The sequence below is a fragment of the Micromonospora sp. NPDC023966 genome (assembly GCF_040639095.1).
Classification (GTDB): Bacteria; Actinomycetota; Actinomycetes; order Mycobacteriales; family Micromonosporaceae; genus Micromonospora.
In genome coordinates this window covers 357,034-411,255 of record NZ_JBEZZJ010000004.1, presented here as the reverse complement: position 1 = coordinate 411,255, position 54,222 = coordinate 357,034, and the positions used below count along the sequence as shown (strand labels likewise).

Here is a 54,222-nt window from a genome sequence, read left to right as displayed (position 1 = left end):
GCCTAATCAGAAGCCCTCAACCCGACCCGGCTCCGCTGCGCTCCGCCGGGTGCTGCCGCCTGCCCACCCACTCACCGATTTTCGAGTCAGCATCGGGATGGCATTACGGCGTCAGTCTGGCGCTGCCGCTCTAACGCCTTGAGCGCTTGGTGGCCTCCCTGCGCATGGACTGAAGCAAGCCGGCAGTGGCGACCACGATGGCCGCAACCTCAGCTCCTGTGAGCTTCATGAGAGCGCCGCCTCCGCTCCCGCGCGAGGCGGCACTCTGATCATTCCTGAGTGGCCAGTGCCGGTGTCTCGTCCTCGCCGAACAGTCCGCTCCCCGTGATGGCGGCGACGATGCGCGGGTCGAGGAGCCAGGCTACTCCGTCGTTGCCGCCGGTTTGCAGGGTGTAGAGCCGGGGGACTGCGCCGGCTTTGGCCAGCAGGTCGTTGAGGACGGCGAGCGGCCGGACGGTCGCCACCGCCCACGGACTGTTCGCAACCCAGTCCCGCGGCGTCCACACGACGCAGGTGCGGCCATTGATCCTGATGACGTAGTCGCCGCTCTCGACGCTGTCGGGATAGGTGACCAGCTCGACGTGCGGTTCCACGCCGTGACGACGCAGCACGGGGGCCAGTTCCGCCAGGACCCGGCCCACCCCTCCCTCGGCCATGGTCTCCCCGTCCACGTGAAACAACCGGAGACCCGGTTCCTCGTCGAGGGTCGCCCGTCCGCCGAGCGGATGAGCACCTTGGGTGACCGCTTGTTCCCCGGCCGCAGCATCCTCCTCGGAGAAATCCTGCCAGAACCTTAGTTCCCGTAGCGTCTTCGCCAGTTGCGCCCTTGCTTGATCCATCACAGCATCATGCAATCGGCCGGGACGAGAGCAGCCGCCGGCTGCCGTGCGAGGGCAGCCCGCCCGAGGCGCAGACATGGACGGACTCTGTCGGACGGAGCGCCGAGAACTAACAAGCGAGTGTGGCGGGTAGAGGATTCGAACCTCTGTAGCTTTCGCGACGGATTTACAGCACACCCCCGGTCGGCCCGCTGGCGCTGCTCGACATCGACCGGCTACGGAGCTGGCACGGTGGCCATGATCACAGGGCACAGATCCGGCACAACCGAGCGCGAGTAACGGCGGAAGATGCCGGAAACCTACGGAAGACGTTTCCGCAGGTCAGGAGCCACGTCGGCGGTGGCGTGGGAGGTCGGGAAGCCGGGGCGCTTACTTCCAGCGGAAATGCACGAAGAGACGGCCGAAGTTCTTCGAGTCCTTCTCGACCCGGTGGTACAGCTGCTTGACGTCCTTCTGGTCGAGGAAGCGCAGCACCTTCTTCTTGAGCTGGCCGGAGCCCTTACCAGGGATGATTTCCACCAGCGTGGCCTTCTTCGCCACCGCCTCGTCCATGATCCCGCGCAGGGCCCGGTCGATGTCGTGGCCCCGGTTGTAGATGTCGTGGAGATCGAGCTTGAGCTTCACGAGCCCATCCTAGGTACGCCAAAGGGCAGCCCGGCAGGGCTGCCCTTCGTCGTCAACCGTCAGCGACCGCCGACCTTGCCCTCCACACGGCGCAGCGCCGCGGTGTAGTCGACGTTGGTCGAGTACATGGCCGCGGCGATGCGCAGGTGCCGCAGCGCGTCGACGGGACGGTTCATCCGCTCCAGCGTCCGGCCCAGCACGTGGTGCGCGTAGTGGTCGCTCGGGTCCCGGTCGACCAGCTCGCGCAGCTGCTCCTCGGCCCGGTTCAGCTGGGCCGACTGGAAGTACGCCCGGGCCAGCAGCTGCCGTACCGAGGAGTTGCCGGGCTCGGCCTCGACGATCGGTTCGAGCAGCCGGGCCGCTCCGGTCGGGTCACCCGCTTCGAAGAACATGGTCGCCCGCCGGTACTCCGCCAGAAGATCCACTCGATCCACCTCCTCCTGTCGCGCCAGCCCTTTGTCCGACGCTGGCACAACAACAGCCGTACCGCGAGTGTTCCTTCGGAGTGATCGCTCAGGTGGTCGGGTCGTACCGGTCGCCGACCAGGTCCCAGGCCCGGACACCACCGACGATTCCGGCCGTGTTCGGGACGACCACGACGTCGTCGCCCATCCGGGCCAGTTGTTCCGGCCGGATCAGCCGCGAGTTGCCGCCGCCCAGGTAGAGCCGGTCCCAGCGGAAGACCGGCCGCAGGCCGTCCACCACCTGGCGGATCCGCCGCGACCAGAACGCGTCGCCGAGGCGCCGCCGTTCCGGCTCCCCGACGTACGTGTCGTAGGTGGTGTTCCAGCGCACCGGGGCGTGCGACAGCTCCAGGTGCGGGGCGAGCACCCCGCCGTCGAAGAGCGCGCTGCCCAGCCCGGTGCCGAGGGTCAGCACCAGCTCGCAGCCGGTCCCGGCGACCACGCCCGCGCCGTGCACCTCGGCGTCGTTGAGCACCAGCGCCGGGACGCCGAACGCCTCGGCCAGGGCGCTGCGCGCGTCGTATCCGGACCACTCGGCGACCAGTTGGGGGTCGACCCGGCTGCGCGGGCCGGAGCGGGTGACGTAGTGCGGGGTGGCCACCACCACGCCGTGCCGGATCATGCCGGGCATCCCGACGGTGAGCCGGTCCGCCGGGGGCAGCCGGCCGCCGAGATCCAGCAGCGTCTTGACGAACAGGGCCGGCGGCAGCGGGTACGGCGTGGGGACCCGCAGCGGCCGGGCCCGCATCGTCCCCGCGGCGTCCAGCACGGAGGCCTTGATCCCGCCGCCCCCGCAGTCGATCGCCAGAGTGGTCACCACGGCTGTGAGTCTCCCTCACCTCGATCGCGCCCCGAGCCCGGGTCATCCGATTCGCCGCGGCCGGCCGCGCCGGTAGGCTCGATCTCCTCATGAGCGCCACGTTGATCGCCAAGGACCTCACCGCCGGGCACGGCGACCGCCTCCTCTTCGCCGACCTGGACCTGGTGGTCGCCCCCGGCGACGTGGTCGGGCTGGTCGGGGTGAACGGCGCCGGCAAGTCCACCCTGCTGCGCACCCTGGCCGGGCTCCAGCCGCTGGAGCAGGGGTCGGTGGCGTTGAACCCGCCCACCGCCACGGTCGGCTACCTACCGCAGGAGCCGGAGCGCCGCCCGGGTGAGACGGTCCGGGACTTCCTGGCCCGGCGGACCGGGGTGACCGAGGCGCAGGCGGCGCTGGACGCCGCCACCGAGGCGCTGACCGCCGGGGCGCCGGGCGCGGACGACGCGTACGCCACGGCGCTGGAGCGCTGGCTCGACCTGGGCGGGGCGGACCTGGACGAGCGGGCCGAGCAGGTCGCCGCCGAGTTGGGGCTCCGCGTCGACCTGGACCACCCGATGACCGGCCTCTCCGGCGGCCAGGCGGCCCGGGCCGGGCTGGCCTCGCTGCTGCTCAGCCGCTACGACGTCTTCCTGCTCGACGAGCCCACCAACGACCTCGACCTGGCCGGCCTGGACCGGCTGGAACGCTTCGTCACCGGGCTGCGCGCCGGCACGGTGCTGGTCAGCCACGACCGGGAGTTCCTCACCCGGACCGTCACCCGGATCGTGGAGCTGGACCTGCACCAGGGGCAGGTCAACCACTTCGGCGGCGGCTACGCGGCCTACCTGGAGGAGCGCGAGGTGGCCCGGCGGCACGCCCGCGAGGACTACGAGGAGTACGCCGGCACCCGCGCCCAGTTGGAGGCGCGGGCCCGGACGCAGCGGTCGTGGATGGAGAAGGGCGTGAAGAACGCCCGCCGCAAGGCCACCGACAACGACAAGATCGGCCGGAAGTTCCGGTCCGAGTCCAGCGAGAAGCAGGCCGCCAAGGCCCGGCAGACCGAGCGGTTGATCGAGCGGCTGGACGTGGTCGAGGAGCCGCGCAAGGAGTGGGCGCTGCGGATGGAGATCGCCGCCGCGCCCCGCGCCGGCGCCGTCGTGGCCGCGCTCCGGGGCGCCGTGGTACGCCGCGGCGACTTCACCCTCGGCCCGGTGGACCTCCAGATCGACTGGGCCGACCGGGTGGCGATCACCGGGGCGAACGGCTCCGGCAAGAGCACCCTGCTGGCCGCGCTGCTGGGCCGGCTACCGCTGGACGAGGGGCACGCCGCGCTCGGTCCGGGCGTGGTGGTGGGCGAGGTGGACCAGGCCCGGGGGCTCTTCCTCGGCGACCAGCCCCTGCTGGACGCGTTCGGCGCGGCCGTACCCGAGCTGAACCCGGCGGACGTGCGGACGCTGCTGGCCAAGTTCGGCCTCCGGGCCGACCACGTGCTGCGGCCGGCGGCCACTCTCTCCCCCGGCGAGCGCACCCGGGCCGCGCTGGCCCTGCTCCAAGGGCGCGGGGTGAACCTGCTGGTGCTCGACGAGCCGACCAACCACCTGGACCTGCCGGCGATCGAGCAGCTCGAGTCGGCCCTGGCCGGCTACCCGGGGACGCTGCTGCTGGTGACCCACGACCGGCGGATGCTGGACGCGGTGAGCGTGAACCGGCGGCTGCGGGTGGCGGACGGACGGATCGCCGAGGATTGATCCGTGCCGATCCGGTCGCGCGGGGTGAGAATGAGCCCATGCTCAAGTGGGAGTACGCGCTGCTGGTCCGCCGCCGCCAGGCCGCCACCACCGACATCGGGTGGGAGGTCGTCTTCATCTGGTACGGCCCGGACGGCTCCATGATCGACGTCACGCCGTACGGCGACACCGCGCTGGCCCACCTGAACCGGGCCGGTGACCAGGGCTGGGAACTGGTCGCGATGAGCGAGGACCCGTCGCTGCCCGGCAACAACGAGTTGCACCGCTACCACCTCAAACGACCGAAGGCGCCCGCTCCGCAACCGCGCCAGCGGATGCGCGGCTCCCGCACCGCCCGCCGCACCATCGCCGGCTGACCACGCCCCGCCTGGAAGCGGCCGGGACTCCGGCGGGTGAGGCATATCGGGCGGGGATGCGGGTATCGCGCCGCCCGGAGGTGGCGAATGGTGGCGGTGGCGCAATCCGCACTCTCTGGCGAGCGGCTGCGGGAGGTCGACGGCTTCCTCGCCGACGCGTGGGCCGATCTGGCCCGGCACGACGAGCGGCTGCGCGGGCTGGCCGTCCAGGTGCGCTTCGACCGGGGCGTCGCCCACCTCGACGGCGCGGTCGCCGACCCGGCCGAGCTGCGGCTGGTCCGGGACCTGGTGGGCCGGCTCGCCGGGGTGTTCGGCGTCTGGGGCCGGGTGAGCGTCGCCGGCCGGGCGCCGGTGGTGGTGGACCTGGGCTGCGGGGCGACCAAGCAGTGGCCGGGCAACCTGGGGCTGGACATCTACCCGGCGCCCGGGGTGGACGCGGTGGCCGACCTCTCCGGCTCGCTGCCGCTGGCCGACGACTCGGTGGACGTCTTCTTCGCGGTGCACATCCTGGAGCACCTGATCGACTTCCTGCCGCTGCTCGACGAGTGCCACCGGGCGCTGCGCCCGGGCGGCGTGCTGCACGTGATGAGCCCCTGGTGGCGGCACGTGAACGCGGTGGCCGACCCGACCCACGTCCGGCTGCTGGACGTGCAGACCTTCAAGGGCATCTGCGGTCAGCGCCCGCCCGGCACCCCGCGCTGGTATCCGCTGCACGTGGGCAACGACGGCGCCTCCATCTTCGCCGACCTCACCCCCCTGCCTCCCGACGCCCCACCCCCACCCGGTTCCCACCTGGCCCGCTTCTTCGACTGACCCGCACCGGAACCCGCCGTCCGACACGGGCCACGCCGTCGATCATGAGGTTGGCGGCAGTCAAGGAGATCGACTTCGCCGCCACCCCCATGATCAACGGAGCGGAGCGGGGCGGGGCGACAGCGACGGCGGCGAGGGCCGGCGAGGCGGGTCAGGGGGCGGATTCGCGGAGGGCCAGGCGGTGGGGGGCGACCAGTTCGCGGGGTGGGGCCTCCCGGTCGCCCGTCAGGCGGCCGGCGAGGAGTTCGACCGCCAGGCGGGCGATGCGTTCCTTGTCGGGGGCGACCGTGCTGAGGGTCGGGATGGAGAAGCGGCCGTCCTCGATGTCGTCGAAGCCGGCGACCGCGACGTCGTCGGGCACCCGCAGGCCCGCCTCGTGCAGGGCGCGCAGCGCGCCGAGGGCCAGGGTGTCGTTGAAGCAGAAGACGGCGTCGGGGCGTACCTCGGAGGTGAGCAGGTGCCGCATGGCGGCCGCGCCGTCCGCGCGGTGCCAGGCCGGCGCGGGCGCCACCAGGCGCTCGTCGTAGCCGATGCCGGCGTCGGCCAGCGCGGCGGTGTAGCCGGCCAGGCGGAGCCGGGCGCTGGCCCCCTCGGGGGTGCGCTGCGAGCCGATCGCGGCGATCCGGCGGCGGCCGAGCCCGACCAGGTGGGCGGTGATCTCCCGGGCGGCGGCCACGTTGTCGACCACCACGTGGTCGGCGGGGCCGTGGTCGACCCGCTCGCCGAGCAGCACCATCGGCATGCCGTCGAGGCCGACGAGGTCGTCGGCGGTGAGCGCGAGGGGGCTGAAGATGAGGCCGTCGATCATGTGGTCGCCGATCCCGCTGGCCGCCTTGCGTTCCTGTTCCGGGCCGCCGCCGGTCTGGTCGATCAGCACCGTCCAGCCGTGCTCGGCGGCGGCGGTGACCACGTGCCGGGCCAGCTCGGCGAAGTAGGGGATGTCGAGCTCGGGCACGGCCAGGGCGATCACCCCGGTGCGCCCCTTGCGCAGGTTGCGGGCCGAGAGGTTGGGCCGGTAGTTGAGTTCGGCGATGGCCGCCTCGACCCGGGCGCGGGTGTCCGCGCGGACGTGCAGGTAGCCGTTGACGACGTTGGAGACGGTCTTCACCGACACGCCGGCCCGTTCCGCGACGTCCTTGAGCCTGTGCCGCACTGAACTTCCTCCCGGGTGACTGCTGGGGCGCACTCTACCGCGTCACGACGACGTAACGACCCCTTTACATCGTTGCTTACAACGTTGTACAAACCAGGGACACCGGTGACCGAGGTCACCGGGACAGCACCGAGGAAAGGGTGGCACCGTGCCGAACGCGCAGCTGACGATCGACCCGACCTTCACCATCGGCGCGGCCGACCGTCGCCTCTTCGGCTCCTTCGTCGAGCACATGGGGCGCTGCGTCTACGGCGGAGTCTACGAACCGGGGCACCCGGACGCCGACCCGCGCGGCTTCCGGCGCGACGTGCTGGAGCTGACCCGCGAGCTGGGCGTATCGGTGGTCCGCTACCCCGGCGGCAACTTCGTCTCCGGCTACCGGTGGGAGGACGGCGTCGGCCCGGTCGGCGACCGTCCGCGCCGGCTGGACCTGGCCTGGAAGACCATCGAGACCAACGCGTTCGGGCTGGACGAGTTCATGACCTGGGCGGCCGAGGCCGGCGTCGAGCCGATGATGGCGGTCAACCTCGGCACCCGCGGCGTGCAGGAGGCCTGCGACCTGCTGGAGTACGCCAACCACCCGGGCGGCACCCAGCTGTCCGACCTGCGCCGCAAGCACGGCGCCGAGGAGCCGTACGGGGTCCGGCTCTGGTGCCTGGGCAACGAGCTGGACGGGCCGTGGCAGGTCGGCCACAAGACCGCCGACGAGTACGGCCGGCTGGCCGCCGAGACCGCCCGCGCCATGAAGATGATCGACCCGTCGATCAGCCTGGTCGCCTGCGGCAGCTCCAACCGGGGGATGCCGACCTTCGCCTCGTGGGAGGCGACCGTCCTGGAGCACACCTACGAGCACGTCGACTACATCTCGGCCCACACCTACTACGACCCGTCCGACGGCGACCGGGCCAGCATCCTGGCCTCCGCCGTCGACATGGACAGCTTCATCCGCGAGGTGGTCGCCACGGCCGACCACGTGGCCGCCAAGCAGCGGCACAAGCGCAAGCTGAAGATCTCCTTCGACGAGTGGAACGTCTGGTACCAGTCCCGCCTCCAGGCCGACCTCGACCGGCGCGGCTGGGTCGAGGCGCCGGCCCTCATCGAGGACGACTTCACGGCGGTCGACGCCGTGGTGGTCGGCGACCTGCTGATCACCCTGCTCCGGAACGCCGACCGGGTCGGAGTGGCCTGCCAGGCGCAGCTCGCCAACGTGATCGCCCCGATCCGCACCCGCAACGGGGGGTCGGCCTGGCGGCAGAGCATCTTCCACCCGTTCGCCCTGACCGCCCGGTACGCGCGGGGCACCGTGCTGCGCACCGAGCCGGTCGGCCCGACGTACGAGACGAAGCGGTACGGCGAGGTGCCGGTGCTGGACACCGTCGCCGTGCACGACGAGGAGACCGGCGAGCTGGCGGTCTTCGCGGTCAACCGGGGATCGAGCGAGCTCCCGCTCGACCTGGACCTGCGCGGGCTGCCCGGCCTGCGCGCCGTCGGTCACACCACCCTCGCGGCCGGCGCCGACCCGGCCGCCACGAACACCGAGGCGGAGCCCGAGCGGGTCACGCCTCGGGAGGTCACCACCCCCACCCTCGACGGCGGCCGGTGCTCCGTGGCGCTGCCCGCCTGCTCCTGGAACCTGCTGCGCTTCGCGCCTCAGCCGTGACCAGGCAATACTGCAACCCGTCCCCCAAGGAGTAAGCATGATCCAGAACGAGATGAGCCGGCGCCGGCTGCTCGGCCTCGGCGTCGGGCTCGGCGCGGCGGCCACGCTGACGCTGGCCGGCTGCGGCGGCGGCAGCAGCACCAAGGGGTCCACCGCGGCCGGCAACGGCGGCAAGGAATACACCGGCCCGAAGGTCGACCTGAAGCTCTGGAACGGCTTCACCGGCGGCGACGGCGACATCTTCAAGAAGCTGGTCGAGCAGTTCAACAGCGAGCACCAGAACATCGCCGTCAGCGTGATCACCTACGAGTGGCAGGACTACTACAGCAAGCTGCCCGGCGCGGTCACCAGCGGCAACGGCCCGGACATCGCGGTCATGCACATGGACCAGCTCGCCACCTTCGCCGCCCGCGGGGTGATCAGCGAGCTGGACGACGTGGCCAAGGCCCTGGAGCTGAGCGAGGGCGACTTCGCCCCGACGGTGTGGAAGGGCGGCATCTACCACGACAAGCGGTACGGCATCCCGCTGGACATGCACCCGATGGGCTTCTACTACAACAAGGCCGTCATGCAGAAGAGCGGCCTGGACCCGAACAAGCCGCCGACGACCAAGGACGAGTACACGGCGGCGCTGACCGAGCTGAAGAAGGCCGGCGTGCAGGGCTTCTGGGTCAGCCCGTTCCAGTTCACCGGCGGCATGACCTTCTACAGCCTGCTGCACCAGTGGGGTGGGACGCTCTTCGACCCCGAGGTGGCGAAGGCGACCTTCAACTCCGACCCGGCCGTCGAGGCGTGCACCTGGCTGGTCGACATGATCAAGCAGGGCTTCTCTCCGGCCAACGTCGGCCAGGACGCCGACTACCTGGCGCTCAAGAGCGGCAAGAACGCCTTCAACTTCAACGGCATCTGGCAGATCAACGACCTGAAGAAGAGCCCCCAGGTGCAGTGGGGCGTCGCCCCGCTGCCGCAGATCGGCAGCCAGAAGGCCACCTGGGCGAACTCGCACAACTTCACGATCGTCAAGCAGCGCAGCGCCGACAACAACAAGGTCTCCGGGGCGAAGGTCTTCATCAACTGGCTCAGCCAGCACTCGCTCGACTGGGCCAAGGGTGGCCAGATCCCGGCCCGCAAGGAGGTCCGGGAGGGCGCCGAGTTCAAGGCCCTGCCGGAGATCAGCGCACTCGCCCCCGAGCTGGAGTACGCCGCCTTCCCGCCGGCCTCGCCGGGCCTCGGCGAGGTCATGACCACCTTCTACAACTCCTTCAACGAGGCGGCGCTCGGCAAGAAGTCGCCGAAGCAGGCGCTGGACGACGGGGTGGACAAGGCCAACAAGCAGCTTGAGGACAACCGCAAGAAGTACGGGAGCTGATCCGCGGTGGCGGACGTGATCGAGGTCGGGGCGGCGCGTGGTGACGCGCCGCCCCCGGCGGGCAACCCCCGCCGCCGGGGCGTGACGGAACGGGGGCACCGCGCGACCCCGTACCTCTTCCTCGCGCCGTACCTGGTGCTCTTCCTGGTCTTCGGGCTGGCGCCGATCCTGTTCGGGATCTGGATCAGCCTGCACCAGTGGGACCTCCAGCTGCCGAACCGGCCGTTCGTCGGGCTGGAGAACTACCGGGACCTGTTCTCCAGCGACTCGGCCGACTACGCGGACTGGTGGTCCAGCGTCCGGGCGACGGCGATCTTCACGGTGCTGTCGGTGCCGCTGCTGGTCGTGGTCCCGCTGGGCCTGGCCCTGCTGCTGAACCAGAAGTTCCCCGGCCGGACGTTCTTCCGGGCCGCCTTCTTCGCCCCGTACGTGCTCGGCGTCGCGGTGATCGGCCTGCTCTGGCGCTTCCTGCTGGACGCGAACCTCGGCCTGGTGAACCGGCTGCTCGGCGCAGTCGGGCTGCCCGCGGACACCCCGTGGGTGACCGACGTGCCGTGGGCCTGGGTGTCACTCGTCGGCGTGACGGTCTGGTGGACCTGCGGCTTCAACGCGGTGATCTACCTGGCCGGGCTCCAGGACATCCCGGCCGAACTGTACGAGGCGGCGCGGATGGACGGCGCGAACGCCTGGGACCGGTTCCGCCACGTCACCCTCCCCGGGCTGCGCCCGGTGCTGCTCTTCGTGCTCACCACGACCATCCTCGCCTCGGCGAACGTCTTCGGGCAGTCCTTCCTGATCACGCAGGGCGCCCCGGGCGAGCAGACCCGGACGGTGGTGTGGCGGATCGTCGACGAGGGGCTGCGCAACTACGACGTCGGCCAGGCGTCCGCGATGAGCGTGCTCTTCGCGCTGCTGCTGGCGGTGGTCAGCATCGTCAACTTCCGGCTGTTCCGCTACCGGGAAGACTGAGGGGACGACCATGACGAACGTGCGTCGGGTGGTGCGCTACGCCGCGCTGCTCCTGATCACCGCGGTGTTCGTGACCCCGCTGGTCTGGATGGCCCTGACCTCGCTGAAGACGTACGACGACGCGCAGCAGGACCCGCCGAGCTGGCTGCCGAACCCGTTCTCCAGCTACGGCTACGACCAGATCCTCCACAACACCGCCAACCCGGTGCTGCGCTGGTTCGTCAACAGCATGCTGGCCGCCAGCCTGCACACGCTGCTGGTGCTGGTCACCGCGTCGATGGCCGCGTACGCCCTGGCCCGGCTGCGGTTCCGGGGCCGGAAGCTGAGCTTCGCCCTGATCGTCGGCACGCTGTTCCTGCCGCCCACCTCGCTGATCATTCCGAACTTCGTGATCGCCGATCGACTGAACTGGATCGACACCCTGACGGTGGTGGTCGTGCCCGGCGCGGCGAGCGCGTTCGGCGTCTTCTTCCTGCGCCAGTTCTTCCTCTCCATCCCGGCCGAGCTGGAGGAGGCGGCGGTGCTGGACGGGGCGAACCACTGGCAGGTCTTCTCCCAGGTGCTGCTGCCGCTGTCGAAGCCGGCGCTGGCCACCCTGGCGGTGCTGTCGTTCCTGACCAACTGGAACGACTTCCTCTGGCCGGTCTACGTGTTGTTCAGCCCGGAGCGGCTGACCCTGCCGGCCGGTCTGGGCCTGCTCCAGGGCGCGTACGTGACCGACTATCCGGTGATCATGGCGGGGGCGGTGCTGGCCAGCGTGCCGGTGCTGATCCTGTTCGTGCTCGCCCAGCGGCACATCATCCAGGGCGTGTCCCGCAGCGGCCTGAAGGGATGATCGAGCGGCGGACCCGGCGACGCGGCGCGGCGGCCCTGGCCGCCGCGCTGCTCGTCGCCGGTTGCGGCAGCGGAGAAACCCCACCGAGTACGCCGGAGGACCCGCGAGTGTTCACCAACCCGGTCGTCCGCAGCGACGCCCCGGACCCGCAGGCGATCCGGGTCGGCGAGACCTGGTACCTGTTCCACACCAACTCGGGCGGCCGGAACGTCCCGGTGCTCACCTCGCCCGACCTGGTCGACTGGAGCCCGGCCGGTGACGCGCTGCCGGACCTGCCGGCCTGGGCCGACGCCGGGAAGACCTGGGCGCCGGAGGCCGTCCAGCTCGCCCCGGACCGGTTCGTCCTCTACTACACGGTGGCCGACCGGGCCTCCGGCCGGCAGTGCGTCGGCCGGGCGGTGGCGGCCACCCCGCTCGGGCCGTACCGGGACGACGCGGCCGGCCCGCTGGTCTGCCAGGCGGAGCTGGGCGGCTCGATCGACGCCAGCCCGTACCGGGACACCGACGGCAGCCTGTGGCTGCTCTGGAAGAACGACGGCAACGCCATCGGGGTGGACACCTGGCTCTGGTCGCAGCGCCTGTCGCCGGACGGCCTGCGGCTGGTCGGCAGCCCGACGAAGCTGCTCAAGCAGACCGAGCCCTGGGAGGGCGCGCTCATCGAGGGGCCCTTCTTCCACCGCCACGACGGGAAGCTGCTGCTCTTCTTCGCCGCCAACGCCTACCACCAGGCAAGCTACGCCGAGGGCTACGCGGTCTGCGAGGGCCCGACCGGGCCGTGCGTGAAGGCCGCCGAGAACCCGATCCTGAAGTCCAACGCGGTCGCCTCCGGCCCGGGCCACGCGTCGATGATCGAGAAGGACGGCCGCACCTGGCTGCTCTACCACGCCTGGCCGCCCGGCCAGGAGGGCAGCACCGACCCGGGTCGCCAGGTGTGGCTCGACGAGGTGGTCTGGACCGACGGAAAGCCGGTCGTCAAGGGGCCGACGGCCACCCCGCAACCCCGGCCCTGAGCGCGGGAAGGGCCCCCTGCCGACGTCGGGCGTCGGCCGGGGGCCCTTCCCGCCGGGTCAGCGCAGGGCGGGGGACGGTTCCTCGGCGGCCGCCTCCCGGCGGGCCAGGCGGTTCTTCCGGTAGCCGTAGCCGAAGTAGATGAGCCCGCCGAGCAGCATCCAGGCGAGGAACCGGAGCCAGGTCTCCACCGACAGGTTGAGCATCAGGTAGAGGCAGGCCAGCGCGGACACGATCGGCAGCACCGGCGAGAACGGCACCTTGAACGGCCGCTCCAGATCCGGGCGCCGCCGGCGCAGGATCGGCACCGCGACCGAGACCAGCACGAACGCGCAGAGCGCGCCGATGCTGACCAGGTCGGCCAGCGCGGAGAGCGGCAGGAAGCCGGCGAGCAGGGCCACGCCGATCGTCATGATCGCCGAGATCCGGTACGGGGTGCCCCAGCGCGGGTGCACCTTGGCGATCGACGGCGGGATCAGCCCGTCCCGGCCGATGGCGAAGCCGATCCGGCCCATGGCCACCAGGTCGACCAGGATCACGCTGGTCAGGCCGGCGACGGCGGCGATGGAGACCAGGACGGCGGCCCAGCCGGCGCCGACCGCCTCGAAGGCCGAGGCGATCGGGGCACCCTCGTCGATGTCGGTGTAGCGCACCATGCCGACCACGACCAGCGAGACGCCGATGTACAGCACGGTGGAGACGCCCAGCGTGCCGAGCAGGCCCAGCGGCAGGTCGCGGCGGGGCTTGCGGGTCTCCTCGCCGAGGTTCGCCACGGCCTCGAAACCGGTGTACGCGAAGAACACCACCGCCGCGGCCGTGAGCACCCCGGCGAAGCCGAAGACGGAGGGCTCCAGCCCGAAGACGGCCTGGGTGACCGGCTGCCGGATGCCGTCCTCGCCCGCGCCGGCCGGCTCGGTCGACGGGATGAACGGGCTGAGGTTGGCGGCCTTCACGAAGAACAGCCCGGCGACCACGATGAAGACGCAGATGGCGACCTTGACCAGGACCAGCAGGTTGGTCACCCGGGCGGACTCCCGGATGCCGACGATGCCGATGACGCCGAGGATCAGCACGATCGCGATCGCGCCGAGGTTGACCACGCTGCCCTCCTCGGCGAACCAGGCGCTGGGCAGGTTGAACAGCGACGCCAGGTAGCCGGACCAGCCCCGGGCCACCACCGCCGAGCCGAGGGCGAACTCCAGCAGCAGGTCCCAGCCGATGATCCAGGCGACGATCTCGCCCATCGTCGCGTACGCGTAGGTGTAGGCGCTGCCGGCGGTCGGCACGCTGGACGCCAGTTCCGCGTAGCAGAGCGCGGCGAGCAGCGCGACCACGCCGGCGACGGCGAAGGAGATCACCACGCCGGGACCGGCGTGGTTCTTCGCCTCGATGCCGGTCAGTGTGAAGATGCCCGTGCCGATCACGATGCCGATGCCGAAGCCCATCAGATCGACCGCGCCGAGCCGGCGACGCAGTCCGGGCCGACCGTCCTCGCCGTCGGCCTCTCCCTGGGCGAGCACGTCCCGGATCGGTTTCGTCCGCAGGACGGACATGACCACCTCCCACCGTGCGACCACCACGGTGGCGGTCCGTGACCGGCCAAGCTACCCAGGCCCCCGCCCCGGTAATCCGGTACGTCGGGTGTCGGAAAGGTCACGGATCGGGTTGTGGTCCGACTCACCCTCGGACGTTCGGCCCCACCTGCGCATCGATCCGGCCGGAGGTCTTGCGCCACCTGCGGATTGATGAAAGTTTTCTACCAGCGATAGACAATCTGCGGCGAATCTTGCCGGATGCGCCGGGCGTCCGTCGCCACCCGAAACCGTCCCCCCGGGAGCCCAACGAAGGGACCGCACCGCATGAAGGCAACTCGGCTCAGAGCCGCCGGGCTGGCCGTGGCGCTGCTCGGCGCGCTCGTCGCCGGCACCCCCGCCAGCGCCGCGGAGAGCGACACGGCGACCGATTCCACCGCGACCACCTGCGTCACCGACCCGGCCGTCCCGAAGCGGCAGTTCCGGGCCATGTGGATCGCCTCGGTGACGAACATCGACTGGCCCACCAAGGCGTCCTGGACCGCGCCGGACCAGATCGCCAAGCAGAAGGCGGAGTATCTGGCCTGGCTCGACCTGGCCCAGAAGCTCAACCACAACGCCGTCGTGGTCCAGGTCCGCCCGACGGCGGACGCGTTCTGGCCCTCCGAGGTCGAGCCCTGGTCGGAGTACCTGACCGGCGTCCGCGGCCAGAACCCGGGCTGGGACCCGCTGGCCTTCCTCGTCGAGGAGTCGCACAAGCGGAACCTGGAGTTCCACGCCTGGATGAACCCGTACCGGGTCTCCATGCCGGCCCCCGGTGGCGCCGGCGCCGACATCTCGAAGCTCGCCCCGAACCACCCGGTGCGCCAGCACCCGGACTGGGTGTTCGCCTACCCGCCGGCCGGGGTCGCCGGCAGCCGGCTCTACTACAACCCCGGCATCCCCGAGGTCCGCGAGTTCGTGCAGACCGCGATGATGGACGCCGTCAAGCGGTACGACGTCGACGGCGTGCACTTCGACGACTACTTCTACCCGTACCCGAGCGGCACCTACCAGTACCCGGACGACGCCACGTTCGCCCAGTACAACCGGGGCTTCACCGACAAGGCCGACTGGCGGCGGGACAACATCAACCTGCTGATCCAGGAGATGAACGCCAAGATCAAGGCGGTCAAGCCCTGGGTGAAGTTCGGCGTCAGCCCGTTCGGCATCTGGCGCAACAAGTCGGCCGACCCGAACGGCTCGGACACCACCGGCTCGCAGTCGTACGACATCATCTCCGCCGACACCCGCAAGTGGGTCAAGGAGGAGTGGATCGACTACATCGTGCCGCAGCTCTACTGGTACATCGGCCAGTACCCGGCCGCCGACTACGCCCGGCTGGTGCCGTGGTGGGCGGAGACCGTGCGGGGCACCCGCGTCCAGCTCTACATCGGGCAGGCCGACTACAAGAGCGGTGACCCGGCGTACGGCTCGTTCTGGATGAACCCGCAGGAGCTGTCGAACCACCTGACGCTCAACCGGTCGTACCCGGAGGTGCTCGGCAACGTGCACTTCTCCGCGGTGCAGGTGCGGGCGAACCGGCTCGGCGCCACCGACATCTACGCGGCCGAGCACTACTCCCGACCGGCGCTGGTGCCGACCATGTCGCACCTGCCGGCCCAGCCGCTGCTCGCCCCGGTGGTCACCCGCGCCGAGCGGCAGGACGACGGGGTGCGCCTGAGCTGGCGGCAGCCGGCCGACGGCCAGGGTCCGCTCGGCGACGCCACCGGATATGCGATCTACCGGTTCGACGGCGTCGGCCTGGCCGACCGCTGCGACTTCGCCGACGCGTCCCACCTGGTCGCCACCGTCCGTGGCACGGAGGGTGACGTGCAGTCCTGGGTGGACACCACGGCGTCGGCCGGGGCGCACACCTACTACGTGACCGCGCTGGACCGGCTCTGGAACGAGAGCCCGGTCAGCCCGCCGCGCTTCGTGCGCTGATCCGACCGGCGACGCCCGGGGCCCTCAGGGGTCCCGGGCGTCGCCGTGCTCAGCCGGCCCGGTGCAGCCGCACCTCCAACCCGATCAGCCCGTCCCGGTCCACCTCGGCGCCGCCGAAGGCGCTCTCGGCGGCGAGCCGGGCGAAGGCGTCGGCGGTGACCGCGCGCCGGCGCAGCATCCGCAGCGCCGAGCGGGTCCAGAAGGCGTCCAGCCCGCGCAGCCCCATCCGGGCCACCTCCCGCTCGATGTCCGCGGCCGAGGCGTCCGCCCGCAGGTCGTGGATCACCGCGCGGCCGCCCGGCCGGAGCACCCGGTGCAGCTCGTCCAGCGCCCGGACCGGGCGGACGAAATTCTTGAACGCCGCCTGGCAGACCACCAGGTCGAACGAGTCCGCCGGGAAGGGCAGCTCGTGCACGTCGCCCTGGCGGAAGGTCACCTCGACCCCGGCACGCCGGGCGGCCTCCCCCGCCAGCTCCACGAACGTCCGGCTGACGTCCAGCCCGGTGACCCGGTACGCCCCCAGCCGGGCCAGCTCGATCGCCAGGTAGCCGGGGCCGGGCGCCACCTCCAGCACCGCCGCGTCGGCGGGCAGCCCCTCGACCAGCCGGGCGGCCTGCCGCCGGTATTCGGCCAGCTGTGCGGCGGAGCCGCGGTTGCGGGCGTACCAGCGGGCGGTCGCCCCTTCCATCTCGGGCAGCAGCTTGCGCTTCGGCGGGTGCAGGTCCTTCGTGCTCATGTCTTCCTCCGTCTCGGATCGTGCGGACACGAACCGACCCGGGGACGGGAGCCCGGTTATCGTTGCGGTTGCCACCTTGCGGCCGGGTTGCCGTTCCCGCGGTCTCGGTTCGCAGGTCAGGGCCCCGGCGGTGGTGTTCCCGCACCCCCGCCGGGGTCCACTGTCAGTGCGGCTCGGTCCCCCTCTCCGCCAGGTCCGCCCACTCGGGCGGCACCGCGCCGGTCTCGTGCCAGGCCCGCCACTCGGCCACGCCCGGCAGCGCGCCGGTGGTCAGTTCGTCGAGCAGGCCGCGCAACCAGGTCGCCTCGGCCTCCCGGACGGCCAGGTCGTACTCGGCCTCGATGAGGAAGATCCGGGGCACCGCCCGGGCGTGCCCGGCCAGCGCGGCCCGCTGCGCGGCGAGCTGTTCCTCCAGCCGGTCGAGGCGCTGCCGCAGCAGCTCGATCGCCTCGTCGGGCCCCAGGACGCCGAGCACCGACAGGCCGGCCTCGAACCGGGGCTGCTCCCGCTCCGGGACGGCGACCAGCTCCCGGGTCCAGTCGACGAGCTCCGCGCGCCCGGCGTCGGTGATCCGGTAGACGGTGCGCTCCGGGCGCCGCCCCTGCCGGCCGCTCTCCACCGCCGCCAGCAGGCCGTGCCGCTCCAGGTTCGCCACCACCGTGTAGAGCGAGCCCCACTTGATCGGCATGTCCTGGTCCTTGCCGCGCTGGCGCAGCACGGCGGCGATCTCGTAGGGGTGCCGGGGCCGCTCGGCCAGCGCCGCGAGCACGGCGAGGGCCAGCAGGTTGCCGACCGGACGTCGCTTCGCCACCGTGCCCTCCTCGTGCCCGATTACTCGTACACGAGTATATGGCCGCCTGCCCCTGAGGCAAAGGCATTCGTCTGTTTCGACGCATGTCACCAACACGTCGCCCGAAGCGTCGCCCCGGGTCCCGCGGTCGATCGAAAATCATCGACATCTGGCCCCACACCCCCGGGGAGGTACCCGTGTCCCGACGTCTCACCACCCTGCTCGCCGCCGGCACGATCGCCCTGCTCACCGCCCTCGGCGTGGCCACCCCCGCCGCCGCCGCGGTGAGCACCGAACAGAAGCTCGCCGTGCTCTCCAGCTGGACCCAGACCAGCGCCACCAGCTACAACGCCTGGAACTCCGCCCGGCTGAACAAGGCCGCCTGGACCGAGTACGCCTTCAACTGGTCGACCGACTACTGCTCGTCCAGCCCGGACAACCCGCTCGGCTTCAACTTCAGCCTCTCCTGCTACCGGCACGACTTCGGCTACCGCAACTACAAGGCGATGGGCCGGTTCTCGGCCAACAAGTCCCGGCTGGACAGCGCCTTCTACGAGGACCTGAAGCGGGTCTGCGCCACCTACAACGCCGTGGTCCGGCCCGCCTGCTACAGCCTGGCCTGGACCTACTACCAGGCGGTCAGCGTCTTCGGCTCGGTCGCCGCCGTCCAGCAGGCCGACCTCGACCGCGCCGCCCGCATCAAGTCCGACGCCGAACGCCGCGCCACCCTCCGCTGACCCCTGCCCCCTCCCCCGCCCCGCCCCCACGCCGTCGATCAAGAGGTTCGCGTCACCGGAGGCCCGGATCACGACGCGAACCTCTTGGTCAACTCGCGGTGGAGCGGCGCGGGGCGGGGGCGGTGAAGCGGGGGGAATTCGGTACGGCCAGGTCGGGGTGTTCGAGGTCGAGGGCCAGGGCTGCGGCCTCCTCCAGGGGAAGGGCGGCGCCGGTGGCGTAGGCGGCGTCGAACGCGGCGTCGCCGATGGCGCGCCGCAGCTCGGCCTGGCGGGCCAGCCAGTAGGGGCCGTAGATGCCCGGGGTGGCGCGCAGGCTGGCCCGGGTGGCCTGGGCCGCGCCGAAGATCCGGGCCGCGGTCACCGGCTCCCCGCCCAGCGCGCAGCGCACCGCGATCGCGTTCAACGTGTCGCAGGCCCGGCCCAGGTAACCGTGGCTCATCCGGGACCGGAGCGACACCAACAGGTGCTCGTGCGCGGCCACCAGGTCGCCCCGGGCCAGCGCCACCAGGCCGAGCAGCATGTCCACCGACCGGCGGCCCCGCTCCACCGGGCGGGCCGCCTCCACCGGGCGGGCCGCGCCGAGCACCTCGGCCGCCTCGTCCAGCGCGCCCCGGCGCCACAGCAGCTCGGCGAGGTTGTAGACGGCGAGCAGCGCGTCGGGGACCACGTCCTGGGCGTGCGCCCAGTCGATCACCTCCCGGCAGACCCGTTCCGCCTCGACGAACTGTCCCATGTCGACCAGCGGCGCGGCCCGGCCCGCCAGCACCCGGGCGAGCAGCCCCAGGTCGCCGGCCTGCCGGGCGGCCGCCTCGGCCCGCTGCGAGTAGCGCAGCTCCTCGGCGAACTCGCCGTCCGCCCCGGCGTGCAACGAGTGCATGTGGTACGCCGCCGCCAGCTCGGCCTCCGGGATCGGCTCCCCGGTCTCCGCGATCCGGCCGTAGAGCCGGAACAGCCAGAGCCGCCCCTCCCGGGCCAGCCCCCGCTCCCGCCACCACTGGTCCAGCCCGCCGGCCAGCCGCAGCCCCGACCGGGCGCTGCCGCCGGTGGCGCACCAGCGCAGCGCGGCGCGCAACTCCCCGGCGAGCGGGTCGAGCGCGAACAGGGACAGGGTGACCGGGCGACCGTCCGGGCCCAGGTGGGCGCGCTCCAGGGCGTGCTTGGACCAGGCGACGTGCCGGTCCCGGGCGGTCTGCTCCTCGCCCGCCTCGATCAGCCGCCGGGCCGCGTACGCCCGGATCGGGTCCAGCATCCGGTAGGTGCTGCCCGAGGCGTGCGGCTCGGCCAGCACCATCGACTTGTCCACCAGCACCGACAGCGGGTCGAGCGGGTCGTCGTCGAGCAGCCACTGCACGGTCGGCAGGTCCACCGGACCGGCGAAGACGGCCAGCCAGCGCAGCAGCCGGGCCGAGCGCGCCCCCAGCGTCCGGTACGACCAGGTGACCGTGGCCTGCATGGTCAGGTGCCGCTCGTTCGCCGAGCGCTGCACCGCCCGGCTCGCCGGGGTGGCCGGAGCGGCCCCGGTCGCGGCGGCCACCAGGTCGACGGTGTCCTGCTGGTTGCCGGTCCAGCCGGCCTCCACCGGGGACTGCTCCAGCTCCTCCCGCCCGGCGTCCAGGGTGCCCAGCATGTCGTCGAGGCGCTCGGCGAGCTGCCCCACCGAGAGCACCCGCAGCCGCGCGGCGGCCAGCTCGATGGCGAGCGGCAGCCCGTCCAGCCGGCGGACCACCCGACGCAGGTCGGCCTGCTCGGCGGGTTCGGGCGCCCGGCCACCCCGGGCCGCCGTGGTGCGGTCCAGCAGCAGGGCCACCGCGTCGCTCTCCCCGCCGTCCGGGCCCGGATCCACCGAGAGCGGCGGAATCCGCCACACCGCCTCGCCGGGCACGCCGAACGACTCGCGGCTGGTGGCCAGCACCCGCACGCCCCGGCCACCGGCCAGCAGCCGGGCGATCACCTCGGCCGAGGCGGCCGGCTGGGCGTCGCAGGTGTCCAGCACGACCAGCATCCGTCGCGCCGCCGCGTACTCGACCAGGGTGTCCACCATGGGGCGGCCCGGTTCCGGGCGGAGCCCGAGCACGGCGGCGATCTCGAACGCGACCAGCCCCGGGTCGGTCACCGCGGCGACGTCGACGAACCACACCCCGTCCGGATACGCCTCGACCACCCCGGAGGCCAGCTCCACCGCCAGCCGGGTCTTGCCCGCCCCGCCCGCGCCCAGCACGGTCACCAGCCGGTACGTCTCGACCAGCCGCCGCAGCTCGGCCCGCTCGGCCTGCCGGCCGACGAACGAGGTGACCTGGGTGGGCAGGTTGTGCGCCACCGCGTCGGCGGTACGCGGCCGCGGGAAGCTCCGCTCCAGGCCGGGCGCGACGAGCTGGAATAACCGTTCCCGGTCGTCGAAGCCGCGCAGCCGGTGCAGCCCGAGGTCCAACAGGGACGCCCCGTCGGGCAGCGGGTCGGCGTGCCGGGCGGTCGCGGCCGAGCAGAGCACCTGTCCACCGTGGGCGGCGGCGGCCACCCGGGCCGCCCGGTGCACCTCGGGGCTGGCGTACTCGCCGTCGCGGGGTTCGGCGTAGCCGGTGTGCAGGCCCATCCGGACCCGGGGCGCGGCCTCCGGGGTGGGCCAGTCGTGGCCGGCCAGCGCTCGTTGCGCGGTGAGGCAGGCCTGCATCGCCGTGGCCGCGTCCGGGAAGGCGAGGAAGAACGAGTCGCCCTCGGTCAGCAGCTCCGCCCCGTCGGTGCCGGCCAGCGTGTGGCGCAGCAGCCGGCGGTGTTCCCGCAGCACCGGGCGGTAGCCCGGACCGAGCAGCTGGGCCAGGCGGGTGGAGCCCTCGATGTCGGTGAAGACGAAGGTCACCCATCCGCTCGGGAGGTCGATCCGTGGCGACATGCGTGGAACCTCCGCCCCGTGACGTCGGCTTCATGCTGCCCTATGGTCACGCGGTCACGCATCGTGAGAACGGCCGGGCAGATTCCGACCCAAGGTGCCAAAGGATCACACGGGCGGCAAGCCGGGTAGACCGGCGGGCCGAGGGCCTACCGGCCGTCAGCAGCCGCAGGCGCCGCCGCAGCAGCCGCCACCGGCCGGTGTGGACGCCCCGCCGACCGGGCCGGACCCGCCCCGGCCGGTGACCGCGACGGTGGAGAGCAGCTTCACCGTGTCGGCGTGTCCCTGCGGGCAGGAGGCCGGCTGACCGGCCTGGACCATCGGGCGGTTGACCTCGAAGGTGTCGCCGCAGGCGCGGCAGCGGAACTCGTAGCGGGGCATGCCACCAGCGTACGGCCGGACCTGACGCCTCGGCCGCCATGGGTGATACTCGACGGGTGGTGGACGGCGAGCAGCGATCGACGGTTCGGCCCCTGCGACCGGCCGCGCCGCCCGACGGCGGCGCCGGCCCCGTTCCCCGCCCCCGCCGCGACGCGGCATCCGACCCGGCCGGCGACACCAGGGTCGACCCGAAGCCGGACGCGGCCGAGCCCAAGACGAAGGCGGCCGACCCGAAGCCGGAGCCGGCCGAGCCCGAGACGAAGGCGGCCGATCCGAAGACCGAGGCGGTCGACCCGAAGACCGAGGCGGTCGACCCGAAGACCGAGGCGGTCGAGCCGAAGCCGGAGCCGGCCGAGCCGAAGACGCAGGCGGAGCCGGCCGAGCCGAAGGCGGCGCTGGCTGGCGCGGAGGCCACCCCGACTACGAAGCCGGTGGCCGGCCGACGGCGGCGGGTGCCGTTCGCGCACGCGGTCCGGCTGCCACCGCCCCGGCAGCTCGCCGTCGGCGCGGCCCGGGCCACCCGCGCCTGGTCGCGCCGGCCGAGTGGGCGCACCACCCTGCCCGGCCTGTTCCTGCTTGTCCTGGTCGCGGCCACCGCCGCGGCCGGCGCGCTGCTGGTGCCCACGGCGGTCCGCAAGCCGCAGCCGGTGGCCGTCGACGCCACCACGAACGCCCCGGCCCAGGGCGTCCCCCAGGCCGGCGTGGTGCCCGGGGCGACCGGCGTGCCGGTCGGCCCCGGCGCGACCGGGGTGCCGGGCACCTTCGGCCCGACCGGCACGGCGACGCCCGGCGGCACGCCGACGGGTCCGATCGTCGGCACGGCGGTCCCCGGCCGCCCGGCCGACGCGCTGGCCGACTGGGCGCAACGGGTCAGCGCGACGACCCACATCCCGCCGGTCGCCATGCAGGCGTACGGCTACGCCGAGCTGGTGCTCGCCCAGACGAACCGCAGCTGCCAGCTGAGCTGGACCACGCTGGCCGCGATCGGCTACGTCGAGTCCGGGCACGGGTCGCACGACAAGTCCTCCCTCCGGCCCGACGGGGTCGCCGCCCCGGAGATCCTCGGCGCCCCGCTGGACGGGCAGGGCGGCCGGTCCCGGATCCTCGACACCGACCAGGGGCAGCTCGACCACGACCGGGTCTACGACAAGGCGCTCGGCCCGATGCAGTTCATCCCGAGCACCTGGCAGGAGATCGGCGCGGACGCCGACAACGACGGCGTCAAGAACCCGCACGACATCGACGACGCGGCCCTGGCCGCCGGCCGTTACCTCTGCAAGGGCGGCCGGAACATGACCATCCCGGGCGACTGGTGGGGCGCCATCCTCTCCTACAACGATGTGCGCCGCTACGCCCAGGACGTCTTCGACAAGGCCGACGAGTACGGGCGGCTGAGCGGTACGTGACGTGACCGGTCGCATACATTCGCGGACCAGACCCTTCCCCCGGGCTGCCGTTGACGGCAAGCTAGACGGGTGATGGTGCGCGAGTGGGACCCTCGGACCGCGTCGTCCGCCGAGATAGCGTCGCTGCTGGACACGCTGAACGCGGTGTTGGCGGCCGACCTGCCGCAGGATCCGCCCTGGCGGGAGAACTCCCTGCGGGAGTACCTCTCCGAGGTGATGCCGGGTGAACGCCGGATCTCCTGGGTCGCCGAGGCCGACCCCGCCGCCGACGGCAGCCCCGGGCCGATGCTCGGTCACGTCAACGTGCTGCTCCTCGGCGGCATCGGCGTGCTGGAGGTGCTGGTGCACCCGAGTGTCCGGCGCGGCCGGCTGGGCCGTGAGCTGGTCCGGGTGGCCGCCCGCCGGGTCTGGGACGAGGGCTTCCAGTCGATCGGTGTGGAGGTGGTCGGCGGCACCCCGGCCGTGGCGTTCTACGAGGCGCTGGGCTTCGCCCGGGAATATGTCGAGACCCGCAGCGTGCTCGACCTGGGCGCGGTGGAGTGGCCGGCGCTGGCCGAGATGGCCACCGAGGTGGGCGCTGGCTACCACGTCGAGTTCTGCCCGGGCGGGCCGCCGGACGACCTGATCGAGGCGTACGCGCGGGCCAAGGCCGAGGTGCGCGACGTGGACGACGGTGAGCTGCGGCCCAGTTCCTACGACCCGGAGCGGCTGCGGGACAGCCTCGACACGCTGCACCGGCGGGGCATGAAGCCGTACATCGTGCTGGCCCGGCACGAGCAGACCGGCGAGGTGGCCGGGCTGACCGAGGTGGTGGTGCCGGCGCAGCACCCGACCCGGGCCGACCAGTACGACACGATCGTGGTCCGGGACCACCGGGGCTACGGGATCGACCGGGCCATCAAGGCCCGGATGCTGCTGGAGCTGCGCTCCGCCGAGCCGGAGCTGGCCGAGGTGCAGACCTGGAACGCGCAGGCCAACGAGGCGATGCTGAAGGTCAACGCGGAGCTGGGCTACCGCCCCGACCGGGACTGGTGCGAATACAGTGTCGACGTGGCCGAGCTGGTGCACCGGCTCGACAGCCCGCGCTGACAGATATTCACCAAACGGCTGCTCGGGGGATGGACGGCGGACCGGAAGGGCACTTAACGTGCGTTAGTTCCTGTCCACCCATCGTGGAGGCTCCATGCGCCCGCGCCGCACCTTCGCCGCGCTCGCGACCACCGCCGCCGTCTCCGTCACGGCCATCGGGATCGCGCCCCCTGCGGCCAGCGCCGCGCCCACCGACCTGTTCATCTCCGAGTACGTCGAGGGCCTGTCCAACAACAAGGCCGTCGAGCTCTACAACGGCACCGGGGCCCCGATCGACCTGGCCGCCGCCGGCTACCAGCTCCAGCTCTACTTCAACGGCGCCACCACGTCGACCAACGTGCCGCTGACCGGCACGGTCGCCGCCGGTGACGTCTTCGTCTTCGCCGCCTCGGCGGCCGCGCCGGCGATCCTCGCCCAGGCCGACCAGACCTACGGCGGCTCGCTCTACAACGGCGACGACGCGATCGTGCTGCGCAAGGGCACGACCGTGGTCGACTCGATCGGCCAGGTCGGCGTCGACCCGGGCAGCGAGTGGGGCACCGGGCTCACCAGCACGGCCGACAACACCCTGCGCCGGCTCCCCTCGGTGAGCGGCGGCGACACCAACCCGGCGGACCCGTTCGACCCGGCCGTGCAGTGGGCCGGCTTCGCCACCGACACCTTCGACGGGCTGGGCAGCCACAGCATCGACGGCGGCGGCCCGGTCGACCAGGCGCCGACGCTGACCTGCGGCGGCACGCTGACCCTGGAGGCGGGCGCCACCGCGACCCGCCAGGTCACCGCCATCGACGCCGACGACACCGTCACCGACCTCGCGGTCACCGCGGTCAATCCGACGCCGGCGAGCGGCTCGATCAGCCGTACCGCGTTCACCCCGGCCGCCGCGGTCGGTGGCACGGCCACCGCCACGCTGACTGCCACCGGCCTCCCGGCCGGCGCCTATTCGGTCACCGTCACCTCCACCGACGCCGAGGGCGGCACCGCGGCCTGCACGCTGACCGTGCAGGCCACCGCCGTGCTGTCGGTGGGCGAGGTGCAGGGCCGCACCGGTGACGACGAGGACGGCCGCACCGACCGGTCGCCGCTCGCCCCGGCCAGTGGCAACGGCACCAGCTCCATGCTCTACGACGTGCGCGGCGTGATCACCCAGAAGTCGCTGACCCGCAGCTCCGCCGGCGCCGACCAGTGGGGCTTCTACCTGCAGAGCCGCACCGGCGCCGAGGACGGCGACCCGCTCACCTCGGACGGCATCTTCGTCTTCATGGGCTCGTTCACCACGCTGATCGGCGGCTACGCCCCGACCGTGGGCGACGAGGTGGTGCTGCGCGGCCGGGTCTCCGAGTACTTCAACCAGACCCAGCTCTCCAGCGCCTCGCTGGTGCGCAAGCTCGACTCCGGGCTGGACGTGGACAGCGCCGTGCGGCTGGACGACGCCCGGCCGCCGGCCGACGCGGCCGCCGCCGGCCTGTTCTGGGAGCGGCACGAGGGCGAGCGGATGCGGGTCCGTTCCGGCAGCGGGGTCTCCGCCCCGCGGCACATCTTCGCGTCCACCCTGGACTCGGAGATCTACGTGCTGGACCGCGAGGACCCGATCATGAAGCGGTCCGACCCGTACGCCCGTCGGGTGTTCCGGGACGCGCACCCGCTGGACGATATCCCGGGCACGCTGTTCGACAACGGCAACTACCAGCGGATCCTGCTGGGCGCCGGCGGCGTGAAGGCGACCGCCGGGGACTCGGCCGCGCTGCTGCCCGAGGCCCGCACCTACGACACGCTGACCGAGGACGCCTACGGCGCCATCTCGTACGCGTTCAGCAAGTACAGCGTGCAGCCCGAGCAGCTGACCCTGACCGGCGGCGCGGACCCGGCGGAGAACAACCCGCCGCTGCCGGCCGACCGGAACAGCGAGGTCGCGGTCGCCACCTACAACGTGGAGAACCTGTACGACTACCGGGACGACCCGTTCGACGGCTGCGACTTCGCCGGCAACTCGGGCTGCACCGGGGTCAGCCCGCCGTTCGACTACGTGCCGGCCAGCGAGGCGGCGTACACCGAGAAGCTGGGCGTGCAGGCGCGGCAGATCACCGGCGCCCTGCACAGCCCGGACCTGGTGCTCGTGCAGGAGGCCGAGGACCAGGACATCTGCGCGGTGGCCGACGGCAAGCTGGTCTGTGGCGACACGAACAACGCCGACGGCGCGCCGGACACCATCCAGGAGCTGGCGTTGACCATCGCGGCCAACGGCGGCCCCGCCTACGCGGCGGCGTACGACCGGACCGGCGCGGACGCCCGGGGCATCGCCTCGGCGTTCCTCTACCGCACCGACCGGCTGACGCTGGCCGAGGCGAGCGCCACCGACCCGCTGCTGGGCTCGGCGCCGACCGTGCAGTACCGCTCGGCGGCCCTGCCGTCGAACGCCGATGTGCAGAACCCGAAGGGGTTCAACGCCGTGCTGCCGGCCGACGTCGACCGCTCGACCGGGGTGGACGGCAGCAACGTCTACACCCGGGCGGTCCAGCTGGCCAAGTTCACCGTGGCGGCGGCACCGGGCTCGGCGGAGCACTTCACGCTCTGGGCGGCTACCAACCACTTCTCGTCCGGTCCGGACAGCCGGGTCGGGCAGCGGCGGGAGCAGGCCGCGTACGGGGCGGCGCTGGTGCAGGCCGTCGAGGCGGCCGACCCGAACGCGCGGGTGATCTACGGCGGTGACCTGAACGTCTTCCCGCGCCCGGACGACCCGATCGCCACGGCGGCGAACCCGACGCCGTCGGACCAGCTCGCCCCGCTCTACCAGGCCGGGCTGCACAACCTCTGGGACGACCTGGTGGCGGACGTGCCGGCGGCGGCCTACTCGTACACCTACGACGGGCAGGCGCAGACGCTGGACAACCTCTTCGTCAACGACCCGCTGCACGAGGACCTCGTCCAGGTCCGCACGGCGCACATCAACGCCGACTACCCCACCGACGCCGAGGACCTGGGCGACCGGGGGGCCAGCGACCACGACCCGCAGGTGGCCCGGTTCCGCTCCCGCGCGTCGCTGAGCGTCTCCGACGCGGCGGTGGCCGAGGGCGACAAGGGCGACAGCACCGTGACGTTCACGGTGACCGTCTCCCGCCCGCTCTCAGAGCCGGCCCTGCTCTGCGCCACCACCTACGGCACCACGGCGCAGGCCGGGTCGGACTACGACCCGTACGTGGGCTGCCGGACCCTGGCCGCCGGCCAGACCTCGCTGACCTTCCCGGTGAGCGTCCGCGGTGACCGGAAGCCCGAGGCGGACGAGCAGCTCAAGCTGTACGTGGCGGGCGTGCCGGGGCTCCGGCTCACCGACCCGGTCGGCGTCGGCACCATCCGCGACGACGACTGACGGCCGCCCCCGCGAAGCGGCCCGTCGCCCGGCTCACCGGCCGGACGGCGGGCCGTTTCCGTCCGCCCGGGTCACAGCTCGCAGAGCCGGCGCCCGGAGCGGATGTCGTCGAGCGCGGCGTGCAGCTCGCGGATCCGGCGTTCCGCCTCGCCGGTCAGTTTCTCGTGCAGGGCCTGCCAGTCGGCGAGGCCGGGCTCGGGCGGCAGGGCGGCGAGCAAACCCCGGATCTCGGTGACGCTGAGGCCGATCCGCTGGGCCACCCGGGCGACCCGCACCCGGCAGGCCGCGTCCGAGCCGAACCGGCGCTGGTTGCCGCCGGTCCGGGTGGCCTCGATGAGGCCCTGCCGCTCGTAGAAGCGGATCGCGGAGCCGCTCACCCCGCTCTCCCGGGCCACCTCGCCCACCGTGAACGTGCCCACCGTCACTCCTCCGCGCGGGTTGACTTCAACAATTGTTTCGGTTTTAGCGTCGAGCGCATGACGACGCAAGAACTCCGGACCCCGCTCACCCTCGCCGTGCTCGTCGGCAGCGTCCGCCAGCCCCGGATGGGCCGGCTCATCGCCGACTGGTTCACCGACCGGGCCGCCCGCCGCGACGACCTGCGGGTGGACCTGGTCGACCTGGCCGAGGTGCCACTCCCGCTCGCCGACACCCCGCCCGGCGGCAACCCGGCCAGCCCGATCGCAGAGCGGCTGGCCGCCGCGGACGCGTTCGTGGTGGTGACCCCGGAGTACAACCACAGCTTCCCGGCCGCGCTGAAGAACGCCATCGACTGGCACCACCGGGAGTGGACCGCCAAGCCGGTCGCTTTCGTCTCGTACGGCGCCGGGTCCGGCGGGATCCGCGCGGTCGAGCAGCTCCGGCTGGTCTTCGCCGAACTGCACGCCACCACCACCCGCACCGGGGTGGTGCTCACCGCCCCCTGGGAGCGCCTCGACTGGCAGGGCCGGCTGGTCGACGACGGGCCGCTGGGTCGGGCCGCCGACGCCACCCTCGACGAGCTGGCCTGGTGGGGCGAGGCGCTGCGCACCGCCCGCCGCGACCGGCCGTACGGGAGCTGACGTGGATCGCACCGCATACCGCCTCGGCTGGTACCTGACCCTCGGTGGCCTCCTCGCGGTCATCGACACCACCGTGACGGTGATCGCCGTGCCCCGGCTGGTCGAGGAGTTCGACGCCGGCATCGCCACGATCGGCTGGGTCACCAGCGCGTACGCGCTGGCCCTGGTCGCGGTGATGCCCGCCGCCGCCTGGGTGGCCGGCCGGTTCGGCGCCCGCCGGGCCTACCTGGCCGCGCTGGCCCTGTTCACCGCCGGCTCGCTGCTGGCCGGGTGCGCCTGGGCGGTCGGCCCGCTGATCGCGTTCCGGGTCGTCCAGGGCATCGGCGGCGGCCTGCTCAACCCGGTGGGGATGGCGATCGCGCTGGCCGCCGTGCCGCCGGACCGACGCGGCCGGATGATGAGCCTGGCCGGGCTGCCGGTCCTGGTCGGCCCGCTGGTCGGGCCGGTGCTCGGGGGCGCGCTGCTGGATCACGCCTCCTGGCGGTGGATCTTCTGGATCAACCTGCCCGTCGGGGTGGCGGCGCTGCTGCTCGGCCGGCGGATGCTGCCTGCCACCGACGCCCGGCCGGCCGCTCGGCTCGACCTGCCCGGCCTGCTGCTGCTCTGCCCCGGCCTGGCCCTGGCCGTCTACGGGCTCAGCGTCACCGGCGAGCGGGGCGGGCTGCGCACCGCGCCGGTGCTGGTGCCGCTCCTGGTCGGCGGCGTGCTGGTGGCCGGGTTCGTCGCACGGGCCGGCCGGGTGCCGCACCCGCTGCTGCGGCTGTCCGTGCTGCGGGTGCCCGGGATGGCGGCCGGCGCCGCCACGGTGGGGCTCTTCGCCGCCGGCTACTTCGGCTCGTTCCTGATCCTGCCGGCCTACGTGCAGCTGGTCAGGGGTGACTCGGCCACCCTGGCCGGCACGCTGGGCATCCCGCAGGCGGTGGCCACCGGACTGATGCTCCAGGTCGCCACCCGGCTGGTGGACCGGGTCTCGCCGCGGCTGGTGGTCGGGCTCGGCATCGCGACCGCGCTGGCCGGCACGGCGGCCCGGGTGGCGGTACTAGACGCCGACACCTCCTATCCGCTGCTCGCGGTGCTCGGGGTGGTCACCGGGCTGGGCACCGGCGCCACCCTGATGCCCACCATGGCCGCCGCCAGCCGCGCCCTGGCCCGCGACGACATCCCGGCCGGCAGCACCCTGCTCACCACCGTGTCGAACAGCGCGATGGCCGTGGGCACGGCACTGCTCGCCGCCACGCTCTCCTGGCTGGTCGGCCGGTTCGCCCCGGGCCTCGGCGAGGATGGGCTCGTCGCCGCCGCTCGGCTCGCGCCCGCCGACCGGACGGCGTACGCCGCCGACCTGGCCCGGGCCGTACGGTTCGCGCTGGCGACGTCGGGGGTGCTGCTCGCGCTGGCCTGGCTGACCAGCCGGCGCCTGCCCGCCGGCACGGGCGACCGCCGCCCCGGACCCGCGCCGAACGAAGTCGGGAGCCGTCACGTGGATTCGGCGGGAACGCCCGGGGCCCCTCGCGCGTGAACCTGACATGGGCAACCATCCCGCCACGCCGGCCACACGGACGCCGGTGCTGACGCGCCGCGACGTGCCCCCCGCCGAGCTGCCGTTCGAGCAGTTCTACCGGGACCACGTCGACCGGGTCCACCGCGCGCTCGCACTGGCCGTCGGGGACGGCGCGGTGGCCCGGGAGGCGACCGACGAGGCGATGGCCCGGGCGTACGCCCGCTGGGACCGGGTGCGCCGGCTGGACAACCCGGGCGGCTGGGTGTTCCGGGTCGGGCTGAACTGGGCCACCTCCTGGTGGCGGAAGGTGCGCCGGGAACGGCCGCCGGCCGAGGACCCGCACCCGGCCACGGCCGCCCCGGACCCGGCCGGGCTGGCCGCCCGGTCCGCCCTGGAGCGGCTGCCCGCCGCCCGGCGCACCGTCATCGTCTGCCGGGTGCTGCTGGACCTCTCCACCGCCGAGACCGCCGCCGTGCTGGACCTGACCGAGGGCACCGTCCGCAGCCGCCTCTCCCGGGGGCTGGCCGAACTGCGAGCCGCCCTAACCGAGGAGGAGTGACCGTGGACGTCGTACCCGAGGACCTTGCCGAGCTGGTCCACCGCGCCGCACGCGCGACCGCTCCGCACCCGGCGGACCTGGCGACCATCCGCCGGCGGGCCCGCGCCCGGCGTCGCCGCCGGAGCGTGACCGGCGTGGCGGGGCTGGTCGCGCTGGTCGCTTTCACCGGCGGTGCCGTCCCGCTGCTCGCCCGCGACGACCGGGCGGCCGGCCCGGTGTCCGCCCCATCGGTCCGACCGGCGGGGACGAGGCCGGCCATGCCGGCGCCCACGCGCGGGCCCGCGCAACGCCTGATCCTCGCCGGCGAGGACGGCAGCGTCCGGCCGGTCCGGAACGGTCCGGAGATCGGCCTGGTCGCCGGCACCGCGAACGAGCTGACCGCCGAGGGCTCGGTGGTCCGGCACCGGGTCCCCGCCGGCTGGGAGCAGACCGTGCCGCTGCCGGACGGGCGGCTGGTGGGCCTCAAGCTCACCGACCTCATGCCCGGCGTGCGACGGCCGGATGGCCCGGACGTGGCGGGCCTCTCGATCCGGCTCATGGTGCTCGGGCCGGAGGACCGGGTGCAGGTGAGCCGGGAGGTCCGGGTCAAGGGGCAGGCCCTCAGCCTCGTCGGGGCGGACGCCCGGTACGCCTACCTGGTCCGCGATGGGATGGGTCTGGTGACCCACGAGCTGGCCACCGGAAGGGAGAGGACCCTCATCCGCGTCGCCGCGAAGGCCGACGGCGAGCTGCCCTTCCGGGGTGCCGACGTGGCGGCGGGCCTGGTGGTGTCGGTGACGGGCGCGCCGGACATGACCCGTTGCCGGCTGGAAGTACGGCGGCTGGCCGGCGGCGCCCGGCTGTCCCGTCCCACGGTGGACGGCGACTGCGCGCCGTCGATCCGGCTCTCCCCGGACGGCACCCTCGTGGCGGTCCCCTACCGCCGGCCGGTCGCCGAACGGTCGCTGGAGTACCGGGTGGCGATCCTCGACACCGCGACCGGGCAGCGCCGGGCCGACCAGGTCATCGGGACGGCGGACACCATCGCGGGCCTGACGTCCGGCGGGATCTGGGGGGTCGCCTGGGTCGACGACACCACCGTCCGGGTGGTCTGGGCGCAGCTACCGGACCCGCCCCGGAAGGTCTACTCCGTCGGGGAGCTGGCCCGGGTGGTGACGGTCGGCGTTCAGTAGCGCTGGCGGAGCAGCTGGGCCGCCTCGACCGCCCAGTAGGTGAGGATGATCTGCGCGCCGGCCCGGCGGATCGAGGTGAGCGTCTCCAGGATCGTCCGCTCGCGGTCGATCCAGCCGTTCGCGGCGGCCGCCTCGACCATCGCGTACTCGCCGGAGACCTGGTAGGCGGCGACCGGGACATCGACCGCGGCCCGGACCGCCGCGACCACGTCGAGGTAGGGCAGGGCCGGCTTGACCATCACCATGTCGGCGCCCTCGGCGACGTCCAGCTCGACCTCGCGCAGCGACTCGCGCAGGTTGGCCGGGTCCTGCTGGTAGGTGCTCCGGTCGCCCTCCAGGGCCGACTCGACGGCGTCGCGGAACGGGCCGAAGAAGGCGGAGGCGTACTTGACCGCGTACGCGAGGATCGAGACGTCCTGGTGCCCGGCTCCGTCGAGGGCCCGGCGGACCACGCCGACCTGGCCGTCCATCATCCCGGACGGCCCGACCACATGGACCCCGGCGTCGGCCTGGGCGACCGCCATCCGGGCGTACGCCGCCAGGGTGGCGTCGTTGTCCACGGCGCCGTCGGGGGTGAGCAGGCCGCAGTGCCCGTGCGAGGTGAACTCGTCCAGGCAGAGGTCGCTCATCACCACGGTGGCGTCGCCGACCTCGGCGATCACGTCCCGGATGGCCACGTTGAGGATGCCGTCCGGGTCGATGCCGCCCGACCCGGTCTCGTCCCGCGCCGCGGGCACCCCGAAGAGCATGATCCCGCCGACCCCGGCCTGGACCGCCTCGACGGCGGCCTTGCGCAGCGAGTCCCGGGAGTGCTGGAGCACCCCCGGGAGCGACGCCACGGCCCGCGGCTCGGTCAGCCCCTCCTTGACGAACATCGGCACGACCAGCTCGGCCGGGTCGACGCGGGTCTCGGAGACCAGCCGCCGCACGGCCGCGTTACGGCGCAGCCGGCGGGGCCGGATCTCGGGATACGACATGGGGGGCCTCCTGTCAGCGGAACCTCAGGGCGGTCGGGCCCTGCACCTTCGAGCCGCGGCGCTGCTTGGCCGGCATGGCGGCGAGCTTCTCGCGCAGCTCGACGGCGTAGGCGGCGAGCGCCTCCACCAGGTCGGGCACCGAGGCGTGCGGCGGCTGCACGTCGACCCGCAGGCCGAACTCCGTGGCGGTCTCCGCCGTCTTGGGCCCGATAACGGCAACAACGGTACGCGCGTGCGGCTTCCCGGCGATTCCGACCAGGTTCCGAACGGTCGAGGACGAGGTGAAGAGCACCGCGTCGAACCCGCCCGACTTGATCGCGTCGCGGATCTCGGCGGGCGGCGGCGCGGCCCGGACGGTCCGGTACGCGGTCACGTCGTCGACCTCCCAGCCCCGCTCGGTGAGCCCGGCGGCCAGGGTCTCGGTGGCGATGTCGGCGCGCGGCAGCAGCACCCGGCCGACCGGGTCGAGGATCTCGTCGTGCGGCGAGAACTCGGCCAGCAGGCCCTCGGAGGACTGCTCCCCGGAGGGGATCAGCTCCGGCTGGATGCCGAAGGCGCGGACCGCCTCGGCGGTGGCCTCGCCGATGCAGGCGATCTTGACGCCGCCGAAGTGGCGGGCGTCCAGGCCGTGCTCGGCGAACTTCTCCCAGACCGCCCGGACCGCGTTCACCGAGGTGAAGATCACCCAGGCGTACCGGCCGTCGACCAGGCCCTTGACCGCCCGCTCCATCTGGGCCGGGGTGCGCGGCGGCTCGACCGCGATGGTCGGCACCTCGCACGGGATCGCCCCGTACGCGCGCAGCCGCGCGCTCATGGCGCCGGCCTGCTCCTTGGTGCGGGGGACGAGCACCTTCCAGCCGTACAGCGGCCGGTTCTCCCACCAGCTCAGCTTGTCGCGGTCGGAGACGCCCGCGCCGACGGTGAGCACGACCCGGCCGGTGAAGCCGAGCGCCGCCGCGACGAAGGAGTCCACGGTCGACGTGGTGGTGTACTGCGTCTCGCCGGTGCCGTCGCCGGTCACCCCGACGGCGGTGGCGCCGTCCACCCCGGCGGCAAGCAGGCCGTCCCGGATGGCGGCCAGGTCACCGGCGTCCACCGCGATCGCCAGCGAGCCCCGGGCCACGGCGGCGGCCAGCGCGTCGAAGTCCAGCGTGGTGACGTCCTCGACGTCGGCGGCGGTGCGCACGCCCGGCAGCGGCACGCCGGCGTAGGTGGCCACGCCCTCGGCCTGGCCGACGCCCGGCACCACCTCGAAGTGCGCGGCGGTACGCGCCACCGCCTGCACCTCCTTGACCACCGAGTCGTGGCCGAACGGGTCGCCGGCGACCAGGTGCACGGCGTTCTGGCCGGACCGGGCCGCGGAGATCAGCACCTTCGCCACGTCCCCCGGCACGCCCTCGGCGGGGCTGAACTCGGCGTCGGGCCTGGCCTGGGCGCGGACGTACTCGAGCAACGACTCGGGGACTCCCCGGTCGTACACCACCTGGTCGGCCTCGACCAGGGCGTCCACCGCCCGGCGGGTCAGCAGGCCCGGGTCGCCGGGGCCGGCCCCGACGAACGCGATCCGGCCTACGGGCTTACGGGTGCGGGTCATTCTGTGCTCCCAAATTGCTGGGTCCCCGGGCCGGTGTGTCCTTCTTGGCCGAGGATCGAGTCGGCGCCGAGTTCGAGGAGTTCGGCGGCGAGTGCCTTGCCGATCTCCGCCGCGTCGGCGGGCGTTCCGGTGCGGGACAGCCGGAGGTCACGGGTACCGTCCGGGCTGATCACCGCCCCGCGCAGGTAGATCTCCTCACCGGCGTCACCCTCGGCGAGTTCGCCGTAGGCGGCGACGGGCGCGCTGCACCCGGCCTCCAGGGTGGCCAGCAGTGCCCGCTCCGCGACGACCGCGGCGCGGGACGGTGCGTGGTCGAGCACGCCGAGCAGCTCGACCAGGTCCTGATCGTCGATCCGGCACTCCACCGCCAGCGCGCCCTGGGCGGGCGCGGGCAGCATCAGCATCGGATCGAGCGTCTCGGTGATCACGCCGGTCCGGCCGAGGCGGGCGAGCCCGGCCCGGGCCAGCACGACCGCGTCGAGGTCGGCGTCCGGGCCGAGCACCCGGCCGAGGCGGGTGTCGACGTTGCCCCGGATCGGGGTGACCTCCAGCTGCAGTCCGAGGGCGTGCAGCTGGGCGATGCGGCGCAGCGCGCCGGTGCCGACCCGGGCGCCGGGCGGCAGCTCGGCGAGGGTCCGGCCGTCGCGGGCGATCAGCGCGTCCCGCGGGTCCTGCCGGGGCGGCACGGCGGCGATGTGCAGGCCGGGCGCCGCCGCGGTGGGCAGGTCCTTGTACGAGTGGACGGCGAAGTCGATCTCCCGGGCGGCCAGCGCGTCCCGCAGCGCGGAGACGAAGACGCCGACGCCGAGCCGGTGCACCGGGGCCGCGGAGCGGTCGCCGGCGGTCACCACCTCGACCAGCTCGACCGGGCGGCCGGTGGCCGCGGTGAGGGCCTCGGCGACGTGGCCGGACTGGGCCATCGCCAGGGCGCTGCCCCGGGTGCCGAGACGCAGGGGGGCGGTCATCGCGCACCTCCGGTGGGCTGGATCGGGTCGGCCGGCATGACGATCTCCGCTTCCACCACGTCGGGGACGGTGTCGACCGGGGAGGTCTGCTGCGGCACCTCGAGGTCGAACAGCTCGCGCAGCAGCGCGGCGTACTGGTCGCCGCCGGGCTCGGCGGCGAGCTGGCGGACCCGGACGGTCGGCTGGTGCAGCAGCCGCTGCACCACCCGGTGCACGGTGCGGGCCACCTCGGCGCGCTGGTCGTCGGTGAGGTCCGGGCGGCGCTGGGCGAGCCGGCGCAGCTCGGCGGAGACCACGTCGTCGGCGCGCCCGCGCAGGGCCGCCACGGTGGGCGCCACGTCGGCGCCGCGCAGCCAGCTCAGGAACGCCTCGACCTCGCCGGCCACGATCCGGGCCACCTCGGCGGCGTCGGCGGCGGCCGGTCCGTCGGCGAGGATCGCCGCCATCCGGTCGATGTCGATCACCTCGACGCCGGGGAGCGCGGCGACGCCCTCCTCGACGTCGCGCGGGACGGCCAGGTCGAGCAGGACCAGCGGGCCCCGGGCGGCGTCCCGGCGGGCCAGCGCCCGGGTCACCACGTCGCGGGTGAGGACCGGCTCGGTGGCCGCGGTGGCGGCCACCACGACGTCGACCGTGGTGAGCGCGTCGACCAGCTGGGTCATCGGCACGGCGGTCGCGCCGTAGGACGCGGCCAGCCGGACGGCCCGCTCGGCGCCCCGGTTGGTGACGGTGAGCGGGCCGGCGCCCAGCCGGGAGAGGGTGGCCACGCCCAGCGAGCCCATCGCCCCCGCGCCGACCACCATGGCGGGCCGCCCGGTCAGGTCGCCGTCGAGCAGGTCGGCGGCCAGGTCGAGGGCGGCGGTGACCACGCTCTGCCCGGCCCGGTCGATGTTGGTCTCGGCGTGCGCGCGCTTGCCCACCCGCAGCGCCTGCTGCATCAGCTCGTGCAGCAGCCGGCCGGCCGAGTCCGCGCCGCTGGCCGAGTGGTACGCGTCGCGGAGCTGGCCGAGGATCTGCGCCTCGCCGACCACCATCGAGTCCAGCCCGGAGGCGACCCGGAAGACGTGATCCACGGCGGCGGCGTCGTAGTGCACGTAGAGGTGGTTGGCGAGCGCTGCCGGCGTGGCGCCGGCCTGGTCGGCCAGGACCGCGCAGATGTCCCCGAGGCCGCCGTGGAAGCCGGAGACGGCCGCGTAGACCTCGACGCGGTTGCAGGTGGAGACGATCACGGCCTCGGCCACGTACGGCTGGGCGACCAGGCGGTCCAGGGTGCGGATGAGGTCCGCGGGCGGGACCGCCAGCTGCTCCAGCGTGGCGACGGGGGCGGTGCGGTAGGACGCGCCGACGACGAGCAGTTTCACGTGCCGATCGCCTCCTGGGTATCGGTCGCCACGAGCCCGCCGGGGAGCGCGGTCAGCGACGCCTTGCGGTGCTCGTGGAAGGACAGGATCTGCAGCTCGATCGCGAGGTCGACCTTGCGCACGTCGACTCCCTCCGGAACCGAGAGTACGCAGGGCGCGAAGTTGAGGATGCTCGTCACGCCGACCGCCACGAGCTGATCGGCGACCGCCTGGGCGGCCGGGGCGGGGGTGGCGATCACGCCGATCGAGATCGACTCCTCGACGGCGACCCGGGCCAGCTCGTCGACGTGCCGGACGACCAGCCCGTTGATCTCCTCGCCGACCCGGGACGGATCCGCGTCGAAGAGCGCGGCGATCCGGAAGCCGCGGCTGGCGAAGCCGTCGTAGCCGGCCAGGGCGTGACCGAGATTACCCACGCCGACCAGCGCGACCGAGCGGCACTGGGTGAGCCCGAGCACCGACTCGATCTGGTCGATCAGCAGCGTGACGTCGTAGCCGACGCCCCGGGTGCCGTACGAGCCGAGGTGGGAGAGGTCCTTGCGGAGCTTCGCCGAGTTGACCCCGGCGGCGTTGGCGAGCCCCTCGCTGGAGACCGTGTCGTGACCGGTCTCGGCGATCGCGTGCAGGGCACGGAGGTATTCCGGGAGCCGCGCGACGGTCGCCTCGGGCAGATCCGGAAGCGCCGGTACGGCACCGGCGCGGCCGGTCGCGCCAGGGTGACGGTGCTGACTCATGAGACTCCGTGCGGTGCGATCCTCGACCAGCGACGGTGACCGGTCGTTCCGGGGCTCCCGCTGGCGACCGATGTTGCCGGCTGTGCTAGCAGGGCGCGTCGGAACTACAGAGTAGGCGCTTGTGAAGAGGTGCACAAATCGCGATCTTGATAGCTCGCGACGCGCCTTCACCTGCCCCTCCATTCCAACAAGATCGATAGACGGAGCTCCCTCGGCGCCGCGTGGCGATTATTGCTCAATCCAGACTTCTCTGACCAATCGCGCGCGCCCGGTAGCGCTGTGTCACCGTCGCGAAGAGGCGTGAGTCACTCCGGCAGGTAGGGAGAACCCCACCCCGGAGAGGCCCGCGCACGGGATGGGTCGGGCCGCTCCCGGCCCATAGCCTCGGAGCATGACCGCCGTACCGCTGGGCGCCGCGCCCACCCCCACCACCCCCGTCCGGGGCCTCGTCCGCCAACTCGTGCGCGACTCCGGCTACGTGCTCTTCAGCCTCCCGCTGGCACTGGTCGGCTTCGTGCTGGCCGTGGCCGGGATCTCGCTCACCGCCGGGTTGCTGGTCACCACGCTCGGCCTGCCGGTCCTCGCCGGCGTCCTGTACGCGGCCCGGGGGCTCGCCGACCTGGAACGGCTGCGGCTGCCCGCCGTGCTGCGCCAGCCCCGGGTCCGCCCGGTCTACCTGGCCCCTGAGCGGGGCGCGGGCTTCTGGCGGCGGGTCCTGACCCCGATGCGCGACCCGCAGTCCTGGCTCGACCTGCTGCACGCCTTCGTCCGGCTGCTGGTGACCCTGCCCACCTTCGTGGTGGTGCTGGTCTGGTGGGCGCTGGCCCTCACCGGGACGCTGTACGGCGCGTACGACTGGGCCATCCCGCGCGGCCCCAACGACCAGGACCTGAGCCAGCTGCTCGGGATGGGCGACGGGGCCGGGGCGCGGGTCGCCCTGAACACCGCGATCGGCGTGTTCGCCCTGTTCACCCTGCCCCTGGTGGCCCGGGCGTGTGCCCGGATCCAGGCCGCCCTGGCGTACTCGCTGCTCACCGGGGTGGCCGAGATGCGGCAGCGGATCACCACGCTGGAGGAGCAGAAGCGGGCCGCCGCGTCCGCCGAGGCGTCCGCCCTGCGCCGGCTGGAGCGGGACATCCACGACGGCCCCCAGCAGCGCCTGGTCCGCCTCGCCATGGACCTCAGCCGGGCCCGCCAGCAGCTCGCCGCCGACCCGGAGGCGGCCCGCCGGACCCTGGACGAGGCGGTCAGCCAGACCCGGGACACCCTCGACGAGCTGCGCGCCCTGTCCAGGGGCATCGCCCCGCCGATCCTGGTCGACCGGGGCCTGCCCAGCGCGCTGGCCGCGCTGGCCGCCCGCGCCCTGGTCCCCACCGAGCTGGTGATCGACGACGAGCTGGGCACCGCCGCCGGGCGGCTGGACCCAGGGCTGGAGAGCACCGCCTACTTCGTGGTGGCCGAGGCGCTGACCAACGTGGCCAAGCACAGCCGGGCCGCCGCCTGCCGGGTCGAGGTGACCCGGAAGGTCGGCCGGCTGGAGATCACCGTCGCAGACGACGGGATCGGCGGCGCCCACCTGGCCAAGGGGCACGGGCTGAGCGGCATCGCCGACCGGGTCCGGGCCGCTGGCGGGACCCTGGAGGTGGCCAGCCCGACCGGCGGGCCGACCCGGATCCACGCGGAACTTCCCCGGTGACGTCCCCTCAGTGGGTCCAGGACGTGGTAGACACCGGACCCATGCGGGTGGTGATCGCGGACGACGCCGTACTGCTCCGGGAGGGGCTGGTGCGGCTGCTGACCGAGTCGGGGCACGAGGTGGTGGCCGCCGTCGGTGACGGGGACGCCCTGGTCGAGGCGGTGGTGGCGCACCGGCCGGACGTCTCGGTGGTGGACGTGCGGATGCCGCCGTCGCACACCGACGAGGGGCTCCGGGCGGCCGTGGAGGCCCGGCGGCGGGTGCCGCGTACGCCGGTCCTGGTGCTTTCCCAGTACGTCGAGGTGTCGTACGCCGACGACCTGCTCGCCACCACCGGCGGCGGGGCCGGCGGGGGCGGGATCGGCTACCTGCTCAAGGACCGGGTGGCCGCGATCGACGAGTTCCTGGACGCGCTGGCCCGGGTGGCCGCCGGCGGCACGGTGCTGGACCCGGAGGTGATCAGCCAGCTCCTGGTCCGGCGCCGCCGGAACGACCCGCTGGCCGAGCTGACCCCGCGCGAACGCGAGGTGCTCGCCCTGATGGCCGAGGGCCGCTCGAACACCGCCATCGCCCGCGCCCTGGTGGTCAGCGACGGCGCCGTCGAGAAGCACGTCCGGAACATCTTCACCAAGCTGGACCTGCCCCCCGACGCCACCAACCACCACCGCCGGGTCCTCGCCGTCCTCACCCACCTCCGCGCCTGAGGCCGCGGCCTCGCGCTGGCCGGCAGGCACTAGTCGATCACCGCGCCTGGGCGAGGGTGACCGCCTCGGTGAGGGTGTCGGCCACCGGGTGGCCGGAGGTGCGCAGGCGGGCGGGGTCGGAGAGGCCGCCGGTGTAGAGGACGCAGCGGGCGCCGACGGAGAGCGCGGCGTCGGCGTCATCGAGCGAGTCGCCGATGAGCACCACCTGCCGGCCGTCGAGGCCCAGCTCGGCCAGGTGCTTCGCCAGCCACTCCGCCTTCGGCCCGCCGCCGACCGCCGCGCGCAGCCCGTCCACCCTGGTGAAGTGCGGCGTCAGCCCGTAGGTGTGCACCGTGGGCACCAGTTCGTCGTGGAACCACATGGACAGCAGCGACTGGCTGCCCGGCCAGGCGGCGATCGCGGCCGTGGCGTCGGCGGCCAGCGCGCAGCTCGTCAATCCGGCCCGGTACGCCTCGTGGAAGATCCGGTCGAGCCGGCCGAACGCCTCGTCGTCGATCGCCCGGCCGAGCATCTCGGCGTAGTAGTCGGCGATCGGGCGGCGGAACCGGACCCGGTGCTCGTCGGTCGTGACCACCGGACCGCCGGCGCTGGCGAAGGCGACGTTGGTGGCCCGCACCACCAGGTCGAGGTCGTCGAGGAGGGTTCCGTTCCAGTCCCACACCAGGTGGCGGCGCACAGCGGTCATCGCTGCACTGTAAGGGGCGGCTCAGAGCTGCGGGGTGGTCAGGTCCCGCAGCAGCCGATCCTCCTCGACCCGCCAGTAGCCGTGCTCCTTGCCGTCGAGCAGCACCACGGGCAGCCGGTCGCCGTACTCGCGCTCCAGCTCGATGTCGCCGGTCACGTCCTTCTCGATCCAGCGGTCCCCGGTGACCGCCACCACCCGGTCGAGCGCCGCCTTCGCGTCCTCGCAGAGGTGGCAGTCGGGCCGGGTGATCAGGGCGAGCCGGGCGTCACTGGACATCGGATACCTCCGTGCGGATCTCGGTCGGCGGCGCCGGCGCGGGCACCGGGGGCACCGCCGGGCGGAGCTCGGTCTTGCGTACCTTGCCGATCGCCGAGTGGGGCAGGCGTTCGACGAACTCGACGGCGGTCGGGCACTTGAACCGGGCCAGGTTACGCGCGCAGTGGGCGAGCAGCTCCTCCGTCGTCACCGTCGAGCCGGCCGCCCGCACCACGTACGCCCGGACAGTCTCCCCGGTCCGCGGGTGCGGCACCCCCAGGACGGCCGACTCGGCCACCCCGGGGTGCGCCTGGAGCACCAGCTCCACCTCGTGCGGGTAGACGTTGAAGCCGTTGACCAGGATCAGCTCGCCGAGCCGGTCGACCAGGAAGAGGTCGCCGTCCTCGTCCGCGTACGCCACGTCGCCGGTGGGCCACCAGCCGTCCGCGTCGGGGCCGCCGCGCCCGTCCGGCCAGTAGCCGTCGAACAGGTTGTCGCCGCGCACCACTATCTGCCCCGGGTCGGTGCCCGTCGGGTCGTCGGAGAGGTCCAGCTCGTCGGCGTCCTCCTCGGCCGCCGGCACCCCGTCGCGCCACAGCTCCGTGCCGTCGGACCCGACCAGCCGCAGCTCGACGCCGGGCAGCGGGCGGCCGATGGAGCCCGGCTTCGGCTCGCCGCCGACCAGCGTGGAAGTGAGCACCGGGGCGGTCTCGGTGAGCCCGTACCCGACGTGCACGGAGTGCCCGGTCACCTCGGTGAAGCGCGCTCCGGCGGCCGACGGCAGCGGCGCCGCGCCGCACACCGCGACCCGCACCGAGGCCAGCGCCGCGGCCGGGTCGCCCGCCGCGTCGGCCCAGGCCAGGAACATCGACGGTACGCCGACCAGCACGCTGACCCGGTGCCGGGCGATCTCGTCGAGCGCCCCGGCCGGGCCGGGCTCGTCGACCAGCACCCCGGTCGCGCCGTGGTGCACCACGGCCCCGAGCCCGGAGTTCAACCCGTACGCGTGGAAGAGCGGCAGGGCGAGCAGCACGGTGTCGTCGGGGCCGACCACCGGCGGGTCGATCCGGTCGACCTGGGCGTGGTTGGCGGCCAGGGCCCGGTGCGACAGCATGGCGCCCTTGGGCCGGCCCTCGGTGCCCGAGGTGTAGAGCAGGACGGCGAGTTCGTCCCCGCCCCGGACCGGGAAGCCGGTCGCCTCGTCACCGTCGGTGACCGGCGGGGCGGTGTGCACCGCGGTGAGCGCGGGCAGTTCGTCGGCGGACACCCGGCGGGTCACCTCCGCCGCGCCGACCAGCACGGCGGCCCCGGAGTCGGCGAGCAGGTGCCGCAGCTCCCGGGCGGTGAAGCCCGGGTTGACCGGCACCGCCACCAGGCCGGCCCGGAGCACGGCCAGGTAGGTGACCACGAAGTTCGGGGTGTTGCCGAAGGCGATCGCCACCCGGGGCGGATGGCCGTCGGGTGCGGACGGTGGCGCGGTCGCGGCCAGCGCGCGGGCGGTCGCGGTGACCGAGGCGTCCAGAGCCGACCAGGTCAGCGTCCGGTCGCGCCAGTGCAGCGCGGGACGGTCAGCGTGGACGGCGGCCGCCCGGCGGAGCCGGTCGGCGAGGTTCGGCGCTGAACTGTCGGCTGCGTCCTGCACGGTGGCTGAGTCTGGCACAGCCGCGTCCGCCCGGCCACGCCCGAACACCGGGCCGCGACGCGTGGCGGACGCCGACGCGCCACCGGACACGCCGGACGCGTCCCCTCCACGGGACTGTCCACCCCGGCAGCCGGGATTCCCGAATGTGGGACGGGGCTCTCCGCCGGTCGGCCGACGGGGTCGTCCGGGCAGCCGGAACCGACCCGGCCGGGCCGCTGCCGCGACACGCCGAGGGCGCAACAAAATTGGCTCCGACCAGGACTTTCCACTCCGGACCAGCTACCGGCGTGAAAGTCAACCGCACACGACGGACAAGGCGTCCGCCATTTGTGCGACGCGACCGGAAATACTTCCGCTCTGTGTAACGGACTTGCCACGCGCGGGTGACGTTGGCCCTATCATCACTCGGGTCGGCTCACCCCGTTTGCCGTGAGTCGACACCCCTCAGCCCGAGGAGGCCCCCGTGCCTGTGAGCGCATTGGACCAGCACCTCAAGGAGACCTGCCGCCCGTCGGCACGTCCCGGAACGGCCGCGCCCGGGGAGGTGCGGTGACCACCTTCGGTTACGCGGACCGGCCGGCCGGGGTGACCGGCCCGACCCAGCGAACACCCGTCAACGAGCGCCTGGAGCCCGCTCCACGGACCGCCGCCGACGGGACCCGCGGTCTCGCGGTGCGCGGCGAGGGGCGGCGGATCCGCAACCGCACGCACCACAACGAGGCGCCACCGCGCCCGACGGTGCCCGGCGGCAACGCGAAACCCGCCGCCGGCCGGCTCGGCGCCCCGTCCCGGCCGGCCATGCCGGCCCAGGGCCGGCGCGGTGAGGCCGGGGCCAACAGCGAGCCCTCGGCCGCCGAGACCGCCGTCCTGCCCGCCGTGACCGCCGCCGACACGGCGGTGCTGCCGGCCGTCCCGGCGACCGCCGCCCCGGCCACCGGCTACCCGAGCCGCCCCGACCCGTCCGACCCGGCCACCGAGGTCTGGGCGCTGGTCGAGCGGGCGCAGGCCGGCGAGGCCGAGGCGTTCGGCCTGATCTACGACCGGTACGTCGACACCGTCTTCCGGTTCGTCTACTTCCGGGTCGGCAACCGCCAGCTCGCCGAAGACCTCACCTCGGACACGTTCCTCCGGGCGCTCAAGCGGATCGGCAGCTTCACCTGGCAGGGGCGCGACCTCGGCGCCTGGCTGGTCACCATCGCCCGCAACCTGGTCGCCGACCACTTCAAGTCCGGCCGCTACCGGCTGGAGGTGACCACCGGCGACGTGCTCGACGCCGACCGGGAGGACCGGGGACCCGAGGGCAGCCCGGAGGCGGCGGTGGTCGAGCACATCACCAACGTCGCCCTGCTCACCGCCGTCAAGCAGCTCAACCCGGAGCAGCAGGAGTGCATCGTGCTCCGCTTCCTCCAAGGCTTCTCGGTGGCCGAGACGGCCCGCGCCATGGGCAAGAACGAGGGCGCCATCAAGGCGTTGCAGTACCGGGCGGTCCGGGCCCTGGCCCGGCTGCTGCCCGACGGCTTCCAGCCCTGACCCGACCCGCTTCCACCCGCCCGGCGACCCCACCGGGCGCGACCACGCGCGCCCTCCGCACCTCGCGACCGCGATCACTCTTGGTGATTTCGTCACCGACCGGCCCGTAACCGGCGACCGGCGCGGACCGTTTCTCCGGGTGCGACCAGTGGTTGTCCCGGCGTCCCCCGGGCCATCCGGTCCGGTGGGTCAGGTCGGCCGTCCCGGTCGACCGTCGGCCGCACGCTGCCACCGGTCGCTGGTGACGACGACGGCCAGAGCGGCCGTGACCAGCGAGAGGGGGTGCCTGCGGTGGACAGCGACCTCTTCTCCCGTCGGCGTGCCGAGCGCTTCGCGCAGCTCCTCGACGAGGCCAACGGCGGCCGGCGGCACCACGTCCGTTCCCGGGCCGACGACGAACTCACCGCGCTCGTCGCGGTGAGCCGGCGGCTCACCGCCGAGCGGCCGGACGCCGAGGTGGACGCGGAATTCCGTACCGGGCTGCGGGCGATGCTCGTCGCCACCGCCGAGCGCGAGGGCGTTCCCGCCCGGGCGAAGGCCGGCGCCGCCAGCGGCATACGCGGCTCGCTGCTGCCGGCGATGACCGGGCGACGGGCCCGGGCCCGCGGCGCGATCCTGGTCGGCGTGGCCGCCGGGGCGATCGCGCTCTCCGGCATCTCCGCCGCCAGCGAGAACGCGCTGCCCGGCGACGCCCTCTACGGCATGAAGCGCTCGACCGAGCGCGCCCAGCTCGCCCTGGCCAGTTCCGACATCAGCCGGGGCCAGCTCTTCCTCGACTTCGCCCGCACCCGGCTCGACGAGGCCGCCACGGTCCGCCACGACCGGCTCGGCTTCAGCGCCGTGCTGGACGACATGGACGCCGACACCCGGCAGGGCGTACGCCTGCTGACCACGGTGGGCGCGCAGCGCTCCGACCCGGCGGCGCTGGACGCCCTCGACACGTTCCTCGGCGGCCAGCGCCGGGCGGTCAGCGGGCTGCTCGACCGGTCGGACCAGGCCGACCGGGACCGCACCCGCCACTCGCTCGCCCTGCTCGACGCGGCCGGCCGGCGTGCCGACGCGCTCCGCGAGGCGATCGCCTGCGGGCTGCCGGCCCCGGAGGCCAGCGACGCGCTCGGGCCCGCCCCGACCACCTGCCCCGCCGACCGCTGAGCCGCGCGGACAGCCGTCCACGCCACACTTCTCCCGCCGGACACCCGTCCGTCACATCCCGCCGGATAGGCTCGGATGGGCGTACGTGGGGTCGTCGAGGGGAGGACGTCGTGACCGGGAGCCGGAAGGTGACCGTCAGCACCGACGTCCACGGGCACACCGCCGGCTGGTCCGAGACCCCGGAGGCACCCCCGGCCACCGTCACCCCCGACCCGACGGCCGCCGCCTTCTTCGACGTGGACAACACGATGATGCAGGGCGCGTCGATCTACTGGTTCGCCCGCGGGCTGGCCGCCCGGAAGTACTTCACCACCGGCGACCTGGCCCGGTTCGCCTGGCAGCAGGCGAAGTTCCGGCTGCTCGCCACCGAGCACGCCGGGGACATGTCGCAGGCCAAGGAGGCGGCGCTCGCCTTCATCGAAGGCTGGCGGGTGGACGACGTGGAGCGCCTCGCCGAGGAGATCTTCGACGAGCTGATGGCACCGCGCATCTGGGCCGGCACCCGCAAGCTGGCCCAGCGCCACCTCGACGCGGGCGAGCGGGTCTGGCTGGTCAGCGCCGCCCCGGTGGAGATCGGGCGGGTGATCGCGACCCGGCTCGGCCTGACCGGGGCGATCGGCACGGTCGCCGAGGTGGTCGACGGGGCGTACACCGGCCGGCTGGTCGGCGACCTCATGCACGGGCCGGCCAAGGCCGAGGCCATCACCCAGCTCGCCGCGGTCGAGGGGCTGGAGCTGGGCCGCTGCGCGGCGTACAGCGACTCCGCCAACGACCTGCCGATGCTCTCCACGGTGGGGCGCCCGGTGGCGGTCAACCCGGATCCCGCGCTGCTCCGGCGGGCCCGCGAGCGGGGCTGGGACGTCCGCGACTTCCGCACCGGCCGGCGGGCCGTGAAGATCGCCGTGCCGTCCACGGCCGCCGCCGGGCTGGTCGCCGGCGCGGTCACCGCCGGGCTGGCCCTGCACCGCCGCCGCCAGCGCGTCGACTGACCCCGGGCCGCAGCCGGTCGGTCAGGGGCCGAACGGGTCCGGGCGGCGTTCGAGCAGCCGGTGCAGGGTCTGCTGGATGGTCTCCCGCACCTGGTCGGCGAGGTTGAACACGACCAGCGGATCGTCGGCCGAGTCGCGCAGGTGCGCGGTCGGGATCGGCGGGCAGAACTCGATCAGCCACTTGCTCGGCAGCGGCACCATGCCCAGCGGCCCCAGCCAGGGGAAGGTCGGCGTGACCGGGAAGTATGGCAGCTTGAGCAGCCGGGCCAGCGGCTTGATGTCGGCGAGCATCGGATAGATCTCCTCGCCGCCGACGATCGCCACCGGCACGATCGGCGTGCCGGTCCGCAGCGCCGCCGAGACGAACCCGCCCCGCCCGAAGCGCTGGAGCTTGTAGCGGTCGGCGTAGAGCTTGCCGACCCCCTTGAAGCCCTCCGGGAAGACACCGACCAGCTCGCCGTTGCCGAGCAGCCGTTCCGCGTCCGGGTTGCAGGCCACCGTGCCGCCGGTCTTACGGGCGATCTCGGAGACCACCGGCATCCGGAAGACCAGGTCGGCGCCGAGCAGCCGCAGGTAGCGGCGCGCCGGGTGCCGGTCGTGCAGCGCGGTGGCGAGCACCAGCGCGTCCAGCGCCACCGTGCCGGAGTGGTTGCCGACCACCAGGCCGGCCCCCTCGGCGGGAACGTGCTCGACGCCACCGACCTCGGTGCGGAACCAGTCCCGGTAGAGCAGCCGGACCAGCGGGTGGAAGACGGCGTCGGTGAGGTCAGGGTCGAAGCCGAACTCGTCCACCTCGTAGTCGCCGGCGAGCCGTCGCCGCAGGAAGGCCAGCCCCTTGGCGACCTTCCGGTCCCAGTGGTCCCCCGGCCGGTCCGCCACCGCCGGCCCGGGCGGGGTCACGTCGCCCGGCCGGTCCTGCGCCCCGACCGGCTCGCCCGTCGGCTTCTTGGCAACGGCCTTCTTGGCGACGGCCTTCTTCGCAACCGCCTTCTTGGCCATGGTCTTCTTCGGGGCGGCCTCGCCCGGCGCGCCCGTCCTCGGGGTCGGCGCCGGCTCGTCGGTGGAGGTGTCCGGCTCGTCCGCGGGGGCCGACGCCGCCTTCATCGTCGGCTCGGCGGCGGCCGCCGTGGCCCGCCGGTGCCCGTTGCGCCGCGCCGGCTCCGCGTCCGGCCCGGGCACGGTCAGCGGTACGTCGTACCGCGCCTCGCCCCGCTCCTCCGCCGCGCTCACGAGCGCTCCCGCACGGCCGACCGGACCTGCCGGATGCCCTCCAGCACCAACTGCTCGGCCGCGGCGAGCTGGTCCCGGGTCACCACCACGCCGCCGTGGTGGGCGCGGATGAAGTCGTCGAAGGCGGCCGCGGTGGTGCGGGGTGTGAAGCCGTACTCGCGCTCCAGTCTGGTGGTGTCCACCACCCGACCGTGCACGAAGAGGTCGACCTGGTCCAGTCCGTAGCGGCCGAAGCCGAGGCTGCGGGCGATCGCGGCGAACCCGGCGAGGCCCGGCTCCAGCACCGGCACGGCCACCCGGCCGGCCCGGCGGATCGCCTGCGACAGCGAGAGCACGCCCGGCCCGGCGACGTTGTACGTCCCGGCGTGCTCCTCGGCGACCGACCGGTGCAGCACCTCCAGGGCGTCGTCGAAGTGGACGAACTGCAGCCGCGGGTCGCGGCCGAAGACGGTGGGCACCACGGGCTGGGCGAAGTATCGGGTGAGCGTGGTGTCGGCGGTCGAGCCGATGAACGGCGCGAAGCGCAGCACGGTCGCGGTGACGTCGGGCCGGCGGCGACGGAAGCCGCGGACGTACCCCTCGATGTCGAGGATGTCGCGGCCGAAACCGCCGCGCGGCACCTCGCGTGGCTCGGTCTCCTCGGTGAAGACGGCCGGATCCCGGAACGACACCCCGTAGGCGGCGGTCGACGAGCGGACCACCAGCTTGCGTAGCCGGGGCGCCCGCTGGCAGGCGGCGAGGAGCTGCATGGTGCCGATGACGTTCTGTTCCTTCATCGCCGCCCGGCCGCCCTGCTGGGGGTCGGGGGCGGTGACCAGCGCCAGGTGCACCACGGCGTCGACGTCGAGGTCGACCAGGAGGCCGCCGAGCGAGTCGAGGTCGAGCCGGACCCGCTCGACCCCGGCGAGCAGGTCGGTGAGCTCGGGGCTCGGCGTGGCCGGGTCGACGCCGATGACGCGTTCGATGCGCGGGTCGGCGGCGAGCCGGGCGGCGACGTGCGCGCCGAGATAGCGACCGACCCCGGTCACGACGACGACCCCCGGAGCACCTGAGGTGCCACCGGGGGTCATGTCGTGCGCCTTGTCCGGCAGGCGGGATCGAGCCGGGACGTCCACGGCCTGATCAACTGAGCCTCCGAGGGTCGACAGTTGGCAAGTGGTGCCGGGTGCCGGGCCGCAGCCCGGCCCCGGTCACTTGCCGAGACGGCGACGCTGGACGCGGGTCTTGCGCAGCAGCTTGCGGTGCTTCTTCTTAGCCATGCGCTTGCGGCGCTTCTTGACCACCGAGCCCATACGACAGCCTTTCGATGCAACGTGCGGGGCGGACCGGGAGACACCACGGGGGGTGGTGTCGTGACCGCTTGCGGACAACGGACCGGACCCGCGTGGTGGGCAGGGCACACCAGGGTGCGGTCACGGTCGGGGTCCAGGGTAGCCGGAGTGCATCAGCAGGACCAACGCGCCCCCGTCGATGCCCGTTACGTCGCACTCGCCGGCCTGGCCGGCGACGTGTCAGGCGGTTTCCTGGAACGCGCCCCGGAGGTATTCGTGCACGGCGTGCTCGGGCACCCGGAACGACCGACCGACCCGCACCGCGGTCAGCTCACCGCTGTGCACGAGACGGTAGACCGTCATCTTGGACACCCGCATGACCGTCGCCACCTCGGCGACGGTCAGGAACCTGACATCCGACAGTCGAGCGTCGGACTGCGACCCGGCCATGGCTCACCGACCCATTCCCATGCCCGGCGCGTGCCGCCGAGCAGGTTGTTTCCCGCCACGACGAGCGACGCGCGTGTTACCAGTACGGTAGCGGGGCGGCTGTGACCGGCGCGATCCCTTCCTTCGTTTGATCATGGATGGGCTCCTGGTCACCCCGTGTTGAGCTGGTGTTTTTCGCCCGGACGGGTGGCCTGTCCCGATCCCGGGAGCCCGCCTTGGTTTCCGGGACGTCACTCGGCGCGCAGCGCCACCACGGGGTCGAGCCGGCCGGCGCGCTGGGCGGGCACCACCCCGAAGACGATGCCGACGGCCGCCGAGACGCCGAAGGCGAGCGCCAGGGACCACCAGGTGATCGCCGCCGGGATCGGCGAGACCGCGTCGACCAGCAGCGCGGTGCCCACCCCGAGCGCCATCCCGGTCAGCCCGCCGATCGAGGTGAGCAGCACCGCCTCCAGCAGGAACTGCACGCCGATGTCCCGGGGCCGCGCGCCGACCGCCTTGCGCAGGCCGATCTCGCGGGTCCGTTCGCGTACCGAGACCAGCATGATGTTGGAGACGCCGACACCGCCGACCAGCAGCGAGATGCCGGCGATGGCGGCCAGCACCCCGGTGAGCACGCCGAGGATGTCGCCGAGCACGCCGAGGATCTGCTGCTGGGTGACCGCGCTGAACTCGGTGTCCGGGTGCCGGCGAGCCAGTTCGGCGACGATCCGCTCGCCGAGCTGGTCGATCCGCTCCCGGTCGGGCGCCTTCACCGCGATGCCGTCGATCCGCTGGGTCCCCCAGAGCCGCTGCGCGGCGGTCACCGGGATGTGCACCTCGTCGTCCCGGTCCACGCCGAGGCTCTGCCCGAGCGGGGTGAAGACGCCGATCACCCGGAACCGGACCCCGGCCAGGGTGACCTGCTGGCCGAGCGGGTCCCGGTCGGGAAAGAGCGCCCGGGCCACGGACGCGCCGAGCACCGCCACCCGGCGGCTGGTGTCCACGTCGGCCCCGCTCAGGTAGCGGCCCCGGGCCAGCGAGCGGGTGAAGACCGTCGGGGTGGTCTCCAGCACGCCCTGGACGGTGGTGAAGTCGGACCGGGTCCCGGCCCGCGCGGTCGCGCCGGAGGCGATCGTGACGGCCACCCGGCCGGGGTCACCGACCACCCGGGAGACGGCGTCCACGTCCTTGAGGTCCAGCGGCGAGACCACCGGGGCGGTGCCGACGTCGAGCTTGCCGGGCACCACCAGGAGCAGGTTCGAGCCGAGGCCCTCCACCTGCTGTTCGACCTTCTGCTTGGTGCCGGTGCCGATGGCCACCAGCAGCACCACCGAGGCGACCCCGATGATCACCCCGAGCATGGTCAGCGCGCTGCGCATCCGGTTGGCCCGCAGCGCGTCCAACGCGACCCGCCAGGCCTCGGCCAGCCTCACCGGGCACCCCCGGCCGCGGCCGGCCCGCCGTTGCGCGGAAGGCGTCCGGTGGCTCCGGTGGCGCCACCGGAGCCACCGGACGGGTGCCCCGGGCCGCTTCCGGACGCGGACCGGGGCTCCGCGCTGGGAGCGGCGTCCAGTGTCTCAGGTCGACCGTCGCCGCCCGACAGCGGTCGATCATGAACGGTGTCAGACCGGATCAGCCCGTCCCGGACCGCGATCCGCCGGCGGGCCCGGGCTGCCACCTCCGGGTCGTGGGTCACCATCACCAGCGCCACCCCGGACTCGGCGTTCAACTGTTCCAGCAGCTCCAGCACCGCCTCGCCGGTGGCGCTGTCCAGGTTGCCGGTGGGCTCGTCGGCGAGCAGCACCGCCGGGTCGGTGACCAGGGCCCGGGCGATCGCCACCCGCTGCTGCTCGCCGCCGGAGAGCTGGTTGGGGCGGTGGCCCAGCCGGTGCCCCAGCCCGACCCGGCCGAGCATCGCCGCCGCGCGTTCCCGCCGCTGTCGCGCCCCGAGGCCCCGGTAGACCAGGGGCAGCGCCACGTTGTCCACCGCGGACGTCCGGGGCAGCAAGTGGAACGCCTGGAAGACGAAGCCGATGGTCTCGTTGCGCAGCGTCGCCAGCTCCGGCGCGGTCAGGGTGGTCACGTCCCGGCCACCGATCACCAGCCGGCCGCCGGTCGGCCGATCCAGCCCGCCGAGCAGGTGCATCAGCGTGGACTTGCCCGAGCCGGAGGGCCCGATCACCGCCACGTACTCGCCCTGCTCGATGGTGAGCGACACGCCGCGCAGCGCGGGCACCGAGACCCCGTCCAGCTCGTACGTGCGGGACACGTCGACCGCCTCGATCGCGGCGACGCTCACGGCAGTTCCTGGCCGTCGTGGACCTGGTCGGCGCCGCGCACCACGATCCGGTCGCCGGCCCGTACCCCGCTGACGATCTGCACCAGGTCCTGCCCCTGCACGCCCACGGTCACCGGCACCCGGTCGGCCTTCCCGTCCTGCAGCAGCCAGACCGCGTCCCGCCCGTCGGCGGAGAAGACCGCCGAGGCGGGTACGGCCACCGCGTCGGCCGCCTCGCGGACCCGGAGGTGGACCACGGCGTTCATGCCGGGGCGCGGCGTCGGGGCGGCCTCCCCCTCGCCGAGCCGCCCGGCGCCGAGGCCGAGCCGGACCCGGTAGGTGACCCCGCCCCGGGCCGAGCTGGTCGGCAGCACGTCCACCGAGCGGACCGTGGCGTCGTACGTCGCGCCGGTCACCGCGTCCAGCTCAACCGTGGCGGTCAGCCCGGCCCGGACCAGCAGCACGTCGGTCTCGTCAACCTCGGCGAGCAGGCCGAGCTGCCCGGTGTCCACCACGGTCAGCACCGGCGTGCCCGCGGTGACCCGGCCACCGGCCGGCACCGCGTCGTCCACCCCCGCCGGCGGGCCGCCCTGCCCGGCCGCCCCGAGGGCCGACGGGTCGAGGCCGGGCACCGCGCCCCCGGCCGCGCCGAGCAGTCCGGTGAGGTCGGTCGGGGTGGCCGCCCGGGTACCGCCCGGCTGCACCACCCCGGCGATCGGGGCGCGCAGGGTCAGCGCGTCGACCGTCGCCTTGGCCAGGTCGTACGCCTGCTGGGCCTGGAGGCGCTGTGCGGTCGACAGTGCGCCGACGGCGCTGTTCAGCCCGGTTACCCCGCGCTGCACGGCACTGACCGCCCGATCGGCGGCGCGGGCGGCCGACGCGTACTGCTGCTGCGCCGACTCGACCTGGAGCAGCAGCGCGGACCGCAACTGCGGGTCGCCGATCTTCCCGGCCGCCTTGCGGGCTGCGGCGAACGCCTCGGTCGCGGCCTGGTCGGTGTCCCGCCGGCGGCCGCCCAGGTCGCCGACGCCGACGCCCCGGCCGGCCCGCTTCGCCGCGCGCAGCGCCGCCCGGGCCTGCGTCAACCGGTCCCGCGCGGACGGCGAGTCGATCACGGCGAGCACCTGCCCCCGGGCGACCCGCTGTCCGGGCTGAACGCGCAGGCTGACCACGGTGCCCTCGGCGGGGGCGGTGAGGGTGGCGGCGGCGCGGGCGGTCACCGTGGCCGGCGCGTCGATCACCTCGGTCACCGGGGAGCGGCCCACCTGGGCCACGCTGACGGTGGCCGGATCGTCGCCGCACGAGGCGGCGGTGGCGCCGGTCAGCGCGACGACGGCGAGGAGGGCGGTGTGGAGGCGGAGGCGGCGGGCCGCGGGCAGCCGCGGCGAGGGGGTGCGGGCCACCCGGCCCATGCTACGACCCGTCGACCAGCATCGACGCCTCAGCCGGCGACCGCCCGGAGGTAGGCGACGCAGTCGTCGTGCAGCCCCGACCAGGGCTCGCCGAACACCTCGTCGGCGGCCTCGGCCATCGACCGGCGTTCGTGCACCACGGCCCGGAAGAAGTCCAGCACCCGCTGCTCGCCGTACCGGTCGACCAGGTGACGCACCGCCAGGTAACCGATGCCGTAGGCGCCGCCGACCCGGTCGTCCGCCGCGTCGTCGGCCGGCGCCAGCGCGTCGAGCCGGCCGTTCCACCCGCCGCGGACGAGCTTGCGCACCTCGGCCAGGCCCTCGTAGCGGTCCACCGGCTGGCCGTCCGCGCCCGCGTACTCGGCCAACCCCTCCACCAGCCACCAGCTCGACCGGTCCGCATAGCCCCCGTCGGGCAGCGACGCGGCGTGGGTCAGCTCATGCCGGAGCAGGTCGTCGACGCCGGTCGGCGTCAGGCTCTGCGCGTTGAGCACGATGTCGTGGCGCCCGCCGCCGACGCCGACCGCGTACCCGGCGGTCCACTTCGGCCGGCCACCGCCGTACCAGCGCTGCCACTCGGCACGGCCGGCGTAGTAGACGAGGTAGCGGTCCGGCGGCGGGCCGGCCACCGCGTACCCGTCGGCGACCCGGGCGGCGGCCTCGGCCTGGGCGAGCAGGCCGGGCAGCTTGGCCCGCAGCGCCGGCGTGGTGGCGACCACGGCCCGCTTCCCGACCGCCACGGCCAGGTCGCTGACCTCCCAGGGCCGCGCGCCGGCCGGCGTCGCCCGGGACTCCTCGACCGCGGTCAGCCGGGGTTCGGCGTCCCCCACCACCCGCCACCGGGTGCCCAGCTCGACGCTGCTCGGTGCGCAGCCCGGCACCACAAAGCAGTAGCCGACCGTCACCGTCAGCCGCCACTCCCCCGGCCGCCGGTCGACCGCCGCCGGCACCCCGTCCGCCGCCGGTCGCCAGGCGGTGACCCGGAGCGCGCGCAGCGCGGCGTACCGCCGGGTGAGCGCGGGTCGGGCGGCGGGCTCGGCGACGGCGAGGAAGCCGGCCCGGTCACCGTTGAGCAGGGCGGCGGCCTGCCGGTCGAGCTGGGCCGCCATCCGCTCGCCGAGGCGCCGCTCGGCCGCCGTGCCGCGGTCGTCCCGGCCCGCCGCCGGCCGTCCGGCCGCGTCGCGCACCAGCCCGAGCAGGAGTACGCCGGGAACGCCGCACGCCACCAGCACGAGGACCAGCCCCAGCACGGTCCAGAGCCGCCAACGCCGACGCCGGCCCGAGAGCTGCGGTTCGATCCCCGGCGTCGGCCCGCCAGGGGCGACGAGCGGGTGAACGCCGGGCGGGTGATCGGTCGGGCCGGACTGCGGCCGGGGCGCCGGGGCGACATCCTCGGCACCGTCGAGCGCGCGCCGGACGGCTGGCTCGTCGGCCTCGGGCCCGTCGTTCCCGGCTGGCCCGTCGTTCCCGGCTGGCTCGT

Annotated in this window: 49 protein-coding genes; 22 read left to right on the top strand and 27 right to left on the bottom strand. The window is 73.8% G+C overall.

The window, feature by feature from the left end; all coding sequences use genetic code 11:
- Positions 1-269: 269 nt before the first annotated feature.
- The 4 genes from AB0F68_RS10285 to AB0F68_RS10270 all read right to left on the bottom strand — a co-directional run bounded on the left by AB0F68_RS10285 (position 270) and on the right by AB0F68_RS10270 (position 2,747).
- Complete coding sequence (locus tag AB0F68_RS10285; protein ID WP_357334691.1) at positions 270-839, bottom strand: hypothetical protein; 570 nt, start codon at positions 837-839, stop codon at positions 270-272.
- A gap of 369 nt (positions 840-1,208) precedes the next feature.
- Positions 1,209-1,463, bottom strand: a complete 255-nt coding sequence (locus AB0F68_RS10280; RefSeq protein ID WP_046564396.1) for a Smr/MutS family protein — start codon at positions 1,461-1,463, stop codon at positions 1,209-1,211.
- A gap of 59 nt (positions 1,464-1,522) precedes the next feature.
- Complete coding sequence (locus tag AB0F68_RS10275; RefSeq protein WP_357334689.1) at positions 1,523-1,888, bottom strand: tetratricopeptide repeat protein; 366 nt, start codon at positions 1,886-1,888, stop codon at positions 1,523-1,525.
- Between the two features lie 88 nt (positions 1,889-1,976).
- Positions 1,977-2,747: an ROK family protein gene (locus AB0F68_RS10270; RefSeq protein WP_357334686.1), complete on the bottom strand. Its 771-nt coding sequence runs from the start codon at positions 2,745-2,747 to the stop codon at positions 1,977-1,979.
- A gap of 89 nt (positions 2,748-2,836) precedes the next feature.
- On the opposite strand from AB0F68_RS10270, the gene AB0F68_RS10265 reads away from it, so the two are divergent.
- The 3 genes from AB0F68_RS10265 (at position 2,837) to AB0F68_RS10255 (ending at position 5,643) form a co-directional block, all read left to right on the top strand.
- Positions 2,837-4,474, top strand: a complete 1,638-nt coding sequence (locus AB0F68_RS10265) for an ABC-F family ATP-binding cassette domain-containing protein (protein WP_357334684.1) — start codon at positions 2,837-2,839, stop codon at positions 4,472-4,474.
- Positions 4,475-4,512: 38 nt separating this feature from the next.
- On the top strand, positions 4,513-4,830 hold the full coding sequence (locus AB0F68_RS10260; protein ID WP_262282959.1) for a hypothetical protein: 318 nt from the start codon (positions 4,513-4,515) through the stop codon (positions 4,828-4,830).
- Between the two features lie 87 nt (positions 4,831-4,917).
- A complete protein-coding gene (locus AB0F68_RS10255; protein ID WP_357334682.1) occupies positions 4,918-5,643 on the top strand; it encodes a methyltransferase domain-containing protein in 726 nt (241 codons plus the stop codon).
- A 151-nt stretch (positions 5,644-5,794) separates the two neighbouring features.
- On the opposite strand, the gene AB0F68_RS10250 is transcribed toward AB0F68_RS10255, so the two are convergent.
- Complete coding sequence (locus tag AB0F68_RS10250) at positions 5,795-6,796, bottom strand: LacI family DNA-binding transcriptional regulator (protein ID WP_357334680.1); 1,002 nt, start codon at positions 6,794-6,796, stop codon at positions 5,795-5,797.
- A 148-nt stretch (positions 6,797-6,944) separates the two neighbouring features.
- On the opposite strand from AB0F68_RS10250, the gene AB0F68_RS10245 reads away from it, so the two are divergent.
- Genes AB0F68_RS10245 through AB0F68_RS10225 form a run of 5 tightly spaced genes read left to right on the top strand, consistent with a single transcriptional unit; the run spans position 6,945 to position 12,639 of the window.
- Complete coding sequence (locus tag AB0F68_RS10245) at positions 6,945-8,456, top strand: alpha-N-arabinofuranosidase (RefSeq protein ID WP_357334677.1); 1,512 nt, start codon at positions 6,945-6,947, stop codon at positions 8,454-8,456.
- Positions 8,457-8,493: 37 nt separating this feature from the next.
- Positions 8,494-9,825 (top strand): ABC transporter substrate-binding protein, encoded by a 1,332-nt coding sequence (locus AB0F68_RS10240; protein WP_357334675.1) that lies wholly within the window; start codon positions 8,494-8,496, stop codon positions 9,823-9,825.
- Positions 9,826-9,831: 6 nt separating this feature from the next.
- On the top strand, positions 9,832-10,794 hold the full coding sequence (locus AB0F68_RS10235; RefSeq protein WP_357334673.1) for a sugar ABC transporter permease: 963 nt from the start codon (positions 9,832-9,834) through the stop codon (positions 10,792-10,794).
- 10 nt (positions 10,795-10,804) lie between these two features.
- A complete protein-coding gene (locus AB0F68_RS10230; RefSeq protein ID WP_357334670.1) occupies positions 10,805-11,629 on the top strand; it encodes a carbohydrate ABC transporter permease in 825 nt (274 codons plus the stop codon).
- Positions 11,626-12,639 (top strand): glycoside hydrolase family 43 protein, encoded by a 1,014-nt coding sequence (locus AB0F68_RS10225; protein ID WP_357334668.1) that lies wholly within the window; start codon positions 11,626-11,628, stop codon positions 12,637-12,639. Before AB0F68_RS10230 ends, AB0F68_RS10225 begins: the two co-directional genes overlap by 4 nt.
- A 57-nt stretch (positions 12,640-12,696) precedes the next feature.
- Here AB0F68_RS10225 and AB0F68_RS10220 read toward each other — a convergent pair whose 3' ends face one another.
- Positions 12,697-14,190, bottom strand: a complete 1,494-nt coding sequence (locus AB0F68_RS10220; RefSeq protein WP_357334665.1) for an amino acid permease — start codon at positions 14,188-14,190, stop codon at positions 12,697-12,699.
- Positions 14,191-14,496: 306 nt separating this feature from the next.
- Between AB0F68_RS10220 and AB0F68_RS10215 the strand changes: the two genes are divergently transcribed.
- The gene (locus AB0F68_RS10215; protein WP_357334663.1) at positions 14,497-16,155 is read left to right on the top strand and encodes a family 10 glycosylhydrolase; all 1,659 of its coding nucleotides are present in this window, start codon (positions 14,497-14,499) and stop codon (positions 16,153-16,155) included.
- Positions 16,156-16,204: 49 nt separating this feature from the next.
- Here AB0F68_RS10215 and AB0F68_RS10210 read toward each other — a convergent pair whose 3' ends face one another.
- Entirely contained in the window at positions 16,205-16,891 is a 687-nt protein-coding gene (locus AB0F68_RS10210; protein WP_357334661.1) for a class I SAM-dependent methyltransferase, read from the bottom strand.
- Positions 16,892-17,054: 163 nt separating this feature from the next.
- The gene (locus AB0F68_RS10205; RefSeq protein ID WP_357334658.1) at positions 17,055-17,702 is read right to left on the bottom strand and encodes a helix-turn-helix transcriptional regulator; all 648 of its coding nucleotides are present in this window, start codon (positions 17,700-17,702) and stop codon (positions 17,055-17,057) included.
- 176 nt (positions 17,703-17,878) lie between these two features.
- On the opposite strand from AB0F68_RS10205, the gene AB0F68_RS10200 reads away from it, so the two are divergent.
- Positions 17,879-18,418 carry a phospholipase gene (locus tag AB0F68_RS10200; RefSeq protein WP_357334656.1) on the top strand — a complete coding sequence of 180 codons (540 nt, stop codon included), beginning with the start codon at positions 17,879-17,881 and terminating at the stop codon, positions 18,416-18,418.
- Positions 18,419-18,506: 88 nt separating this feature from the next.
- Here the strand turns inward: AB0F68_RS10200 and AB0F68_RS10195 are convergent, their stop codons facing one another.
- Entirely contained in the window at positions 18,507-21,305 is a 2,799-nt protein-coding gene (locus tag AB0F68_RS10195) for an adenylate/guanylate cyclase domain-containing protein (protein WP_357334653.1), read from the bottom strand.
- A 156-nt stretch (positions 21,306-21,461) separates the two neighbouring features.
- Positions 21,462-21,683 carry a zinc ribbon domain-containing protein gene (locus tag AB0F68_RS10190; RefSeq protein WP_357334650.1) on the bottom strand — a complete coding sequence of 74 codons (222 nt, stop codon included), beginning with the start codon at positions 21,681-21,683 and terminating at the stop codon, positions 21,462-21,464.
- A gap of 38 nt (positions 21,684-21,721) precedes the next feature.
- On the opposite strand from AB0F68_RS10190, the gene AB0F68_RS10185 reads away from it, so the two are divergent.
- From AB0F68_RS10185 to AB0F68_RS10175, 3 genes are all read left to right on the top strand, one after another.
- On the top strand, positions 21,722-23,089 hold the full coding sequence (locus AB0F68_RS10185) for a lytic murein transglycosylase (protein WP_357334648.1): 1,368 nt from the start codon (positions 21,722-21,724) through the stop codon (positions 23,087-23,089).
- Positions 23,090-23,161: 72 nt separating this feature from the next.
- A complete protein-coding gene (locus AB0F68_RS10180) occupies positions 23,162-24,178 on the top strand; it encodes a GNAT family N-acetyltransferase (protein ID WP_357334778.1) in 1,017 nt (338 codons plus the stop codon).
- A 94-nt stretch (positions 24,179-24,272) separates the two neighbouring features.
- Positions 24,273-27,545 (top strand): lamin tail domain-containing protein, encoded by a 3,273-nt coding sequence (locus tag AB0F68_RS10175; RefSeq protein WP_357334646.1) that lies wholly within the window; start codon positions 24,273-24,275, stop codon positions 27,543-27,545.
- 71 nt (positions 27,546-27,616) lie between these two features.
- Here the strand turns inward: AB0F68_RS10175 and AB0F68_RS10170 are convergent, their stop codons facing one another.
- Complete coding sequence (locus tag AB0F68_RS10170; RefSeq protein ID WP_357334644.1) at positions 27,617-27,964, bottom strand: MerR family transcriptional regulator; 348 nt, start codon at positions 27,962-27,964, stop codon at positions 27,617-27,619.
- Between the two features lie 57 nt (positions 27,965-28,021).
- Here AB0F68_RS10170 and AB0F68_RS10165 point away from each other — a divergent pair, with 57 nt between their 5' ends.
- Genes AB0F68_RS10165 through AB0F68_RS10150 form a run of 4 tightly spaced genes read left to right on the top strand, consistent with a single transcriptional unit; the run spans position 28,022 to position 31,835 of the window.
- Positions 28,022-28,606 (top strand): NAD(P)H-dependent oxidoreductase, encoded by a 585-nt coding sequence (locus AB0F68_RS10165; RefSeq protein WP_357334641.1) that lies wholly within the window; start codon positions 28,022-28,024, stop codon positions 28,604-28,606.
- 1 nt (position 28,607) lies between these two features.
- Positions 28,608-30,122 carry a DHA2 family efflux MFS transporter permease subunit gene (locus AB0F68_RS10160; protein ID WP_357334639.1) on the top strand — a complete coding sequence of 505 codons (1,515 nt, stop codon included), beginning with the start codon at positions 28,608-28,610 and terminating at the stop codon, positions 30,120-30,122.
- Between the two features lie 46 nt (positions 30,123-30,168).
- Entirely contained in the window at positions 30,169-30,663 is a 495-nt protein-coding gene (locus tag AB0F68_RS10155) for a sigma-70 family RNA polymerase sigma factor (RefSeq protein ID WP_357334637.1), read from the top strand.
- A 2-nt stretch (positions 30,664-30,665) separates the two neighbouring features.
- Entirely contained in the window at positions 30,666-31,835 is a 1,170-nt protein-coding gene (locus AB0F68_RS10150; protein ID WP_357334635.1) for a hypothetical protein, read from the top strand.
- Here the strand turns inward: AB0F68_RS10150 and hemB are convergent.
- From hemB to AB0F68_RS10125, 5 genes are read right to left on the bottom strand one after another with little or no spacing between them, the layout of a single operon-like run.
- Complete coding sequence (hemB, locus tag AB0F68_RS10145; protein ID WP_357334633.1) at positions 31,829-32,812, bottom strand: porphobilinogen synthase; 984 nt, start codon at positions 32,810-32,812, stop codon at positions 31,829-31,831. The genes AB0F68_RS10150 and hemB overlap by 7 nt on opposite strands.
- Positions 32,813-32,825: 13 nt before the next feature.
- The gene (locus AB0F68_RS10140) at positions 32,826-34,406 is read right to left on the bottom strand and encodes a uroporphyrinogen-III synthase (protein WP_357334630.1); all 1,581 of its coding nucleotides are present in this window, start codon (positions 34,404-34,406) and stop codon (positions 32,826-32,828) included.
- A complete protein-coding gene (gene hemC, locus AB0F68_RS10135; protein WP_357334628.1) occupies positions 34,403-35,371 on the bottom strand; it encodes a hydroxymethylbilane synthase in 969 nt (322 codons plus the stop codon). Before hemC ends, AB0F68_RS10140 begins: the two co-directional genes overlap by 4 nt.
- Positions 35,368-36,732: a glutamyl-tRNA reductase gene (locus AB0F68_RS10130; RefSeq protein WP_357334625.1), complete on the bottom strand. Its 1,365-nt coding sequence runs from the start codon at positions 36,730-36,732 to the stop codon at positions 35,368-35,370. Before AB0F68_RS10130 ends, hemC begins: the two co-directional genes overlap by 4 nt.
- On the bottom strand, positions 36,729-37,466 hold the full coding sequence (locus tag AB0F68_RS10125; protein ID WP_357334623.1) for a redox-sensing transcriptional repressor Rex: 738 nt from the start codon (positions 37,464-37,466) through the stop codon (positions 36,729-36,731). Before AB0F68_RS10125 ends, AB0F68_RS10130 begins: the two co-directional genes overlap by 4 nt.
- Before the next feature lie 391 nt (positions 37,467-37,857).
- On the opposite strand from AB0F68_RS10125, the gene AB0F68_RS10120 reads away from it, so the two are divergent.
- Both AB0F68_RS10120 and AB0F68_RS10115 read left to right on the top strand, forming a co-directional pair.
- On the top strand, positions 37,858-39,162 hold the full coding sequence (locus AB0F68_RS10120; RefSeq protein WP_357334620.1) for a sensor domain-containing protein: 1,305 nt from the start codon (positions 37,858-37,860) through the stop codon (positions 39,160-39,162).
- Positions 39,163-39,203: 41 nt separating this feature from the next.
- A complete protein-coding gene (locus AB0F68_RS10115; RefSeq protein WP_151460855.1) occupies positions 39,204-39,866 on the top strand; it encodes a response regulator transcription factor in 663 nt (220 codons plus the stop codon).
- A gap of 37 nt (positions 39,867-39,903) precedes the next feature.
- On the opposite strand, the gene AB0F68_RS10110 is transcribed toward AB0F68_RS10115, so the two are convergent.
- Genes AB0F68_RS10110 through AB0F68_RS10100 form a run of 3 tightly spaced genes read right to left on the bottom strand, consistent with a single transcriptional unit; the run spans position 39,904 to position 42,496 of the window.
- Positions 39,904-40,551, bottom strand: a complete 648-nt coding sequence (locus AB0F68_RS10110) for an HAD hydrolase-like protein (protein ID WP_357334613.1) — start codon at positions 40,549-40,551, stop codon at positions 39,904-39,906.
- A 21-nt stretch (positions 40,552-40,572) separates the two neighbouring features.
- Positions 40,573-40,827, bottom strand: a complete 255-nt coding sequence (locus tag AB0F68_RS10105) for a glutaredoxin family protein (RefSeq protein WP_357334611.1) — start codon at positions 40,825-40,827, stop codon at positions 40,573-40,575.
- Complete coding sequence (locus tag AB0F68_RS10100; protein ID WP_357334775.1) at positions 40,817-42,496, bottom strand: AMP-binding protein; 1,680 nt, start codon at positions 42,494-42,496, stop codon at positions 40,817-40,819. Before AB0F68_RS10100 ends, AB0F68_RS10105 begins: the two co-directional genes overlap by 11 nt.
- Positions 42,497-42,997: 501 nt before the next feature.
- Between AB0F68_RS10100 and AB0F68_RS10095 the strand changes: the two genes are divergently transcribed.
- The 3 genes from AB0F68_RS10095 (at position 42,998) to AB0F68_RS10085 (ending at position 46,119) form a co-directional block, all read left to right on the top strand.
- Entirely contained in the window at positions 42,998-43,978 is a 981-nt protein-coding gene (locus AB0F68_RS10095; RefSeq protein ID WP_357334608.1) for an ECF subfamily RNA polymerase sigma factor, BldN family, read from the top strand.
- Positions 43,979-44,269: 291 nt separating this feature from the next.
- A complete protein-coding gene (locus tag AB0F68_RS10090) occupies positions 44,270-45,130 on the top strand; it encodes a DUF5667 domain-containing protein (RefSeq protein ID WP_357334606.1) in 861 nt (286 codons plus the stop codon).
- A 65-nt stretch (positions 45,131-45,195) separates the two neighbouring features.
- Entirely contained in the window at positions 45,196-46,119 is a 924-nt protein-coding gene (locus AB0F68_RS10085; RefSeq protein WP_357334772.1) for an HAD-IB family hydrolase, read from the top strand.
- Positions 46,120-46,140: 21 nt separating this feature from the next.
- On the opposite strand, the gene AB0F68_RS10080 is transcribed toward AB0F68_RS10085, so the two are convergent.
- From AB0F68_RS10080 to AB0F68_RS10045, 8 genes are all read right to left on the bottom strand, one after another.
- The gene (locus AB0F68_RS10080) at positions 46,141-47,118 is read right to left on the bottom strand and encodes a lysophospholipid acyltransferase family protein (RefSeq protein ID WP_357334769.1); all 978 of its coding nucleotides are present in this window, start codon (positions 47,116-47,118) and stop codon (positions 46,141-46,143) included.
- 227 nt (positions 47,119-47,345) lie between these two features.
- Positions 47,346-48,419, bottom strand: a complete 1,074-nt coding sequence (locus AB0F68_RS10075; protein ID WP_357334603.1) for an NAD-dependent epimerase/dehydratase family protein — start codon at positions 48,417-48,419, stop codon at positions 47,346-47,348.
- A 120-nt stretch (positions 48,420-48,539) separates the two neighbouring features.
- Positions 48,540-48,641, bottom strand: a complete 102-nt coding sequence (locus tag AB0F68_RS10070; RefSeq protein ID WP_007465623.1) for an AURKAIP1/COX24 domain-containing protein — start codon at positions 48,639-48,641, stop codon at positions 48,540-48,542.
- A gap of 219 nt (positions 48,642-48,860) precedes the next feature.
- Complete coding sequence (locus tag AB0F68_RS10065; protein WP_046564428.1) at positions 48,861-49,070, bottom strand: helix-turn-helix domain-containing protein; 210 nt, start codon at positions 49,068-49,070, stop codon at positions 48,861-48,863.
- A gap of 230 nt (positions 49,071-49,300) precedes the next feature.
- Entirely contained in the window at positions 49,301-50,485 is a 1,185-nt protein-coding gene (locus tag AB0F68_RS10060) for an ABC transporter permease (RefSeq protein ID WP_357334599.1), read from the bottom strand.
- The gene (locus tag AB0F68_RS10055; protein ID WP_357334597.1) at positions 50,482-51,351 is read right to left on the bottom strand and encodes an ABC transporter ATP-binding protein; all 870 of its coding nucleotides are present in this window, start codon (positions 51,349-51,351) and stop codon (positions 50,482-50,484) included. The genes AB0F68_RS10060 and AB0F68_RS10055 overlap by 4 nt, the downstream gene beginning before the upstream one ends.
- Positions 51,348-52,742 carry an HlyD family efflux transporter periplasmic adaptor subunit gene (locus tag AB0F68_RS10050; RefSeq protein ID WP_357334595.1) on the bottom strand — a complete coding sequence of 465 codons (1,395 nt, stop codon included), beginning with the start codon at positions 52,740-52,742 and terminating at the stop codon, positions 51,348-51,350. The genes AB0F68_RS10055 and AB0F68_RS10050 overlap by 4 nt, the downstream gene beginning before the upstream one ends.
- Before the next feature lie 29 nt (positions 52,743-52,771).
- Positions 52,772-53,992, bottom strand: coding sequence for a hypothetical protein (locus AB0F68_RS10045; protein ID WP_357334766.1), 1,221 nt, complete (start codon positions 53,990-53,992; stop codon positions 52,772-52,774).
- Positions 53,993-54,222: the final 230 nt, after the last annotated feature.

Coding starts and splice junctions, on each gene's coding strand:
- AB0F68_RS10285 (WP_357334691.1), bottom strand. CDS start 839: ATGGATCAAGCAAGGGCGCAACTGGCGAAGACGCTACGGGAACTAAGG.
- AB0F68_RS10265 (WP_357334684.1), top strand. CDS start 2,837: ATGAGCGCCACGTTGATCGCCAAGGACCTCACCGCCGGGCACGGCGAC.
- AB0F68_RS10260 (WP_262282959.1), top strand. CDS start 4,513: ATGCTCAAGTGGGAGTACGCGCTGCTGGTCCGCCGCCGCCAGGCCGCC.
- AB0F68_RS10255 (WP_357334682.1), top strand. CDS start 4,918: ATGGTGGCGGTGGCGCAATCCGCACTCTCTGGCGAGCGGCTGCGGGAG.
- AB0F68_RS10240 (WP_357334675.1), top strand. CDS start 8,494: ATGATCCAGAACGAGATGAGCCGGCGCCGGCTGCTCGGCCTCGGCGTC.
- AB0F68_RS10230 (WP_357334670.1), top strand. CDS start 10,805: ATGACGAACGTGCGTCGGGTGGTGCGCTACGCCGCGCTGCTCCTGATC.
- AB0F68_RS10225 (WP_357334668.1), top strand. CDS start 11,626: ATGATCGAGCGGCGGACCCGGCGACGCGGCGCGGCGGCCCTGGCCGCC.
- AB0F68_RS10220 (WP_357334665.1), bottom strand. CDS start 14,190: ATGTCCGTCCTGCGGACGAAACCGATCCGGGACGTGCTCGCCCAGGGA.
- AB0F68_RS10215 (WP_357334663.1), top strand. CDS start 14,497: ATGAAGGCAACTCGGCTCAGAGCCGCCGGGCTGGCCGTGGCGCTGCTC.
- AB0F68_RS10210 (WP_357334661.1), bottom strand. CDS start 16,891: ATGAGCACGAAGGACCTGCACCCGCCGAAGCGCAAGCTGCTGCCCGAG.
- AB0F68_RS10195 (WP_357334653.1), bottom strand. CDS start 21,305: ATGTCGCCACGGATCGACCTCCCGAGCGGATGGGTGACCTTCGTCTTC.
- AB0F68_RS10190 (WP_357334650.1), bottom strand. CDS start 21,683: ATGCCCCGCTACGAGTTCCGCTGCCGCGCCTGCGGCGACACCTTCGAG.
- AB0F68_RS10185 (WP_357334648.1), top strand. CDS start 21,722: ATGGGTGATACTCGACGGGTGGTGGACGGCGAGCAGCGATCGACGGTT.
- AB0F68_RS10180 (WP_357334778.1), top strand. CDS start 23,162: ATGGTGCGCGAGTGGGACCCTCGGACCGCGTCGTCCGCCGAGATAGCG.
- AB0F68_RS10175 (WP_357334646.1), top strand. CDS start 24,273: ATGCGCCCGCGCCGCACCTTCGCCGCGCTCGCGACCACCGCCGCCGTC.
- AB0F68_RS10165 (WP_357334641.1), top strand. CDS start 28,022: ATGACGACGCAAGAACTCCGGACCCCGCTCACCCTCGCCGTGCTCGTC.
- hemB (WP_357334633.1), bottom strand. CDS start 32,812: ATGTCGTATCCCGAGATCCGGCCCCGCCGGCTGCGCCGTAACGCGGCC.
- AB0F68_RS10140 (WP_357334630.1), bottom strand. CDS start 34,406: ATGACCCGCACCCGTAAGCCCGTAGGCCGGATCGCGTTCGTCGGGGCC.
- hemC (WP_357334628.1), bottom strand. CDS start 35,371: ATGACCGCCCCCCTGCGTCTCGGCACCCGGGGCAGCGCCCTGGCGATG.
- AB0F68_RS10125 (WP_357334623.1), bottom strand. CDS start 37,466: ATGAGTCAGCACCGTCACCCTGGCGCGACCGGCCGCGCCGGTGCCGTA.
- AB0F68_RS10120 (WP_357334620.1), top strand. CDS start 37,858: ATGACCGCCGTACCGCTGGGCGCCGCGCCCACCCCCACCACCCCCGTC.
- AB0F68_RS10115 (WP_151460855.1), top strand. CDS start 39,204: ATGCGGGTGGTGATCGCGGACGACGCCGTACTGCTCCGGGAGGGGCTG.
- AB0F68_RS10110 (WP_357334613.1), bottom strand. CDS start 40,551: ATGACCGCTGTGCGCCGCCACCTGGTGTGGGACTGGAACGGAACCCTC.
- AB0F68_RS10105 (WP_357334611.1), bottom strand. CDS start 40,827: ATGTCCAGTGACGCCCGGCTCGCCCTGATCACCCGGCCCGACTGCCAC.
- AB0F68_RS10080 (WP_357334769.1), bottom strand. CDS start 47,118: ATGGCCAAGAAGGCGGTTGCGAAGAAGGCCGTCGCCAAGAAGGCCGTT.
- AB0F68_RS10075 (WP_357334603.1), bottom strand. CDS start 48,419: ATGACCCCCGGTGGCACCTCAGGTGCTCCGGGGGTCGTCGTCGTGACC.
- AB0F68_RS10070 (WP_007465623.1), bottom strand. CDS start 48,641: ATGGGCTCGGTGGTCAAGAAGCGCCGCAAGCGCATGGCTAAGAAGAAG.
- AB0F68_RS10065 (WP_046564428.1), bottom strand. CDS start 49,070: ATGGCCGGGTCGCAGTCCGACGCTCGACTGTCGGATGTCAGGTTCCTG.
- AB0F68_RS10050 (WP_357334595.1), bottom strand. CDS start 52,742: ATGGGCCGGGTGGCCCGCACCCCCTCGCCGCGGCTGCCCGCGGCCCGC.